Below are 57,241 nucleotides of genomic sequence, written 5' to 3'. Positions count from 1 at the left end.
CGTTGGGTTGGGTTGGATTAAAGACGTAGGCGGACGCCGGGAGGTTAATCAGGTGCAAATCGCCATCTCGCGCGTGGGACCAGACGTGCGAATGGCCGAAGACGTACGCTTTGACCTGTTTCTTGGCGTGCATTAACTCTAAGAATTTGGCGGTATCGAGAATTCCGCCCCACGCTTTGCCTTCGGGCGGAGCAACTTTCTGCAGCGTGTGGTGCGCCATGATGATCGCCGGCTTGTCTGCCCGCGCGTCGAGCTCATCGCTTAACCATTTCAGCTGTGCGTCCCCCAACTCGCCGGTCACGACGTTCGTCTTCATCAGTGAATCGAGTAAGAAGAAATTCACGTACGGCGTTTCCAGAATGCTGACATGCTTTGACTCGACCAGCGGTTGCTCGGGGCGCTGCGTTTTCAGCGCGTCATAAAACGCGGGGATGTTGTCATGGTTGCCCATCGTCATGTGCAGCTCTTGCTGGGCGTCAATCAGCGGCTGAATGCACTGGGCGAAGTTGGCGTAATCAGCCGGCAGCCCGCTGAGATAGGCGCAGTCGCCGTTAAAGAGAACGGCGGCCGGCTTGCTCGGCAGTTGATTGATCTCGCGGACGCCCTGCTGCAGATTGGACGTCATGTTGACTTCCCGCGCGGTGACTTCGGCATTTTTGGGAATGTGCGTATCGGATAGTAGCGCCAGCGTCATCGTCTGGGCGGCCGGAGCGGCGTAGCCAATTCGCAAGACCGACAGCCCGGCCAGCGCCGCGGCGGATTGCGACAAAAATTGACGACGATTAACGGAAGGAAGGTGAATCGGCATAGAGAAGTCCTGGCGAAGCGGTGTGAAGGGAGGAAAGAAGCAGGCCGCCAGGCTTGAGGGGAACCCCCGGCGGCTCCCCTTTATCATAGTCAATCCACAACGCTCGATCAGCAACAGAGACACGGGCCGCTACTGGACATTCCGCGTGTTGATTCTAGCTGAACGACTCTCCAACTCTCGTGGGAATTCGTCGGGAAGCAAGGGTTGTCTAAGTCGATTATTTCGCCCCTGTAGCGGGGAACGCTCGAGCCGCCCGCTAGCATTCAATTTAGGCAACTCTGGCGGACCTTTCGTCCCTTTGATGATCGCGCCAAATCTCCAGTCGCGCGATTTTGGCGAAAATGTGCGGCTCGTTCTGAAAGTGCTGGTTAATGCGAGCGATTCGTGCCGATGGGTGGTGGTGAAGGTATCGAAAATACGCCTCGCAGTCATCGTATCGATTGTTCGCCTGTGAAGGGGGCAATCAACGGAGCGCGTGGACCTGGCATTTGGCCCGCCTTCGTCTCCACAACGATAAGACAGCCTTTCGTCTGCGAAAGAGGAACCCATGAGAGCCCATAGTTTGTGGATCGTTTCCTTAATGGTGATGCTCGCAGCATCCACGGATGCGGTCGCGCAGAAAGCCACATATGCGACCGGTTCCGACCAACAGGATTCCGCAGGCCAACCCTCCGGCATCGCCTACCTGGCGAGCGGCCAGTGGCGCGAGCCGACGGTCAACGACGCTCCAGCGCCAGCCAGCGCCAGCAGATACGCCCAACAGGGCCAATATCCTCAGCCTGGCCAATACCAACAACCGATGATGCCGCAGCCCGGCATGGGACATCCCGGCATGATGGCTCAACCCGGCATGCAGCCGAGCATGATGCCGCAGCCAGGGATGGGCTATCCCGGCATGATGCCGCAGCCTGGCCGCTATCCGGCGATGCCGCCGGGAGTTGCCCCGGCAGGTTTCAACCAGTCGCTGGGCGGCCCACCGATGCAAGACCCCAACGTTCAACAAGCGTCGTACGATAACGGCAACTGTTCGACCTGCGGCGGATACGGCTGCGATAGCTGCCGCGGTTCTGGTTGCGGTTGCGGCGGCGAAGGGTGCGGAGCTTGCAGCGGCCTGCTTGGATGCGGTCAATACTGCGGCTTTAGCCGCGGCATCGGCAACGCCTGGGACTTGTCGGAATACGGAGGCCGTTGTGCTCCCCGTTACTTCGACGCCAGCGCCGAGTTCACCTATTTCAAGCTGGAAGGAAACACGCCGAACCGTGCTTTCGCTTCCCAAAACATCTTGGGCGCTACGGTGCTCAACAGCAACGATCTGAACTTTGACAATGAAGCCGGCGTCCGCTTTACGATGAACTGGATTTGCTTTGCCGGTACGACGCTGGAAGTCAGCTACATGGGTATCGGCAACTGGGCCGCTTCGAGCCGTGCGACCGGCGCAGGCGACCTTTACTCGCCGCTCTCAAATTTTGGTAGTGACCCACTGGGGGGCTATTCAGAATCGGACATGTCAAATCTGGCTGACTTGTCGATGTCCAATCGCTTTGACACGGTCGAGCTGAACCTCAAACGAGGTTGGACCGGAGCAGGGTGCTGGTTCCAAGGATCGTGGTGGGGCGGTTTCCGTTACTTCCGCTTGAGCGAAGACTCGAACTACGTCACGCAAGGCGCGTCAGGGTCGATGAACTACGCGACGAACACCGACAACGACATGTACGGCGCCCAGCTGGGTGGCGACTTGACGACTCGGCTAACGACGCGATTGAGCCTGAGCGGCTTCCTGGAATGCGGCATCTATGGCAACCGCGGCGTCCAGGACACGACGATCGTGCTAAACAACGCCGGCGGCACTTCGACCGTGTTTGAAACCGCCGCCGCCAACCGAGCGTCGATGGTCACCGAAGGCGGGGTGCACGGCAACTTCAAAATCACGCCCAACATGGCCTTAAAGCTTGGCTATCAAGTGGTTTATGTCAACGGCGTCGCATTGGCCCTAGACAACTACAATTTTACGACCGGCCTGGGAGCCGCGCCGGCCGCTTTGGCGAGTCGCGCCGTCTTGGTCGACGACAATGGATCGGCTCTGTATCACGGCCTCACGGGTGGATTCGAGTTAGTCTGGTAGTCGTTAACTGTTGATATTAAAGAAGTTACAAAAAGGTCGGCGAATCTCGCCGGCCTTTTCTTTTTGCGCTTCTCGCACCAGAAAATGGGGAACTCCGGCTGAGTTGCCCGCGTCTAAGCCGGGTTGCAAAGTCTCACCGATCCCCCCGAATACTAAATGTCTGGGTAATTTGGCAAGACTACGTGGAGGTCCGTTGTAATCGGTCTCCCGGGCAACTAATTTTGTTACTACGGCTTGGGCTCCCCTCTATCGACTTATCGTTGTCGGGATATCCGGCTGATCCCGAATAACTCACCCGCTCGTCACCACCGTCAGACCTGACCCCCACAGCGCTCCGCAGTTCGCCGTTATTTTCTATCCGGCAGGCGGAGCGTTCGGAGATTTGCACCATGAATCGGTCCTCTGGAAATCGCCCACGTAAAACCAGCAACCGCAAGAAGTTCCGAGGCTCTCAGGCGAAAATCGAATCACTGGAAGCCCGAATGGTCATGGACGCGGCTGCGGTCTATGAAGCGGCCCAAATCAGCTTCATGGGGGATGACCTCGTCGGGAAAGACGGCGATTTCGGCAAAGCCGGTTTTGACATGGCGTTGCTCTATAACCAGTACGTCTCTGGCGATAATCAGGTCGAAGATCCTGATGGGGGCGTCGGGACGTTTGTCCCTGGAGTCACGTTTGGAGACTACGTGATTGAGGGGAATCGTATCCATGTCGGAGTAGTCGGCGTTTCGGTCGATCCGCAAGCGACAGCGGCCCTGATGACGGACTTAGCCGATATTGGCATGGACATTTCGGCATCCAAAAGTGCATTGGCCGTTGGCTGGATTAACATCGATAAGCTGGACGAACTCGTCTCACTGACCAATGTAGGAATGGTTCAAGCTTCGCGCAAACCGATTGTCAAATCGGTCGGTTCGGTCGTCGATCAGGCGGACGCCGCCATGGAAACCGATACGGCTCGAACCCAATTTGGCGTTGACGGAACGGGTCAGAAAATCGGCGTAATCTCCGATACCTACAACGCGGACGGAAGCGCTGCCCTAGACATCGCGACTGGCGACTTGCCGGGCGCCGGCAACCTGCTGGGAAACACGACGCCGATCCAAGTTCTGTATGATGAACCTGGCGGCACGGACGAGGGTCGCGCCATGCTGCAGTTGGTGCATGACATTGCACCGGGCGCTGAGCTCGCGTTTCATGGAGTTGGCAACTCGACGCTTGAGTTTAGCAATGCGATCTACAACCTAATCGCGGCTGGCTCGACCGTGATCGTCGACGATATCGGCTTCAGCAACGAGCCTTTCTTTTTTGATGGAGTCGTTGCCAAAGCGGCCGACGCCGCAGTCACGGCGAATGTCGTCTATGCGACGGCGGCCGGCAATGACGCTCGAACTTCCTGGGAAGGAGCGTTCGCAGATAGCGGCGCCGTGTTGGCGGCCGGCTCCATTCAGGTCGACGCCAGCGACCCCTATGCTCCGGCCGCATTTTTCGGCGGCACATCGATGGACTTTGATTCTAGCGCAGCCGTCGATGACCGGCAGTCGTTTACGCTAGAAGATGGTGATAACATCGCCCTTGTCTTTCAATGGGATCAATATTTTTATTCGGACTCCGCAGGTGCTCTCGGTGCGGAATCGGACTTAGACTTGTACCTGATTGACGCGAATGGCAATATTGTCTCTGGTTCGACATACAGCAATATTGGCGGTGATCCAATTGAGTTCCTGGAATATCAAAACACCAGCGGCGCCACCGCTACCTATGAACTGTTGATCGTCGTCGAATCAGGCCCGATGCCGAATTATGTGAAATACATCAACACGGTTGGCTATGACTCGATGGGCGCGCTGGAATACGCGACCAACAGCGGCACCGCATGGGGCCATGCGAATCCTGATCTTGCATTGAGCGTCGGCGCCGCTTTTTATGGCGATACCCCAGGCTACGGCGCCAACCCGGCTGTGCTCGAAGATTTTTCGTCGCCTGGTGGAAGTCCGATTTTATTCGACAGCAACTTGGCGCGGATCGCGCCGGTGTATCGCGAAAACGTCGATGTGGTCGGTCCTGACGGCGCCGATACGACCTTCTTCGCTCCTTATGGCATTGTCGATGTCGAGGGCAATGGACTCCCCAATTTCTTCGGCACTTCGGCCGCCGCGCCGCATGTTGCAGCTCTCGCGGCGTTGCTTCGCCAGGCCAATCCAGAACTGATTTCGACGCAAGTCAATGACATCCTGCGCGACACGGCTCAAGACATGGATGACGAGTCGACCCCAGCCTTCGATATCGGTTTTGACTTTGCAACCGGCTACGGCTTTGTCGACGGCGTGGCCGCGATTGAACTGGCGCTTAACACGGTTGGCCTGAATCCCGGTGGTGGTGACAATGGCGGCGGCGGCGGCGGAGAAGATGGCGGCGGTGATGTGACGCCTCCTTCCTGCGGCGTTTACTTTGGTCCTGAGGCGGTTGAAGTTCAAGCGGCATTGGGCGCCAATCTGTTTGTCACGGGCCATGCGATGCTGGACAACGGCGTCGCTAATGGGCAATTAGGCTACGACTATGAAGTGCTTGACTTCTTGCGCGGAATCGGCACCTTCCAAGAGATTCCGAAGTCGCAATACTCGATCGCGGTGATCGGCAACAGCGACGCCGACTGGGGCTTCTCGACAGGAACTCAACTCGCAACCGGCTACGAGTCGACGACCTTCTATGATGTCGACAACATCACGCCGGCGCTGTGGTCTCAGATTCTCTCCAATGACGCTTTGATCTTCTTGTCCGACATCACTTCGGTCGCCACCGGCGGTTTGACCAATGGACAGATCGACACGATTGTTGACGCCAAGGACCTGATCGCCGCAGCGGTCAACACCCACGGGCTCGATGTTTGGGCCAACGCCGGCAGCGCCGCGACCGGTTACTACGACATCTTGCCGACCGGCGCCGTCGATGTCGCAGCCCTGACGGCGAACGCGACGCCGTTTGCTGCAACGACCGAAGGACAAGCGATCGGCATCACCTATGAGATGGCGAACGCCGCAGCGGCTTCGTTCGAGTTCACCGATTTTGACAGTGATCTCTATGAACTAGAAACTCGCGATTTATCCGAGATCGTTTCGCTTGGCGCGACGAATATCGCGATTCAGAATGACGAACTCGTCTCGGTGAGCCAAGCCGGTTCTTACATGCTGAACGGCGTGATCGGGTACAAATTCAATGACGCGAATCTCGACGGAATTCGCCAAGCCGACGAAGCTGGCCTGGCCGGTTTCACCTTCTTCATTGATGAAGATGGCGATGGTCGGATCGGATTGTGCGAACCGTCGGCCGTCACCGACGCTTCGGGCATGTACACGCTTTATCCTCGTTACAGCGGCACGTTCAACGTTCTGCAGGTCGTGGAGCCTGGCTACTTTAGCACCGACGACGTCCAACATGTCATCTCGGTCAACGGCAGTCGCATTACGCTCAACGCTTCACTCGATTCGGGCGCCGTGGTCGCGATTGATTACGGCGATCCAGGAAACCCGTACGCCGCCCACCCGGTGGTCGACGGCTTTCACTTGGGCGAATCGCCGATGGTTGATGACGGCGTCGTGTTTGGCTCTGGCTTGAAAGTAGGTACGAACGTCGTCTCGATTTCCTCCTCCTCGCTTTATTCGCCGGGCATTCTGCAAGCATGGATGGACTTCAACAAGGATGGCAAGTTCAACGGTCCCGGCGAACAGATTTTTCATAATCTGACGCTGCAAGAGGGTACGCACAATTATACGTTCGTGATTCCCGACTTCGTGATCGACGACTCGACTCAGGACCCCGCGTATCGCATTCCGCTCGACGTTCGATTCCGCGTTGATTACACGCTGAATTTGGGACCGACAGGCGACGCATTCGCCGGTGAGGTGGAAGACTACGAAGTCTTTATCTCGCAAGACGCGGATGGGGGCATCCGGTTGAACGACGATGCTTTTACCTACGTAGAGGATACGGCGGACCAAACGTTTGACGTGCTGGCGAACGATTCGAGTTTTTACAACCGAGCCCTCACGATCGTCGACATCACCGACGCGACTTCGATGGCCATCTTGGACGCGTTGACGATCGTCGACAACAAGATTGTCTTTGACGCCACGGGAATCGTTGATCTGGGGACCGACATTACCTTCAGCTACACGGTGATGGATTCGAAAGGGTTCACCGAAACCGCCGACGTTACGCTGACAGTTGCCGAAGACAATCTCGCAGTCGTGGCGACCGCGTCCTTCTACAATCCCGATTTTGGCGGCGACGTCAACAATGATGGATTTATTACCTCGCACGATCTGGCCATCGTGCTGCGTGAAATCGAGCGTTTCGGCTCCCGAGCGCTGCCGCAACTCGGCACACCGAGGGCTGGGTTCGCCAAATTCATCGACGTCAACGGTGACAACAGCTTCGACCCGCGCGACATCGTCTCCATTCTCGAGAAGATGGTGCAAAATCAAATCGCGTATCAGGAAGAAGGGGAAGCGGTCGACGCCGCTTTCGTCGACGACCAACCCGCGGCGCCATCCATGACAAGCCCAGCGGCTCCGCTCACTTTGCAGACGCCGATGGTTACGGGACTGACCGCAACCACCAAATCGTCGAGGCCGTTGTCGACGACCGATATCAGCGGCTACTTTGCCGGGGTCTTTGAAAAAACGAGCAAGCAAAGCAGTCCGCAGAACCAGCAATCTACAACGCTCGCGTACGAAACAGAAACCGATTCGGAAGTCGAAGAGCATCTCTTCTCGGACAACTCGTTTGAACTGCAACTGATCGATTCGGCCAGCAGTTCTTCATTGATGTCGGAAGAGGTGGAAGCGACCCTCGATGAAATCGCGATTGACGTTGAAGCCGCCTGGGAAGAAGATCTGATCAGCGGCTAACGCGCCTAGCGGCGAACCATCCACCTACGGCGGAGCAGCTCGTCTCTCCGCCGTTTTTATTTGCCGAAGAAGGAATTCAGGTGAACGAAGAATCACTGGCCAAATTGCGGAAACGCAATCTTGATTCGGCGGGCGATTGGAAACGCTACGCTTCGCATCGCCGCCATACGACGCGACTGATCCTGGACGCCGCTCCCGCCAAATCGTCCCGACTTTGCTTGCTCGGAGCGGGAAACTGCAACGACATTGAATTGACCGCGCTATCGCGCACGTTTCGCGAAATTCACCTGGTCGATCTCGACAAAGACGCCGTCGAGCAAGGACTGAAACGACAATTCAGCGGTCTGCAGGGGAAGATCATCATTCATGCGCCGGTCGATCTGGATGACCCAGATGCGATTTCTCTGCTTTCATCGATCGGCGTCTTTGATGTCGTCGCTTCGATTTGCGTACTATCGCAATTGATCGACGCGATTCCGCATCAGGAGATGTCAAAAGAGGAAGCGCTGCCGCAGATTCAACAGATTCGGAAGCGGCACTTTGGCCTGCTGTCGCATCTGGCCGGAACCGACGGCAGCATAGTACTCGCCCACGAAGCGGTCTCGAGCGATTCGGAGCCGAAAGTCGCGACCAGCGACGACCATTTGCTAGGCCCCCTCTTGGTGGAACTGGCCATACAACAACGCTTGTTTATGGGACTGAACCCTGCCGTGATCGCGGGCGAACTTCTCCACTTGGCTCCGACACACGATTTGACGACGACCCCACCCTGGAGCTGGGACTTTGGCCCCCGTTGCTACGTGGTTTGCGGTCACGCGCTGAAGCGCCAAGCCTAAATCCTGTTTTTCTGTAAACAGGAGTTGGCAAAATTCACCGGTTAGAACGAAATTACCGGAACTTCCCGTTCGGCCTGTACGTCCAAACGTCGAACCAAGATTCGATTTGCGCAATTTAAGCGACGTCGAAACTGCCCTCGAATTCGTTAATATCGACTTCGTCGGCATAAACCAACTTGGCACAACACGGCAGTCTACGCAAACTGCAGAAGATTAGCACATTTGGTGCGTTTCGCAGATTTGGCGTAACTATAATCCGGCTTGCCCCCTGAATGTTGCAATTTTGCAACGCGATCGGGGATCGCCGAAACCCAAAAAAGCAATCCAGGTCCTACGCGGTTCTCCCCCCGGAGAAGCTACCGCACCCTTCCAGTGAGGATAGAGGTCGTCTAAATGACCATTCGCTACACACGTCGACGTACATCCGCAGAACGCAAAGCTGCCCTGAAGAACCATCTGCGTAGCAAGCGTAAAGGGGGCCAACGTTCTCTCAATCATGAGCAACTGGAATCGCGCCAACTGATGGCGATGGACGTTTTCCAGTTGATTGGCATTCAGAATAATGCCGGCGATCTACTGGATGACCAGGAAGTGCTGAACAGTGCGCCGCAAAATCTGACGTTGCGGTTTGATGAGAACCATGCGGTGGATCCCGCAACGCTCGCTGCCGGGATTCGCATTTATCGCGCAGGACCGAACGGCACTCTGGATGGCGGGACAGGCGATGATGTCGATATTTTGGGGAATGGCGCCGATTTCGGGGGATTCATCGGCATCGGCGACAGTGCGAATGAAGTTGTGATCCGCTTCGGCGAAGCTCTGCCGGACGATCAGTATCGAATCGAAATTACCAGCGCATTGATAGGGACGCCGATCGAAGATGGGGTTCCGATTCCCGGCGGGACGCCGACTGGAGCGACGCCGTTCTCTTCGACCTTTGAATTGAATCTGGGCGCCCAGATTCTGTCGATCGTACCGCAGCCGGTCACGCGCAATGATTCCGGAGATCTGGAAATTGCCCGCGATCAGATCTACGTCTATTTAAATGATGACGATCTCGACATGGCGTCGGCGCTGGACCCCGGCTACTACCAACTCCTCTTCCAGCGAACTGACGACGCTAATATAAATCCGGACGATGACAGTCCGGATATTCAAAACGGGGAAGTCGCGTTCTTCCCGACAAGCGTCGATTACGACTCCGACCTCGATCTCATCATTCTGACCTTCGCCGATTCGCTCGACACCCTGGCGGATGACTTGCCCGGTTTCGATTCGACGAAAGCGACCGTCTTCCGACTGCAAATCGGCAGCAAAGAAATCACGTCGAAGGAGTGGACCGATACGCCAGACGTCGACACGATTGATGCGATCGGCCCCAATGACCCCGGTGACACGTTTGACACGGCGAAAGACCTGGTCGGACCGAACAACGAAAGCTTGCTGGACGGCAATCACGAATTTGAAGTCACCCGTCCCGCGCACGCGACGCATCTAAATTCCACCGGCGCAACAGTCTACGACGTCGTGGGCCAGATCTTCACGGTCAACGACGGTAGCGACGACAACGGCGGTCTCGGCAATTCCATCACGTTTCAGTTGATCAATGGGGGAACGACGTCGAACCTATCGTATGCCGCGATTGATATTTCCGATTTGATCCTCGACACGGCGAGCACCCGCGCCATGCTGGCGGATCGCATCGCCACGCGGATCACCGCAGCGTTCGCCGCTGACGGCCTGGTGGTCAACGTCGACGAGCCGACCTCAAGCGTCAGCGGAACGCGTTTTGCGCTTTCCAGCCCTGATGGTCGTCCGACCATGCTGGTTAGCGATACGACCGTCGGCTTGATCGTCGACCGCTCGCAAACGATTGTCATTCATGGACAAATCATCAACGAAGCGGGGGAAGAATACACGTTAGATCTGCCGGGCGCCAGTGATGAGCCTGGTCACCGTGAAGACTATGCGGAACAACAACAACATTTACTGGCAGGCGCCGATGACCATACCGGCGTCACGGAGTTCCGCTATACGTTTCCCCAGCAATACGGTGTGGATCCTTCGACGGGCGCTCCGCTGTTCAACCAGATTACCGAGGCGCAAAAACAGCGGACTCGCGAAATCATGTCGCTCTACAGCTATTACGCGGGAGTGACTTTCGTTGAAGTTCCCTATTACGAATCGACGAGTCCCTTCTTTCAACCGTACGACCTCCGCGTGGTGACCGGCGACTTGCGCGCGGTCGATCCCACCGTTCCCACCGGGCCTGGCGGCGTCGCCGGTATCGCGGGTGGAGATTTGGTGGTGATGGACATTTTCGATCACCAGAATGCAGGTGACGACGAATATGGCGATGATTGGCAACGCACGGCGATCCATGAAATCGGTCACTTCCTTGGACTTGGTCACTCTTACGAACTTCCGCCGGTAACGACACAGAGCGACGGCGCCAACAATTTTGGCTTGGGCGCCGAAAATATCTTCCCGGGCGATAATGACATCGTCCATATGCAGTATCTCTACAACCCTGACTCGAAAGACATCGATCTCTATAAATTGGAGATCACCGAAACGGGGCGATTGACGGCGGAGATTCTGGCCGAGCGTCTAAGCAATTTGGACCCGTCGAATCCGGTCAACCCGAGCAGTCTCGACGCGCTGATTACGATCTACCAAGAGAATGGGGACGGAACGCGAACGGTCATCGCACGTAACGACGACTACTACAGCGAAGATCCGTTTGTCGAACTGTTGCTGCAACAGGGCACCTACTATATCGGCGTCAGCGCCAGCGGAAACAACGCCTACGATCCGTCGATCGCGGACTCGGGATTCGGCGGCAAGACGCAGGGCGATTATGATCTGCAGATTCGCTTCCGACCTGACTCGACCAATGCGATTCGCGATACCGGGGCCGTCTTGGAATCGGGCACTTCGATCCAGGTTCGAAACGCCGCGGAAGACTTCGGAACCGACGCTCAACTAAGTCAATCCGGCCTGCATACGATTACGATCGTCGATGCGGCCGGCACGGACATAACCTACGAACTTGATTTTGTCGACGACCTTACCGCGCCGGCGACAGTCCAGTCGACCAACGTCCCGGTTAAAGTCCTCAAAACGGCATTGGCCAGCGACATTGTCGCCGCCCTGGTCGCGGCGATCAACGCAACCTCCGGTTTTAATATCATTGCGACTAACGTCGGAAATCGGATCGATCTGGCGAATGCGGCGTCCAACAATCCGGTTGATTTCTCCTCGCTGATTGACGCCAATGACACGATGCGCGTCACCGGCGGCGCCTCAGAAGGCGCCGCGCTCGATGGCGATTTGAATGGAGCCGCCGGCGGGAACTACAACTTCTGGTTCCGCGCCGAAACTCCGCTCGAATCGGCGACTGCTCCGCCGAATGAGCCAATCGTCATCTACGTCGACAAAACCTCGACTCGCGGCGGGCAAAACAACCCGGCCTTAGATGGTTCGCTGCAGCGACCATTCAACAACATTCAAGCCGCGCTCACGCTCGCCGATCAGCGCGGGATGGGAGACGTGATTCGGATCATCGGCCTAGCGGGCAATAGCGATGATCCAACGACGCTAGAGGACAATCTCGCCTACTACATCGGTTACGACACGACCCAACAGCAGGTCCTGGAAGATGGTCAACAGCTGATCATCCCGAAAGACGTAACGGTGATGATCGACGAAGGCGCCATCTTGAAATTTGGCGTCGGCGGGGCCGTCGTTGTCGGCAGTACGTCGGTCAACGAAGATCGAAGCTTCGCCGCGTTGCAAGTTCTCGGCATTCCAGAACGCTTTGATCCCTATGTCGATTCCGCCAACGCGATCGTCGAGGACTCGGACCGCTCCGGTCGCCGTGTGATCTTTACTTCGTACAACGAAGACAAAGTAGGCACGAAGAGCAATACGCAGTTCGAGCCCGCGGGCGGCGACTGGGGCGGCGTATTCTTCAATAACGAAGTCGATCGTGAAGAAGGCGCCGGTAATTGGCAAGACAACGGCATCTTCCTGAACTCGATCGTCGGCGGCGACTTCCGTTACGGCGGCGGCCTCGCTTCGATCAACGGCGAAGACTTTACGTTGGCTCCGGTCTACATGGAAGAGACGCGACCAGCTTTGTACTTCAATAACGTTGTCGGCAGCGCTGGCGCTGCATTTTCGGCCGATCCGAACAGTTTCGAGAAGACGAACTTCCAGGTTTACTCCCCGCAGTCCGACTTCAATCCCACCGACAGCTATCGCATCGGTCAATTCAACCAGGCGACGCCTGACTACACGCGATCTGGCCCGGCGATCTTTGGCAACGACTTCGTTACCAGAGCTCTCGTGACGACCGACGACGCTGGAAACGTTTTGACAACTCTTCGCGAGGGATACGACACCAACTCGCTCAACGGCATTCTGGTTCGCATCAATACTCCGGCGGGCAATCTGACCGAAAAGCTTACGGTTACGGCTAATTTTGACGATACCGACATCGTCCACATCCTGCTCGAAAATCTGCTCGTCGAAGGAACTCCCGGCGGTCTGCTGGTCGATCCCTTCGGCACGCTTACCGCGCGTCTCGACGCCGGTCTGGTGATCGATCCCAACATCGTCATCAAGTCGAATGGATCTCGCATTGAAGTTCAGATGGGCGCATCGCTGATCGCAGAGGGCTCCAACGGCAACGAAATCATCTTCACCTCGCTGCATGATGATCGCTATGGCTTTGGCGGCACGTTCGACACCAACAGCAACGGCGCCCAAACGACGGCGGACGCCGGCGACTGGAGCGGCATCTACTTTGGGCAAACCTCATCCGGCAGCCTGGACAACGTCATCCTGGCGTACGGCGGTGGAAATTCACGCGTGGACGGCGGTCTCGCCTTCTTCAATGCAATCGAAATCCATCAAGCCAGCGTACGCGTTGCGCATAGCCTGTTGGAAGAAAACGCAAGCGGATTGGGGAACAATGATTCCGGCGCCACGCGAGCTGGTCATAGCGCCAACGCCGGCGGCACCATCTTCGTCGCAGGCGCCCAACCGGTCATTGTCAGCAACAGTTTCCGGAACAACAACGACGCGTCGATCAATATCAACGTGAATTCGCTGAACTCGAATCTTGTCGTGGACTGGGGTCGTTCGACCGGCTTTGTCGAAGTCACTCCCGGCGTCGGCGACAATCAAGGCGCATTGATTCGCTTCAACTTGCAGACGAATAACGTCATCAACGGCATGGTGGTTCGCGGCGGGGTCCTAACCACGCAAAGCGTGTGGGACGATACCGATATCGTGCACGTTCTCTTCAGTGAAGTCGTCATTCCCGACTTGCACACGTACGGCGGCTTGCGGATCGAAAGCTCGACCAAGGAAAGCCTGGTCGTCAAGCTAATGGGCGCCGAGAACGCCGGCATCACCGCGTCAGGCGCGCCGCTTGACATTGAAGATCGCGTCGGCGGCATGTTGCAAGTGATCGGCCAACCTGGTTTCCCGGTCGTATTCACGTCGTTCTATGACGACACGGTCGGCGCCGGCTTTGATGAAAATGGCAAATCCGCCGTCGACACCGACAATACCGGCGACACGATCGCTCCCTCGGCCGGCGACTGGCGCAGCTTGCTGATTGACCAGTTTGCTAACGATCGCAACGTTGAAGTGATTGTCGAAGCGGAAAGCAACAACGCCGTGTCGGTCGGAACCAACGGTACGCCGCAGTCGGCCCAATCGCTCGGCATCTTGGCGCCTGACGAATATGCTGGCGACGATAACCGCCGCTTGGGCTTCGAGATTCAAGGCTATCTCAGTTCGCCCAGCGATGTCGACGTCTACTCCTTCCAAGCGACGCCGGGAACCGAAGTTTGGCTTGACCTGGATCGCACTACGATGGCCTTGGACGCGATCATTGAACTGATCGATGACAACGGCAACGTGATCGCGCGTTCGATCGATAACAACACGCTGTTCGGCAACAACGACGCTTCGAATCAAATGAATACGATGCCCAAGTCGGGCACGTACGACCAAGATCGGTGGACGATCAATCCGCGCGACGCCAGCATGCGGATCGTTTTGGCCGGCAATCCCACTTCGTCGATTCGCACCTACCATGTTCGCATTCGCAGCAACAGCGACGATATCGGTACGACGACCAACTCGAGCGGCAGCTATCTCGTCAATCAAACGCAATTGACCGGCGGCCTTACTTCCGGCGTTTACCAACTGCAAATTCGTCTGCGTGAAATCGATGAATTCGGCGGCTCGACCATCAAGCAAGCGGACGTCCGCTATGCGACCAACGGCATCGAAGTGCTGGGGCAACCCGCCCACTCGCCGCTGCTGGGCGAATCGGCCGAAGATGCCAACGACACCAACGATACGCAAAACGGCGCTCACAACGTCGGCAATGTGCTGACCACCGACCGCGACGCGATCAGTATCGCCGCCAATATCGCTACAGAAACCGACGTCGATTGGTTCCAGTTTGAACTGACTCGCGAATACCTTCAGGAGATTGAGGGCTTTTCGGCCGATGCGTTGTTCGCCAGCTTGATGATCGACCTCGACTACATGGGCGGCGCCCGCGGCAACGCTCAAATCGCCGTCTACGACCAGCAAGGTCGCTTGGTGATCGTCAGTTCCGATTCAAGTGTCGGCGACGATCAAACGCAAACGCAATTTGTCGCGAACACGACGTACGATGCCGACTACACGCCGCTGGCTGACCAGACGCGCGGATCGCTCAGCACCAATGATCCGCATGTTGGCACGATCCATATCCCGCAAGGGACCTACTACGTCGCCGTATCGTCGACGGCCCAGATCGCGGATCAGCTCTCGCAGTTCTACGAAGAAGATCCGACCAACTCGCTCGTTCGTCTCGAGCCGGTTGATTCGATCCAACGAATCGTCGAAGAACATATCGGCACCAACACGTTCAGCACAGCCGATGCTCCTGACATTGCGGCGTTCCTAAGAGACCCCGAACAGGCGAAGGATTATCACCTCAGCGATATGGTGATGTTTGTTTCGGTCGACGTCGGCAACGAACAGACTCGGGTCTGGGCGGTCAATCCATTCACGGGAGCCGTCGAAGCCTACATTGGGCAATTTGGCCAGGATGTGGGTGATATCGCAATGCGTCCCGACGGCAGTCTCTACGCTTACAGCCTAGACACCGCTTTTGGAAATGCTCCCATTGCGGCCGACAACGGTAATTTCCTCCAGATCGATACCGGGACCGGCGCCTCCACGATCATTCGTGATGACGGAGTGCAGACCTATACGTTAGACAAGAACGGCAATCCGGTCGTGGACCATGTCATCCCCGGCGGCGCCAGAGTCGGATATGGCTACTACTACAACGCGTTGGCCTATGGCTATCTTGTAGACAATCCCGAAGCGGATGACATCCTTGGCTACGCCGTTGGAAATTATGCTGGTGGGATCAACGGTCCGGCGTTCGCCACCACGGACGGCACCAATATCTTGTTCCGCGTCGACGCGTCGGACGCCGATGGTAACACCACGCCGCTGGGCGTCGCGATCGATGCGGGCGGTTCGCCCAACGATGGCCCCAACAACGATACGAATGAACAACGGGCCGAACGCGATTCAGGCACGGACGTTCGTGCGGTAGGACAAATCCGGACCGACTTTGACGCGGTTACTCCCGGATCGTCGACCATTATCGTCAATCCCGTTTCGACGTTTGATGCGGACGGCGTTACGGTAATCAGCAACTACGACGACGGCGACACCTTTGTCGTCGACGGCGATGGCCTCTCGACGACGACCGGTGATCGCATTACCGTCGAGCTCAACCTGGGCTTTGATCTGTCGTTCAACGCGCTCAGTCGTCAGACGACCGAGACGACCTTCCAAGGAACAACGCTCACACGTCGAGACGGCGGCGTCTTTCCTGCCGATGGTTCTACCTTTGTCGTGGATGGGGTGACCTACGAACTCGATCTCGATCAATACATCGATTTCGCTGGGGTTAACTCCCTGGTGGCTGGGGATAACGAGGGTTCGGCGATCAAAATCACCGATATTAGCGGCAATAGCCTCTACTTGTACCTCGAAGATATTTCCGATGGCAGCACGACGGACGGGACCGACAACACTGATTTCAGCATGTCTCCCCCCGCCCCCAGCGATACCGTCGTCGCGGTTCAATATACCGCCAACGTGACGACGCGCGAGACCTTGTTGCAGTCCGTTTTGAAAGCGATTACTGACAACGAAGCGACGGTCGGCCCCGCTTACCGACTCAACAACACGATTGTCATATCGAATGACACCAGCATTACGATGTTGCCTGGTTTAAGCGACACTGGGGATATCTTCGGCGGCGTCGCCATCGCCGGCGAAAACGGCGTCGTCGGCACAAATATCGCCGTCAACATTGACGCCGGCGCAACCGAGTTGGAAGTAGCAAGCGCGATCGTTGCAGCGATCAACGGTCAAGCAGCCGGAACCGCGAGTCAATTTGGCACGCGTGTTACGGTCGATGCGGCCACCGCCGACTTCACCGGGATTGGCGCCCTTGTGACGCCGCAAGCCAACACGACCACAAACGCGACCAATGTGATGGTCACGATCGGCGCCGATTGGACGGCTGAGGAGGTCGCCGACGCGATTGCCGCGGCGGTCGACTTGCAGCCAACGTTTGCCGCCGATAGTTCGACGCCGGGACGCGTCCATTTCACCTACAACGGCGTCAACGCGACCGTCGAAGATACGCTAGAGCTCTTCAAGGTTGGCGGTCAGGCCAGCGGCGGAACCGTGACGGGGTTGGCCATCCAGAACGGGGAATTGTATGCCGTTGACTCCGAAGGCGGCGTCTTCGAAGTTAATCGTACCGACCCGACTCAAAGCGATTTCCTCGGCACGATTCTCAATGCGAACAACAACCCGGTAAACTTTGTCAGCCTAGAGGCTGGCCCGGCCTTCATGCAGGGCGTCACCAGCGACTACGCCAATGTCCTCTTCGGCATGTCCGATTCCGGCGTGATGTATGCGTTTACGATTGAAAACGTGGGAGGATTCCTGGAGGCCGTCTTGGCCCCTGTGTTTGTCGGTGGTCGCTCCAGTATCGCAACCGCGCTCAATGTTTTGGATACCCTGCCAAACGTCACCGGCTCAATTACCGGTATCGCGATGGGCACGTTAACAAGCAACCTGTGGAATATCACCGATACTCGCGGCGATGAGGCGGGTCACGGTATTGAAGTGCCGGTCACCGGTTGGCGCGATGCGGAAGAGGGCGGAGTCAGCTTCTACTTTGGTAACGAAGAAGACACGTTTGCCGAAAACGAAGCCTACGGCAATGCGACCTCAGACAACTATGATTTCCCCCAAGGCGCCCACGGCACGCTCATCACCGAAGACTTTAGTCTAGATGGTTATTCTGCGGCCGACCTTCCCGTGTTGTATTTCAACTACTACTCCGACACGGACAACGTTAACGGCGACCTGGCGCGTGACACCTTCCGCGTCTTTATCGCCGGCGACGACGGCAACTGGGTCCAACTCTCGACGAATAATAATTACACCATCGCCGGCGATAACAACGACGAGTTTGACGCCCAAGACAAAGAGACGTTAGAAGACAGGGCCAACGCAACGACAGAGACCACCAGCGGCGCCACGAACACGGTGCAACCAACGTATGACAACACCAACTCTTGGCGCCAGGCACGGATTGATCTCTCGCAATTCGCCGGTCAAGACAATCTGAAGTTGCGATTTGATTTCGCCACGGGCGGCCAAATCAATATCGGCGGCGTCGCTGTCGACGAACAAACGGGGGCAAACTTCGCCGCCGACACGACCGAAGTCCGTGCGTTGGATTCTAACAAGCACGACGATGGCGAAGTCTTCTCGATTACCGATCCCTACACAGGAGAGGTCTACTACTTTGAAATCAACAAAGGGCAGACTCTGACGGTCGGATCCTACGCCCAGTTCGACGATGGAGACATCTTTGCAATCACCGCCAATGGGATGACTCGCACGTTTGAGTTTGACAAGGGCGATGGGAACACGACCGCTGACAACGCAATCACCATTTCGATTAGCGATACGCCGGCTACGATTGCAGAAAAATTGCGTAGGGCAATCAAAGAAGACACCGTTATCGGGGCGATCGTCCGGACGTTCCGTGATGGCAACGAACTCACGATTCGTGACATCGAAGACATCGGCCGGTCGACCGGAGCAAACGGCCTGACGGTCGTCAATGACGGCGGCGGCAGTGTTGACGGATTGCAAATCGACGGCACGGAGGCAGGACGCGCCTCGACCAGTTCTTTGGCGGATTTGGACGACGCCGTTATTGACCCGTTTACGGGCTTGCCGATTTACAACTTTGTCGCCGGTACATACGATCTCCATACGATCGACATCCATGACGACCTTGTTGTAGCGGAGGTTCCTAACGCCGACGGACAGCAACGAATCGGCGACACCGAACTCGCGGAAATCATGCAAGTCCGGTTCCAAGAGGTCATGGCCGCCAATACGGTGGATGCGAATCGCGACCTCACCTACACTGTGGTCCCGCGGCATGAAGAGTTCCTCTACATCCTCGGCGGTTACGAAGTCACGCGATTTGTCGACGGCGATATCGATGTCGCTACGCACATCGGTTTTGACGAAAACCTGCAAAGCGACACCTTTGGCGTCATGCAGGATTTCCCCACTACGCCGAACGATGACAATGACCTGCCGAACGTCTTCGATATCCGAAAGATCTTTAATCAATCGAACGAACGCGGCGTCGACAACGCTCATCAAGGCATCTTCATCGACGACTTGATCATCGGTTTCGCCGAACGCGGCGAAATGGTGACGAGCGCCTCGGTCAACGGCACCGGATTTGAAACGAATCCCAACGCCTTCGTAAACGACGTCTTTTTCGGAGAGTACCAGCTCGAACTGCGAGAAGGAACCGAGTACGTCTTTGCAGGGGGTTCGTACAGCAGCGAACGTATTGCCACGTTCACCTGGAACACCAACGATCGCTTGCAGCAAGGGCATTCGATCATCGCACCGGCCGGCAAAGACATTCAGAACAACACGCTTCTGGAAATCAGCGACGGCGTTGACACGATCGTCTTCCGCTTCCGGGATCTTGATCAAGATGCGGTGGCGATTAATCCGCTCACGCAAATCAATAATGACAAACTCGCCGGCATCTACACGGTCAACTATCGTTCGACAATGACCGATGGCGACATCGCACGTGCTCTGAGCGCCGCAATCAATGATACGTTTGGCCAACGTGCACGTAACTTGACCGAATCAACTCGCACCTTTGGCGTGATCGCCCGCGTGAATTCGCCGCTAGCGGGCGAAGCGACCTCCGGTCAAATTGACCTTTCGCCGAAGAGTCCTTACTCGGATGAAGTTATTGTCGGTCTGCTGGGAACGACCAACCTTGGGGCGCTCCAGTACCGCGAAAGCAACAACGACCTCTTCATCAACGCGACCAATACGAAGCTCGACGGCGTCGCGTACAACGGCTACATGGAGTTCCATGCTCGCGGTCAAATCGGCGACAACCCGTTGGCGGTCGACGGTACGGACCCGACGAAGCACGCCGATGTCGATATGTATCGTGTCGATCTTGGGCTGGGAAGCACGATTCAAATCGACGTAGAATCCTTATCGCTCGGATCTCCTGTAGGTTCGTTGATTCGTCTCTTCTATCTCGACGGAACGGAAGTTGTCACTGCTGTCACCGGCGTCGACGCGAGCTTGAGCTATGAGGTCACCGATCCTCTGCTGGTTGGTCGCTACTTTATCGCAATTAGCCATGCGGACAACGATTCGTACAATCCGAACCTTCCCGCTGATGACCCGGCTAATATGCGTGTCTACTCGATGGAGAAGATCGCTTACGGCCTGTCGGTTAGCGTCGATAACGGATCGGCCAATCCATTCGAGTTTGTCACCTACGATTACGACGGCGATCAAAACAACTTCCGCGATCAAGGGCAGATCATCATCAGCTCGAATCGCATTTCGCACTCGTCGGAATGGGGTGTTCTGGTCGACGCCGCTCCGCGCGGTTTGCCTGCCGACGGCGGCGACAATCTGCCGCACCAAGGATCGGTTCGCGTTACCCGCGAAATCAACACCAAGCGTCTGACGACCGGTGTGACGATCGTCAACAACATCATTTATGACAGCGGAACCGGCGCCATTCTCTTCAGTGGAGATACGGCTCTCACGTCGCAAGCGCCAGGCGCCGTGCCGGTCGGTCGAATCATCAACAATACGTTGTATGGCGTTGGCGGCGGCGACGTCGGCATCCAAGTCGACAATCAAGCTGGTCCATCGATCGTCAACAATATCGTCGCCAATTTCGGCGTCGGCATTGATGTCGCCGTCGACGGCGTTTCTCCCGTGGAGACCCGAATTTCGCGGACGGCGTTCCAAGGGAACATCCTCGATAGCGCTTCCGGCGACACCGGACAATCGCCGGTTCTTCTCGGAGCCGCTGACTTGCTGTTTGTGGATGCGGCGAACGGAAACTTCTACCTCGCTTCGGGTTCGCAAGCGATTGATGCGGCGATTGACTCGGTCCCGGACCGAGCGGAATTTAACTCGTTGAATAGTCCCCTAGGAATCGCCACCTCGCCGGTCATCGCGCCTGCACGCGATCAATCGGGACAATTGCGATACGACGACCCGACGGTCGTTTCGAGCGGCGGGTCAGGTGTGAGCGGCTTCAAGGACATCGGCGCCCTGGACCGAGCCGACACGCGCGGCCCCAGCGGCACGCTCATTGATCCTCAAGACAATGACGCTGCGAACCTGGACTTGGACCAAACGCAAGATGTGGTTCAGTTGCTCACCGGGCCGCTGACCAACATCTCGATTCAATTGATCGACAGCAGCGGACTGTCCACTCAGCCGCAAGGATCGGGAATCGACGACACGACCGTTACCAGCGACTCGTTTATCGTGGAACGAATCACCGAAACCACGACCACGAAGCTCAAGCTCGGAGTCGATTATCGCTTTGACTATGACGCGACCAACAACGTCATCCGGATTACACCGGTTTCCGGCATCTTTGAAGAAGGGGTCACTTACAAGATCTCGCTCAAGAATCGATACACCATCGATCCCGACACCGGCGTGGCGCTCGGCGTTAACCATCCCGATCTGATTCGTGACAACGCCGGAAACTCGATCGAACCGAACAAGTTCACTGGTAACGAAACTAGCTTCTTCATTCGCGTCGGCGGTTTGCTCGATTTTGGCGACGCACCTGACAGCTATGGAACCTTGTTCACTAGCGATGGCGCTCGCCATGGAATCCGCGAAGGCTTCTTCCTGGGCGACGGGATTGACTCGGAACTAGACGGCAAGCCGAGCGACGGCGCTGATGGTGACAACTTCGATGACGGCATCGTCTTCGAAGAAACGAGTTCGTCTGGGACCGGCTTGATCCAAAGCGGAGGATCGAGCGTTATCTATGTCGAAGCGACGGTTCCGTTGAATGAAACCAACTACGGCTTTCTCCAAGCCTGGTTGGACTATGACGGCAACGGCGTCTTCGATGACGACGAGATGGTCTTGAACCGCGCGTTGAATGTGAACGCGACCAACGGCGCTAACTTTGGCTTGGGCCAGAAGTTCACCCTCGACGATATTCCGGACGATGCGATAGCCGGCCAAACGTACATGCGTTTTCGCTACAGCAGCACTGGTGGTCTCGCCGCTACCGGCTTTGCCGAGGATGGTGAGGTTCAAGACTACGAAGTCACCATCGAGGCCGCACCGTTCAACCCTTGGCACAACTCAGCTTTGCCAGAGGCGGTGACCATCGGCGACAACGTCGTTTCGTCACACGATCTAGCGGCGATCTTGCGTGAAATACAGGAACGCAACTACACGGATTCTGCTACCGGCAAATTCAAACCAGAATATGACCCCTTCGACCCGACGACGCCGTTCGTGGGCAGAAACGGAGTTGTCGGCGACGTTCCGAATCGTCTGGATGTCAACAACGATGGATTCGTCACGGCTTCGGACTATCTGGCTGTTCAGGAATACTTCGTGGACAACCAGATTCAGTTGAACCCTGAGTCGGTCAATGACGCGTTGCTCTCTTCGTCCTCAGAGACCATCAATCCGGCGGTCGAGAATACGCCGCTGATCGACTCGTCGACTAGTTCGGTGGAGATCGTCACGAATGACGCGCCTTCCTACACGATGACATCGAATCCGTTGACCGCTTCGTCGGCGGCCATCTCGTCGAATCCGACGAGTCAACCGACGATCGACCTGTTCGGCCTCACCATTCAGCAGTCGAAGTCGAATGTCGCGAAGTTCAGTCAGTCGACGGCGGCGACAACCTTCTATAACGACATCGACGAATCGTTTACGGATGAAGTTTTGCTGGACGATTCGCTCGACGCCGTACTGCTATCGGTCGCCAACGACGTGGATGACGCCTGGCGAATCGATTCGGAAGGGGAAGACGACCTGGACAATCTGATCGCGATGATTTCTCAGGACGAAGAATAAGTCGATCACAACTCCCATCACCCAAGGCCTCCCATCCCGGGGAGGCCTTTTTTTGTGGAGAGCCAGCAATGCGAATGGGACAGAGCAAGCCTATTGAGCAGTCGCCGTGGTTTCCAAGCACCAGGTGCTCGCCCAAGGCGCCGACATCCGGTCGATCAACATCCGGCCGCACTGCGCCGGTCGCGGTTTCTTGTCTTTGATTTCCGTCGTCAAAGAGTTCCATTCAGAAACCGCGACCGGCGTCGTGCGGCTAATTTTGGGAACGGAGAAGCGACGAGCGAAAGGCCGCTATTTGTTCCGCTTGCTGAAGAGCGAGCTAATCAAGCAAGCCCCAAGGAGCGAAGAAGGAATCAAGCTCACCGATCTCCTCTTCTTCTTCGTCGCTGAACATCGCCAGAAAGATGTCGTCCGCCGCGTTCGCCAAGATGCGATCATTCGTGGCCATGGCGCTGGGCGAATCGTTGCCAACGATGTCCTCGCTGACGACCGCTTCGCCTTCGCTGATGTGATCTTGGAGAGCGGGTTGTTCGCCTGCCGAAAGACTACCCAGTCCCCAGTCGTCGCCGATTGACGCCGATTCATAACCGTCTGCCTGAGACGGCGTGCTCATCGCAACAACATCCGGCGTCGCGGCATTCGACACGATGATCGAAGAAGCGACGTCATCCAACGCAGCCACATCAGGCGCCGATGAGTTCGTTTCCGGCTTGACCGATTTGTCGTTCTCTTCGGCGTCGCTGCTGGTCAGCAGGACGGCCTCTTCTTCGGACGGAAGAGAGTTCTCGGCGACGAAGATCGCTTCCAAAACTCGAATCACATCGAGTGCGTTGAAGCGGCCATCGTCGTTGGCGTCCATAAACGGGGCAGGGGAGTGGTGATCACCGCCAAACTGATGGGCGTCCGAATAAATCGGATCCAATAGTTCCGCGAGCACCATTTCAAAGTCAGTCGAATCGACTTGGCCATCGTCATTGATGTCGGAACCAAAGTATGGATTGTGCCAATTCAACGAATCGGGTTTGATCGCAAAACGAAAACCGGCCAGCGGCTGAAGCGCAAACATCGCTGTTGTCGAGCCAGATACGACATAGGTCTGAGCGTCTCCGCTAGGCGCCGTAATTCGCAACTGATAGTCGCCAGCGACATCGATCGGCAGCGCGAAAGCGCCAAACGGATCGGTTTCGACCGCGGCAGGCTGGCCGGCGACAAAATTGTCAAGCCGAACGCTCGTGCTGAGTTGGCCAGCGACAACAATGTAGGCGATCCGCGGCGAATCGAGTTCGACAAGCATCGTTTCCGCTTGTCCGCCCGCTAACTCGGCAGTCGTGTAGCGACCAACTAAGTTGTTTTGTGCATCGTACGCTTCCAGACGCCCGATGCTGCCGGAGCTGGTTCCGATCGCGTCGATCGAGACGCGGCTCACAGGCGACTCCAAGTCGACTCGCAGTTGTTGCTGCGCGTTCCACTCTGAGAAGTGCCCGACCGTACCGTCTATCCAGCGATAGTAACCAAAGACTCGAGAGCCGGTGGTCGCGGCGGCGTTGGCCTGCGAAAAAACGTTCGGAAACGCGCCGATGATGTTTTCGCCAAACGCCGAGAAAGAGGCGCCAGGTACGAAATCATCAATCTGATCGCCGTCGCCAAAGTTGTCTGGTTCGACGACGATCTGCGTCGCGATCGGCGTATTTTGAGAATCGACCAGTTGCACGGACCAACCAGAGAGTCCGACTTCGCCGGGATCAAAAACGCCGTTTCGATTCTGATCGTCAAACAGAAACCCTGTCGCTCCAATTTCAGTGGTCGCCGCGATCTCGGTGGTCGAACCAGCGAAGACATCAGAAACGATTGCCCCTGTCGCGTCGATTGCACGAATTTCAACTACATGCAGCGCCGAACTGGGCAATTCAATGCGAATATCGATGTCGGCGACATACTCGTCATACGTCTCGGCGATTCGCCATTCGCCACCATCGATGCGGTATTCAACAGCCGCGACCGTATTGATGGTCATGTCATTGTGCAAGAACTGATTGAACGACTGCTGCGTTCCGGCGGTATTCAAATTTGGCAAGACGCCGACCGACGCTTGTCCGACAAAGTGATATTCCAACGAGTCAGCGTCCAGCGCACCGCTTCCCTTCAGCGAAAGAGGCTGATCGAGAACGTCAAAGATGCCGTCGCCGTCCGAGTCTTTCCAGCCGATCGACTCAAACATCGACGTTGAGCTGGTGTGATTGGCGTAGGCGCGTTGCATCTCCATGTTCGACAGCATCAAGCTATCGACCACCGGCGGCGCATCTGCAGGACGGTCGACAAGCGCATTCGTATTTTGCGTATCGTAGTAGCCGCGCTGCTCGTAGTAGCCTTTCGAGCCTAAATACTCGTCCATCGCCCAAAACTGGTGCGCCGTCTCATGCGCGATGGAAATCGCAGGGCGACTATTGGGAATCGCGAGGAACGCGCCTCCGGCGACCGAAAATCCGCCGGCGATGCCTCCCGGGTTTTTCCAATATCCATCCGAGTCATTGGAAGCGTCAGCGACAAAAATCGTGAACGCCCAGTTGGTTCCTTCCGCGACGCGGCGTGAGTCATTAAACAGCCGGATGTCTTGGATAATGTCGTTCGACCGCTCGGCGCCGGCATAGTCCAGAAAGTCGCTAGCCCACTTGTCGAATTCGGCGGCCGCTCGACTGATCGGTTCATAGCGAGTCGGGACCGGGTTATCCGCGTACTGATAGTTGATATGAAAGTTGAGTTCGTGGACCGTGTTTTGCAGCGCCAGGGTATCGACCCACCACTGCAGCGCTTCGTCGACTTTCGCTTTGCTTGCGTTGATCTCCGCCTGCGTCCAGTCTTCCGAATTCGCATCCACGCCGCCGCTTTGCATCGACTCAAGAAAGACGACGGTGACCGAAACGTCACCCAACATGAATTCGCCGGTATCGGTCGGAGCGGCGCCCAGCGGAACGCCCGAGAAATTGAGGCGCGACTCCAACGCTTCGAGTCGAAGCGTGGACAACGCCGACTTCGCGTCGCGGCGCTGGCGACCTTTCCGAAATCGGCGATGAGAAGTCATGGATTGCGCTTCGGTATCTACGAAGAGAAAGAAATCGGCGGCAGAGCCGCCCGATTGCGATTACATCGTCAAATGCAGATCTTCAATTTCTAGATCGGCGAATACTTCATCGACCGCTTCAGAGTCGGTCGCCAAATCCTCCGACGCCATGTTTTCAGCGGCGTCAAGGATCAGCATCGTCTGCACGTCGCCGCCGGTTGTCGGTGCGTTCGTCGCAACCGACTCTTTCGGAGACGATGCGCCGCCCGCCGGGGCCGACTCCGATTGGCTGGTCGAGTTCGTCGTCGGCGAGGAAAGCAGAAGCGGGTAGGAGGTCGGAGTCGCAACGGGATCACTGACCTTCGACGATTCCTCGAAAGAAAGCGTGGGCGATTCCGACGCCACGGACTCTCCTTCCAAGAGGACAGCGCTGCTTGCGCCGACCGATTCCCCCTCGATCATGGCCATGGCCGAGTCATCCTCGAACGGAAAGCCAGAGTAATAAAGCCGTGGCGAAAGAGTCGTCTTGCTGATTCCGATATTTCTGATCAGCAACGAAATATCGACCAGATCCACGGAGCCATTGCGGTTGAAGTCCATGTCATACAAATTGTTGACCGTCGTTACCGGCGAACCAATCTTACGAATGACTTGCGTCAAATCGATCAATGAAATCGATCCGTCATCATCCAAGTCGTAGGGAACGGCCCAAATATCGGTCGCAGCGGACGATCCGCTTGTCACAGCGGCCGGCTCGGCTGATCCGCTATATCTGACGTTGGCGTCTCCGCCGGTCACCACAAAGCCGGTCGTCTCCGCTTCGGCATAGTCGCCTGACGCGTCGATATCGACGCCGCCGCCGGGATTGATGTCAGGGCCAAAATAGATCCGACCCAGCAGCGCCGGCGTATTGTTGTCGCCGATATTGTTCAGCGCGGTGTTGAACGTGGCCGATACGCTGTTCGAGGTGCTGGCGTAAGAAACTTGCGACGCGACGAATTTTATATTCGCATCGTCGCTCGCGTCGATGATCTCGCGGACGTTATGAAACGCATCGGTGAAATCAATCGTCACACTTACGGACTGGAGAGAAGCCCCCTCGGGGGCCGTCGCATAGATCTCCACGTAAAATTGATCCCACTCATCCAACCAAGCGACGTTTTCAGGCAACATGCCGACTTCGCCGGAACCATTAACTGCAGTCGCTGTTTTTACGATTCGCAGATCAATTTCAACCGAATCGCTTGGTTCAATCACATTCAGGGTGATGGTCGCACCCGAATAGTTAATTTCTTCCGGGTTCAGCGGAGTGGCGCCGGTCCGATACAACGTGCTTGAATTCGTCCCACTAAATGCTAACGCCGCTTTTATTCCTTCGGGCGTGTTAGGAAAATCTTCATTCAACACCGGATGCTGGACCTTGAACTCGTATGGTCCCGACGTATCCTCGGCCACCATCGGGACCGTGAGCCAGAGTCGCGGGTCACCGTTGCCTGCTTTATTCCCAGCGATGAACGCGCCCAACTCTTCGATCACACCATCTGTCGATTTATCGGCGTTGTAACTGAACTGCGAGAATACAATTGCCGGCGAACCAGGCCCAGTCTGCGGGCCCAACGCAGCGTTAAAATCAAACGCACTCCCGTCGAACAGCAGGTCGACATAAGCGATGGCTACCCCATTAGGATCCGGTTGGTATAACCCTGACTGATCTAGATCCATTGGATCCGGATCCCCGGCATACCTCTCCGGTGTAATCGAGGGATCCACCATGTCACGCAAGTCTTCGACCCAAATTTGCAAATTGAAAGCTTGACCAACTGCAACGGAAGTGATTTCGCTCCCAGTTAGATCAGTCGCAACCAGCGAGACCGCCATGAACTGGGTAAGCACTTCTCGAGCTTCCAACGTCTCAAATCGGGGACGTAGTTGACGCAGGCTATTTGACATTTGCAATTCTCGCGAGGAGCGAAGGTGCGTAGCGGCAAGGTGGAGCGGAATTTGGAGTGATGTCGAAATGCGACAGTCTCACAATAATCGCGCCCCCTAAGTGCAACAACAATTAATCTGCCGCTAATACGGCGATTACGACGCCTATATCGGCTGTATCGATTATTCCAAGCTATTCAGATCCCTTGGTCAGAATCTGATGCGCTTAATAGGGGCAAAGTTCCTTCTTTGCGTCCGACATCCGACGGAATCTATCGATTTCGCAAAAAAAGTCGGTTGTGGGGGAACTTTGCATCCGAGCATCGCGACCAAAAGCAGCGAATCGCCGAACTGCCGAAGAAATTCCGATCAGGAGAGCTTTAGCGATTGCACCGATTCGAGGAATTTGATTGCGAAGCCCAAATCGCATAATTATCCTGGGGCAACAGACGACCCTCTCCCCCCAGATTCTCCTGACTACCCACATCCAGAACCGTTGGCTGGCCATGAAAAAGCGAAATAAATCTGCCTCGAACCGCCGCCCATCCACTCGCCGCTCCTCGCGGACGGTTGGCGCCAATATGGAGGCCCTCGAGCCCCGCGCGATGCTGGCGGCTGATCTGAACGCCTGGCATAACCCCAGCATGGGGCTTGATGTGAACGACGATCAAAAGGTCGACAATGCCGATCTGGAGATCATGATTGCCCAGATTCAGCAGGGGAACCGCTCCTTCATGCAAACCTCCCAGACCGCCGGCGGTCTCGAAGGGGAGCAGGTTCTGTTTCTCGATGTAAATAACGATGGGGTCTTCAATCCGCTCGACATCACTAGGATGCTAGAGTCCTTGATTGAAGCGGAAGATGCGGACAGTTCCTATTCGGCCGCATTTAATTTCGAGATCTTGCAAGACGGTAAGTCGCTGGGAAAGACCAGCACCAGTTTTGACGGAAACAATGATCCGGACGCCGGACCGGCGATCTCGATTAATGTCGAACAAAGCGTCTTCACTTTGGTCGTCACCGTACGCAATACTTCGGCGCTCACCGGCGGCGATCTTGACACCCCGGATATCACCGGCGCCTTTCTGGATATTGGATTCGATCCTTTAGTCGTCCAACCGAATGAGCCCGGAACTTTGGGCGAGTACTTCGGTCCCGGCACTGTGCAGATCGGGGTCACCAGCACAGGCCTCATCAAAAACGCCGGCGGGACCTCCGCCATTAGTAACGGGAATGCCCTGCCAGGCGGTTGGACCGCTGACCAGGTTCTCTACACGATTGATTTTACGCCGACCTCGACGGGAACGTTCACGCTACAAGGGCTCTTCGCCGATGCAACGGTCGACGATAACGATCCCGATTCGAAAGACGTGAACCAGTCGGCGATCGTGTTCAAAGATCTGGTCAACCCAGATCCCGACAATGAGGATCCCTTGGATGTCGTGAACATCGCGTTCCCCATGATCACGATCACCGTCGAAGCAGTTCCCGGCGCCAACAATGACGTCGTCGGCGTTTCGGCCGACCTGATTGATGAGATCGCCGCTGATGACCCCCATGTTGTCGAGATTGATGGCGAGCAGTATCTCGTCATTGACGTCAAAGCGAACGACACGGACTTCAGCGGCAATCCGCTCGTGATGGGCGCCGGCGTCGATCTGACCCTGGGTGCTAACTACGGTCTGGATGCACTCACCTCGATCGCCGATCTCGAGAGTCGCGTGATGGTGAGAACGACGGCCGAATATCCAGTGGCTGGTCTTCCCAATCTTTCCGATGAATACATCGTCTACCGATTGCCGACGAACCGCGCAGGAACCGAGGTATTTGAATACACGCTGACGGATCCGAACGACAGCAATAATACGAACACGGCGACCGTCACGGTCAATATTTCGCCCACGGTGATCGCAGTGGATGACCTGGAGAATGCCGAACCCTTCGCCACGGTGCTGCCGGGAGAAGAAGTGACGCTGGAAGTGTTGGCGAACGACTACATCACTACCGAAAGCGGCCGCGTCGTCGCAGCGTCCGAAATTACGATCGTAGCTATCGACGGCGACGCGGTAACCGAGGGTCGCCTAGCAATCTCAGCGGACAACAAGTCGCTCCTCTACAAGGGTGCGGCGCTTCCAGGCTTTGATTCCTTCACCTACACCATCAGCTACACCGATGACCAAAACGTCGTGCATACCGATACGGCGACTGTCACCATCCGCGTTCCGTTCAATAGTTTGATCTCGGGCGGGTTCTATTTTGACGTCAATTATGACGGCGTCTGGAACGACAACGCCGGGAACAGCGCCAGCCCCGAGCAATTCATCGGCGGCATTCAGGTCGGGCTGTACCGTAACGGAGCGCTTGTCGGCACCACGTTCAGTTCGCAAGCGGACGGATCATTCAATTTCGCTGGAATTGACGCCGGAACCTACACGGTCAAGATCACGGCTCCCAAATTCGTTTATCCGTACGGCACCGGGTTTGGCGGGGCTCTGCCGCCCAACGTGTCAGTCATGAGCGATGGAACGATCATGATCTCCAACATCACGATCAGTCCCAGCACTCTCACTCCGCCGGCACTCGGCCTGGGATTTGTAGGACGAACGCCGGCTTATCGCGGTCCCAACGATTCGATCTCGAATGTGGGCGAAAACTCAATTCTGTTCGCTGTCTCGAAGCAGCCGGGCAACGAGGGCAAATTGGAATGGTACTCGCCTGACCAAGGCTGGGACGAGTTGCTTTCGGTCGAAGGATTTTTGTTCAATACGGCCACCAAAACGGGCCAGGCATTCTTGCGGATCGACCACGACAACGACTCTGGCACCGATCCGGTGGTTGCGCCAATTACCTTCTCGCTGAATGATCCGAATTTTCTTCTGATCGCCGACACTAGCGATGCGGTGATCTTCCGACTAATCGGTGACATCGAAACGATCGTCGACCGTTTGTCGAATGTCGACGTTGCGTTCGAGGATTTCTAGTCGTCATACGACGATCGCCAAGCGACAAGAAATAAGCAGAGCCGGCTCTTTTGAGCCGGCTCTGCTTGATTGCATCGACCTGTCTCAACCACCGATTAGTAGTGGAAGTCGAGACCAAACGTGGCGCCCAACGCCCAATAGTCGTCGCTGGCGAACTGGAAGACCGGATCGCCGCCGTTGGGGTTGATCGTTCCCGGTACGCCGCTTTGAGCCAAAGCGACATCGCTGACATAGATGTAAGTACAACCGACCTTCAAGTCCAAGTTGCCGTTCAAAGCGTAGATCAGGTCGACGTTGGCTTCCGGAATATAGCAGAAGACGTCTCGCTGATAGTTGCCATTATTCGAGCTGCGAGCGTAATAGCCTTGGCCCGTTGTCGTCGGCGGTCCGCCAAAGGGATCCGTTACCGTTTGACTGCCGTTGATCGCCATCCGTTGATGCATTCCGCCAACGCTGATCTTGGTCAGAGCACGCCAGGTGAACGGGCCATCTTGGAAGTCGAAGATCAAACCGAACTGACCACCGTTAAAGTCGTTCTTGGCTAAGAAGTTGTCCGAAGTTGTGACCGTTGAATTTAGCGGAAAGCTGCCGCCGCCGTTTCTTGCCGTAAACTGCGAGTTCATCGCCAATGCATCATCGATCCGAGCAAAGCTATAGCCGGTGACAAAGTCGACGCGATTCGCATGGTTCGTCACGATATGCTTCGTGAGGAAGATGTCGCCGGTATAAAAGTTATTCGTCTTCCGAATGTTCACCGACGTGTCGTCGGCCGCATTGGTGCCGGCGCCCGGCAATGCGACGACAAAGGATCCGTTCGTACCGGTGTTGGTGTTAAAGAACGGAAAGGCGAGCGTCGAGAACTGAGCCGATGTCGTATTGATCCCCAGAACTTCACGTTCCAGCGCTAGAAAGCGACCGCCAACCGACCAGTTTTGGTAGTTGTCGAGCCACAGCCCGGTGGTGAATCGGACGCCGGTCAACGGGTGACCTTGTTCGGTTCCGCCAAACAGCGTTTGCGTGGTCGGTGCGCCGATGACTCCTTCATCTGCGGGAGCGCTTGTCGTCAACAATGCCGGCAAGGTCGAATTTTTACGCCACATGACCAGCAGGTCGGCTGAACCGTAAACGCGAGGAGGCAGATCGCAACTGTTGCACGATGCGTCCTGACAAGTTTCGGCATACGGCGAACCCGTGAGAACGCTTTGGTCGTACGCCGCTTGCGGACCGTAGTCGCCGTAATCGGTCGCCGGAATCGGCTGCATGCTCGGGTCTTGATAATCAAGTGGAGCGCCTTGCTGGTATCCGACCGGAGACGCGGCATAGCCAGACGCAGGTCCCATTGGACCATACGGCATTGCATTGCCGTCACCCAGCATCGAATATCCGCTTGGACCACCATACGCCGGAGCCGCTTGTGGCGGATAGCCCGGTGCGTACGGCGTTTGAGCGCCGACTTGCGTCGAGAATAGCGCGACGGCGGATAAGGCCGTCGATAGAATCAATATATTGGGCTTCATGATCTTTGCTCGCACGCTACGACTGCCAAACGTGTTTCATGCCATGCGCCGGGGCGATGCGGAGTGAGCCGCAAGCATGAGGCGAATTCAAGTGTGTTTAGGTGCGACGAAGGGTTAGCTTCATCACCAGCTTCGCTTGTCCGCCACTGGCCGAACCACCTCCGCTTACCGAGCGTAGTGCGGTTGTTCTGGACGTATTAGAGATGTCGGCGAAACGACCTGTAGCGATTAAGTAAAAGCACGCGGCCATTGTCATAAACCGAATTATCGATCTGTTGGAGATCCTCCACTGAGCAAACAGGATATCTGCGCAAACTTTGCCGCCTTGCCTCGCCAAAACCAACCCCGTTCCGATCTTGCCTATTTTAACGGCGGCAATCCGAAGGTTTCCGGCGACCAGACGGTGGGAACCTTCGCGGCTGGAAGTCATACTAAGTAGCTGCGAAAAACCCTTTTTAAAGAGCCTATGTCGACGCAAATCGCCGAATCACGCACTTTCAAAGCCGATCCTGTCTCCCACGCGTATAGCTGGGTCACCGGACGCGGCCTGGGGCGTTTTGTTGCCGAACTCCCCAAGATCGAGCGTTTTGAGGAACAGTTCAAAACAAAATCGGATCGCGAACTCCGCAAATACAGCCTGGGTCTGCGTCATCGCGCGAAGAGCGGCGAATCGCTAGCTCGGCTGCTTCCTGAGGCTTTCGCCTTGGTCCGCGAAGCAGGCCGCCGCACCATTCGCATGCGCCACTATGACGTGCAGCTCATCGGCGGCATGATCATGTTCAACGGCGCGATTGCGGAGATGGAGACCGGCGAAGGCAAAACGCTGACGGCGACGCTGCCGATGTATCTGTATGCTTTGCCTGGCAACGGAGCTCACTTGGCCACGGTCAATGACTATCTGGCCAAACGTGACGCCGAGATCATGGCGCCGCTCTACGAGATGCTGGGAATGTCCATCGGCGTCGTGGAAGGCCAAATGCCGTCGGACGCTCGTCGGAAAGCGTATGCCTGCGATATCACTTACGGCACCTCGAAAGAATTCGGCTTCGACTTTCTCCGCGACCGCTTGCTGATTCGCCAGACTCGCGAGCAAGGGCTCGGCGTCCTCGGTACGCTGATGTCGAAGGAAGAGGAGCAAAACGAACTCCCCGTTCAACGCGGCGCCTACTACTGTCTAGTGGACGAAGCCGACAGCGTGTTGATTGATGACGCGCGCACGCCGCTGATCATCAGTTCGATCCCCGGCGAAGCCGAAGAACGTGCGGTCGCATGCTATCGCTGGGCCGCCGAAATGGCGAAAGAATTCACCGAGGACGACGAATACGAATACGATCACGACCGGAAGTCGGTCGAGCTGACCATTGAAGGTCGCTTACTCGTTCGTCGGCTCGCCAAACCGCCGGAACTCGATCCGGTCGGCCTGGTCGACCTGTATGACTACATCGAGCGCGCGATCAAGGTCGCCCGCGACTTCCACTTCAATCAGCATTACGTCATCAATGACGGCGAGATCGTGATCGTCGACGAGTCGACCGGCCGTCTCGCGGAAGGTCGAAAATGGAGCGGCGGCATCCACCAAGCGATCGAAGCGAAAGAAGAGATCGAAGTGACCGTCGCCACCGGCCAAGCAGCGCGAATTACCGTGCAGGATATGTTCATCCGCTATCCGCACCTGGGCGGCATGACCGGCACCGCATCGACTTCGGCCGCCGAATTCAAAAAGATTTACAAGATCAACGTCATTCGCTGTCCGACCAACCGTAAGGTGCAACGAAAAATATGGTCCGATCGCGTTTTTGGCACCGAAGAGGCCAAATGGGAAGCGATCATCGAGGAGATTCGCGAACTCCACGCGATCGGCCGCCCGATCTTGATCGGCACGCGAACCATCGAAAAGAGCGAGCACTTGGCCCAATTATTAGAGGCCGAAGGGATCGCCCACGAAGTTCTCAACGCGCGTCACGTCGCGATCGAAGCTGAAATTGTCGCTCGCGCCGGCGCCCCCGGCAAAGTGACCGTCGCCACCAATATGGCCGGACGCGGTACCGACATTAAACTGTCGCAAGAGATCAAAGAGTTGGGCGGGTTGCATGTGATTTGCACCGAACTACACGATTCGGCTCGGATCGATCGTCAGCTTGTCGGTCGTTGCGGACGCCAGGGAGATCCTGGTTCGGTCCGACAATACATGTCGCTTGACGACGATTGCCTTCGAATCGGCTATGGCCCGATCCGCGCCAAAAAGCTGGCGGCGATCGGCGAAAGAGCGACCGGCGAACTCAATAGTTACGCCTCTCTCTTCCGCAAAGCACAGCGAAAAATCGAACGCAAGCATTTTGGAGACCGCAAGGTGCTGCTCTATCACGAAAAGATGCGCAAGAAAATGCACCGCGAAATGGGGCAGGACCCTTACCTAGACTCCCCAGACTAACGCACCGTCCCGCAAACTCGTTCTATTCGGAACGAAAACCGCAGCCAGAACGTCTCAATTGTTTGGGCGATTGCACTCCTACTTTCGTATTCAACTTCAATCGCCGCTAGTCGTTACGATCACGACAATCCGCAAAATCAAATTGATGCGGCAGATTGCCGGCGATTACCCAAAGATCTGAATTGGATTTGAAATACGTCGATTTCGGTTTTCGCTCGCCGTTGGTAAGGTGGGTAGTAAGATTCTGATGTTGGAGCCCCCAAGCCGGGTTCCCAATCCCTTCCCAAGTTCTCGATGAATCAACAATCCGCTATGTCCTCCGAATCGTCCTCGGTTAATCCAGAGTCACTCGAAAGCACGAAGCGACAGATTCGAAGTCTGATCCAAGAGATCGCTGCGCTTTCGAAACAGAATGTCCCGCCGGAAGATTATTTCCGCGAGATGTTGCCAAAAGTTGTCTCTGCGTTGGCCGCGATCGGCGGCGCCGTCTGGATCTACGATGAGAAGCGCCGTCCGCGGTTGATCTATCAGGTCAACCTGACGCGCAGTCTGGTCGATCCGGAAGACGCCGACGGCATTCGCCATCTGCGTTTGATCGAAGAGATGTTCAAAGGCGCTCCCGGCCAACTGCTGGCTCCTCAATCGGGTTCGATTGAAGAAGGCGCTTCCGGCAACCCGACCAATTCGCTGCTGGTGGTCGCTCCGATCAAAAACGAAGAACAAGAGGTCGAGGGGGTTATCGAGATCTTCCAGCGTCCTGACTCGCAACCCGCGAGTCAGCGCGGCTATCTCCGCTTTCTCGAACAAATGTGCGGGCTGACGACCGAATGGTTTAAAACGCGTCAGCTGAAAGACTACTCGGACCGCCAGTCGTTGTGGGCGAAGATCGAGCAGTTCTCCCGCGCGGTTCACGAAAACTTGGATCTTCGTCAAACGGCTTACACCATCGCCAACGAAGGGCGCCGCCTTATCGGCTGTGACCGCGTGAGCGTCGCATTGCGGCGCGGACGGCGCTGGAAAGTCGAAGCGGTGAGCGGACAAGACGTCTTCGACGCGCGCTCCAACCAGATCACGCTGCTGGGCGGTTTGACCAAAACGGTCATGGATACCGGCGAGGCCTTTTGGTTCAACGGGCAAACCGACGATCTTTCGCCGCAGTTGGAAACGGCCGTACACGACTACGTGGACGAGTCGCACACCAAAACAATCGCGATCATTCCGCTTCGTCGTCCCGAACATGCGACCGACGCCAACGAAAAACTGGAAGGCGAAGAGGAACGGGAATTCCAGGGTGAAATCCTGGGCGCTCTGATCGTCGAGCAAATCGAAGACAGCTCGAACCAGGCCGAATTTCGCAAAGGGGTTGAGCTGATCTCGGAGCATAGCTGCCGAGCGCTGGCCAATGCGATCGACTACAACAATATCCCGTTGACTCCGTTGTGGCGTTTGCTCGCCAAATCGCGACTGCTGGTCGAAGCTCGCAATCTTCCGAAAACGGTCGGCGTTGTCGTCGCTGTGATTGCGGCGACCTTGGCGCTCTGCTTGATCCAGGTCCCCTTTCGACTCTCTGGTCAGGCGACGCTGACCCCGATCGAAAAGCGCGACATCTTTGTCCGCGAAGAAGGGGAAGTGGTCGATGTTCCGGTGAGCCATGGTCAATTCATCGAAACGGGGCAATTGGTCGCCAAGTTGCGCAACCGGGATCTCGATATGCAGTACGAACGCTTGCTGGGCGAGCAGTCGAAAGCGGAGCAGTCGCTGCGCGGTTTAATTCACCGCCGCAATTTCGCCAAAGATGACGACGAAAAGCGTCAGCTGGCGATTGACCTGTCGCTTGCCGAAATGGAAATCACCAAACTGACCGACCAGTTGGCGTTGCTCGCGCAGAAGCAGCAGTTTCTGGAAGTTCGCAGTCCGATCGCGGGCGAAATCGTCAGTTGGGACGTTCGCGACTCGCTGATGCAACGCCCTGTCTCGCCGGGACAAATCTTGATGACGGTCGTCGACCCCAATCAAGAATGGGTTCTGGAAGTCAAGATGCCGGAGAAGCGTCTACAGCACATCGTCGGCGCTCAACAGGAACTGGGCGATGAGTTGGACGTGACCTACATCATGGCCAGTAACCCAGGAACGCAGCTCGAAGGGAAGTTAGTCGAGATTCAGCGACTTGCCCAAGCCGATCCGGACGAAGGACAAATCGTCCGCATCAAAGTTGCAATCGACAAAGAAAAACTATTGGCCGCGATGCCGCAGCTACGAACCGGAGCGACTGCTACCGCGAAAATCAATTGTGGGACGGCGCCGCTTGGGTACACCTGGTTGCACGAGGTTTGGGAGTTCATCCAGTCTCGCGTGCTGTTTTAAGCCACGCAGCGTGACCAGCTTTCGCATTGCGCGCCTTATCTCAAGACAGCTAATCCTCAGGAACAAGATTCAATGACGCTCGCTATTCTCTTACTCGCCGCCGCCGTCGGACAAGCGCCCGCTGCCGCCGCCAGCCCTGACGGCGTGGTCGTCAACCATTGCTTGGTCTCGTTGTTGGATCAGGTGAACGTCCCGGCGCAAGAAACCGGCATGCTAGTCACCATCCCGGCCTATCGCGGTCGGATTGTTGTCGATGGGGATTTGCTCGCTCAGATTGATGACCGCACCGCCGCCAAACAAGCGGAGATCGCCAAGTTCCGTCATGATAAAGCGATGACCGAAGCGGCCAACGATATCGACGTTCGCTACGCGACCAAAGCGGCGGAAGTCGCTCTCAAAGAACACGAAGTCTTTGAGCAAAGCAACAAAGACAGCCGCGGCACCATCAGCAAGATCCAACTCGACAAAGCCTGGCTCGCCTACCAGCGGGCCGTGTTGCAAATCGAGCAGGCCGCAATGAACCAAAAAATCAGCGGGCTGGCCTCGTCGGAAAGTCTCGCCGAAATGGAAGGAGCGCAGATGGTCATGGATCGCTGTCGCACCGAATCGCCGATCAACGGCGTCGTCGTTCAGGTCTATCGCCAGGAAGGGGAGTGGGTTCGTCCCGGCGATCCGCTGATGCGAATCATCGGCCTGCAATGGCTGAAAGTAGAAGGAACTCTCGACGCCGATCTGCACCAGCCAGAGCAACTGATTCACCGCCCGGTGACGGTCTCGGTTCGCACCGCTTCGGGACTGCAGCAGTTCTCCGGCTTCGTCAACTTCATCAGTCCCGAGATTGACGCGACCGGCGCCTTTGACATTTCGGCGGTTGTTGAAAACAAAGTGAGCGGCAAAGGCTATTGGGCGCTCTCGCCTGGCGACATCGCCGGATTCACCGTGCACGTGGATCGTCCGCAGATTTCGGATCGCGAACTGGATCGCTTCCGCAACCGGAACGAAAAGTCGCCCGCCGCATTGACCGGAAACTAGACGAGCATAACGTTGGCAACGCTAACTGACAGTTTGATCGCCAGCAGTTCTCGTTCGTTGGGGCTGCGCGCTCGCCCCGACCTGACCGCTCGACGGCATTATTATCAGGGGCGCGCCTACTGGGTTGTGAAAGAACCGCTAGGGCTGAACTACTTCCGCTTTCAAGAAGAAGAGTACGCCATCCTGATGATGCTGGATGGGCATACTTCGCTCGAAACGATCAAAGAGAAATTTGAAAAAGAGTTCGCGCCGCAAAAAATCGGCTTTCGCGACTTGCAGCAGTTTATCGGTACGTTGCATCGCAGCGGATTGATTATCGCCGAATCGCGAGAGCAGGGGCGTCAACTTAAAAAACGCCGTGATGATCGCAAATGGAATGAACTGGTGCAATCGGCGTCGAACATTCTGTCGATTCGCTTTAAGGGAATCGATCCCGAATGGATCCTGAACTTTCTGATGCCGTACACGCGTTGGCTGTTCACTATGCCGGCGATGATTTTCGTGCTGTTGTACGCACTCTCGGCGCTGCTGTTGGTGCTGGTTCAGTACGACACGTTTCGCAGTCGGTTGCCAGAATTTCAAGAGTTCTTTGGCCCGGAACTTTCCAACTGGATGCTGCTGGGCTGCGTTCTGGCGGTCACGAAGGTCTGCCATGAGTTTGGCCACGGCCTGTCGTGCAAGCGATTCGGCGGCGAATGCCACGAAATGGGCGTCATGTTTCTGGTGCTGACTCCTTGCTTGTATTGCAACGTTTCCGACTCGTGGATGCTCCCCAACAAATGGCATCGCGCCGCGATTGGCGCGGCGGGGATGTATATCGAGATCTTTCTCGCATCAACAGCGACGTTCATTTGGTGGTTTAGCGAGCCCGGCCTGCTCAATCATCTCTGTCTGCAAGTGATGTTCGTCAGCTCGATCAGCACGATCATTTTCAACGGCAATCCGCTGCTGCGTTACGACGGATATTACATCTTGTCGGACATCATGGAAGTGCCGAACATGCGGCAAAAGGCAAGTTCGATCTTGCAGCGTTCCATGTCAAAATGGTGCTTAGGTCTAGAGCAACCAGAAGATCCGTTCCTGCCGCAGCGCAATCTGCTGGGGTTCGGCTTATTTACGATCGCATCCAACGTTTATCGTTGGTTTGTGATGTTTTCGATTCTGTATTTTCTCAATCAAGTCTTCGAGCCGATGGGCTTGAAGGTGATCGGTCAATCGATCGCGATCATGGGCTTGTGGGGCCTGGTCGTCATGCCCCTTTGGAAGTTCGGCAAGTTCATGTACGTGCCGGGGAGAATGTCGCAAGTGAAACGCAAGAACGTTTTCGCGACGGTCGCCGTGGCCGTCGGCGTAGTCGCCGCAATCGCACTGATTCCATTGCCGCAATGGGTCAATTGCCCGGTCGAAGTACGCCCTGAAAATTCAGAGGTCGCTTATGTCGTCGTGCCAGGCGTGCTGGAGCAAATGCTCGTCCAGCCTGGTCAACGCGTCGAAAAAGGCGCCCAACTCGCTCGGGTCGTCAACTACGATTTGCTGATGCAGATCGCGGAGCTGGAAGAAGAGGAAAAGCGCCTCACCAAGTTGCGTGACAGCTTACAACACTTGCGTCTGGGCGACACGGCCGGCGGCTCATTTGAGCAGCGTTATATGGAAGTTCGCCAGCAGTTGGAATCGGCCAGCGAGCAATTGAAGAAGAAGCGGACCGAACAACAATTGATCAATGTGCCGGCTCCCACGAGCGGTTTCATTTTCCCGTCCCCTGATCGCCGTGATCCGCAAGCCGGGTCAGGTCAGTTGCCATCCTGGTCCGGGTCTCCCTTTGAGCTGAAAAACCAAGGAGCCTATGTCACGACCAGCGACGCGCTATGCCAAATTGGCCAGTCGGACCAAATGGAAGCGGTCATTTACGTCGACCAGGACTACGTGGAACTGGTCCACCTGGGACAAGAGGTCTATATTAAGCTAGATGCGTTTCCGGGCAGAACTTTCGAAACCAAGCTGGCCGAGATCGGCGATAAGCAGGTCGAGTTTGTTCCGACGAGCCTCACAGTGGCGCAAGGCGGAGAGCTGGCGGCCGAAACCGATCCGCTGTCAGGACGTGCTCGACCGCAAAACGCGACCTTCCCAGCACAAGCGCCGCTTGATGACGCCGAAGCGATGACCGCCGTCGGACTTCGCGGTCGCGCCAAGATCTTCGTCGCCTGGGAGCCGCTCGGCGTTCGAATGTGGCGATACGTGAACCGCACATTCCATTTCAAACTGTAGCTGTCGACTCCGCTTGTATCGTTTCCAGCGATTATGGCGACGCCGAAACCCAAATGCTGTCGCAGAAATGACGTATTGGTCGTTTACTCTGCGGTTGCCTGACTAAGCTAATCGTTATCTGTTTCACTTCGCTCAAATTGCTTTGCCCACAAGGAGTCGAATCTCAATGGCCGACGCCCCTGAAAAAGAAGAACTGAATACTCCCGAAGCCGCCGCCAAGTCCGCCGCTCCCCAGCGACAACAGGTCGAACTGGACGAAAGCGCGCTCATCGCTTCGTACGCCAACTTCTGTCGCGTTACCGGTACGCCCGAAGAGCTGATCATCGACTTCGCTTTGAACACGCAACCGGTCGGTGTTCAGCAAGGCGCGATTAAGGTCAGCCAACGTATTATTCTGAACTATTACACGGCGAAGCGCATGCTGGCGGCGCTCCAGGTTTCTGTCCAGCGCCATGAAGCGGCGTTCGGTAATCTGGAAATCGACTTCCAAAAACGAATGCTGCCGTCGGTTCGCCAGCAGGGCTAATCGCACCGCAAGCGGAAAGCGTCTTTCGCCCACAAATCTGGCGAAGCCCGTTTTCCCCCTTGGATCCCACCTAGAGCGACAGCCTTAAACGGCTGTCGCTCTTTTTGCGCGCCCAAAAAACAGGGGGATTCCCGCAATTCACCCCAACGGAACTTCTTGCCGCCGCCGCTCGTCGAAGAGGGTGGAGTGATCTGTTCAAGTAGTTTTGACAGTCTCCGTATTCCAAGTAATCTGGAACCTATCTCGCCTCCCCATTGGGTCGAACTGCCTTAGTACCGAAGAGTTTCCCCTGTGCTTCCGCCCGAAATCGCCATCCTTGTCTTGGTCTGCTTCGTCGCCGTTTCTGCGCTGGCGATGATCTACGCGCGTCATGCTCGAGTCAAAGTTCAGCCGGTTTCCGCCCCAGGTAGAGTCCGTCGCAGTCATCCGCAACGGCTGATCGAAACGCTTGAAGTCCGCGAAGTTTTTGATGCCGCTGGCGTCGAACTGGAAGGGGAGGACCTCTTCCTGAACGGCAGCATCTATCAAAACGTCGACATGGTCGCTCTGGCCAAAGCGATCACGGCCTCTGGCGCCAAATTTTATGGCGCCGCGTGGTGCCCTCACTGCACCGCGCAAAAGGGATTCTTCGGAGAAGGCGGAAGCTATTTGCCGTTCTACGAAGTCACCAACGCGGACCACACGCTCAATGATCTCGGTTCCAGTTTGGGCATTCAAGCGCTGCCCACTTGGATCTTCGCCAACAATACGCGAATCGAGGGCACGCTGACGATTGAACAATTGGTTCAATATACCGGCGTCACGGTACCGACATCGACCACGCCGTACATCGCCGAAATTGCTCCTATCACGCTCTATGCCGGCGAACCGTTGTTTCTGACTCTCGACGGCTATTCGCCAACCGGCGAGGCGCTGACCTATACCGTCACCAGCAGTTCCGGCACCGTGTTAACGGAAGTCCGCCAACAGACTCGCAGTTTGCGGATCACGGTCAAAAACTTTGGCGTGATGGAATTCCAACTACTGGAAGACTACGCGAATCTGGCGACCGATCAAATCATCGCGCTGGCCCAGGCCGGCATCTATGACGGCTTGAAGTTTCATCGCGTCAAAGACAACTTCGTGATTCAAGGGGGCGATCCGCTGGGAACCGGCGCCGGCGATCCGACGATTCCCCAGTTCGACGACCAGTACGATTTCGATTTGCGCTATAATCGCAGCGGCGTGTTGGGAATGGCCAAATCATATGACGATACGAACTCTTCGCAGTTCTTCATCACCGAAGGGACGCAACGAGAATCGCTCGATTTTAAATACACGATCTTTGGCTATTTGACCGAGGGAGACGCCGTACGCGAAGCGATCAGCGAGGTCCCGACCAACAGCGGTGATCATCCCACGACGGATGTCATTATTGAGAAAGTCGAGGTCTTCCAAGACTATGAAAATGCGTTGGTGAAATTAAACACCTTCATCGCAGGCGTCACCGGTAGCGACACGTTGACCATTACGGCGACCGACGCGAGCGGACGAACATTCAGTCGACAAGTGAACGTCGCTTATTTCCCCACTTCGGCGAACAAGGTCGCCTATTTAGGGGACATTCCTGACATGATCGTTCACCCCGGAAGCGTGCTTACCTACCGTCTGATCGGATACGACGCCAACGGCGACACGGTTCGATTCCTCGACAAAGATGGCTTGTCGGCGGTGCCGGTGCCGATCCAATCCACCAACGCCAACGGGCTGATCTACTCGGTCGACAACACGACCGGCGTGCTGACGATTCAAGTTCCTTCCAGCTTTCGCGGACAAGGCCAGGTGATCGTCGCCGCCTACGATTTCCTCAGCACCAGTTCCTTGAACTATGACTTTCAAGTCATCACCGTCTCGGCCTTTGTCGCGCCGATCTTGGTAAACGACACCTTCGATACGATCGCGGGATCGGTCAATAGTATTAATCCCTTGGCGAACGATGATCCGTCGGCGCCTGCATTTGATCTGAATACCCTCGAGATTCTCTCCATTCCCGCCGGCATTCAGCTGAACATTCAAGACGGCGTAATCACCTACAACACACCGGTCGGCTACTCTGGTTCGTTCACGGTGGGCTATCAAGTCAGCAATATCTACGGCGCCGCCGGAGGTTATGCCTCCATCACGATCAATGTTTCACCCAACACGGTCGCCGTCGCTGGAGCCGACGCGTACCAGATCGATGTCGACGGCGTCGCGATCTTCGACGTGCTTAACAACGATCGGCTGAACAAATTTCTCTCCAGCAATATGGGAATGTCGATCACCTCGGTCGGCACGTCCTCTGTCGGTGCAGCGATCGCCATCCAAGACGGAAAAATCCGCTACATCCCGGCCGCCGGCTTCTCTGGTCTCGACACGTTCATCTACACGGTCACCAACGGTACTTCGGTCGCAACCGGCACGGTATCGGTATCGGTCGTCGATATCCAAGATTTTGGCGTGACCGTCTCGCGTGAGCCAACCGAAGCGGGCGACCCGCCGCCGATTAGCGATCCTTACCTCAACGAATGGGACGCTTTCTGGGTGGAAGTTTGGGTCAACAGCGATCGAATTTCGACCCAAGGAGTCAGCGCCGCGGCGCTCAACATGCACTTTGTTCCCGGGCTGTTTGATCCAACCACGATCGAGCCGGGCGCAGGGTTTCAATTCACCAGCACACCCGCAATCAACGGCGAGACCGGCGAGATCACCGGCCTGAATGCCGTTGCGACAACCACGGGACTCGGCTCTGGCCAGCGCGTCTTGCTGGCCCGGATTCGGTTTCAACCGTCTGCCGGCGGCGGCTTATCCGTCGAGAGCGACGGCATTCCGTTTGACGCGTTCTTTTCGGTAAGCGACGCTCAGCTTCAAGCGGCCGACACCGCAATGCTCGACGCCCAAATTACGGCGTTGCCGACCACCAAGATCTTGCCGGTCACCTATGACCTGAACGATGACGGCCAAGTCGATCTGACCGACGTTGTCATTTTCCGCGACGATTACCTGGGAAACACGTCGGCTGACGCGACCCCAGGCGACTTTGATCTCAACGGCGTCGTGAATACTTACGACTTCTCGTTGCTTATCCGTGAGCTAGGTGAAACGCGAGCCAACGTCAGCGCCGCCGTCGAAGGACATGTCATCGAATATGACTTCCAATATCTGGCCATCGCACTTTCGCAAACCCCGTTGTCTGTCGGAGTCGCTCCGCCGGCCAACGAGGTGACCTCGCTGACGCCGGAAGATGTGCAACCGGTGCTAGACGCCGCTGCCGACAAGATCGCCGACGCCTACAGTCAGCTAGGGATCTTCAATTACGTCGTGACGACGAATTTCCAAATCGTGGATTTGCCCGGATCCCAACTTAGCTACCGCAACAACGGAATCCTTTATCTGGATATCGATGCCGCCGGATATGGCTGGTTTGTCGATAGCACGCCGACGCAGAATGAAGAATTCAGCTCAAGCGGCGAAAACTCTTGGAATGCGTCTGCAGGGGACGCTTCCGGCAAGGTCGATCTGCTGACCGTGATCTTGCACGAGCTGATCTCGCATCAGGACGAGACCGAAGACGACCTCTTCGCCGATCATTTAAACGTCGGCAAGCGATTCTTGTTCGCTCCCGAGGATCTGCCGATCTTCCAACTGCTTAATCCTGCGTTGGTCGATCAAGCGTTGGCTGACGAAGACGCCTAACACGCCGACTAGATCGCTCGCTTCTAGAACGATTCGCTAGAAGACCATGATCACGTCAAAGCCTAGCGTAAATTGCTCTTTCGAGTTCCCGTCTTCAAAGGCGCCGTTGATTCCTGGCGCTTCCAAGTCCGACCAATCCCACCGTAGTTCTGGTCGCGCGATCAACCAATCATTGGGATGATAGTTGGCGCCGATGGTTAGGTCGTAATAAGATCCGCCGGTCGTAATGTTGTCATTCGGCAACGCGAAGACGCGTGCATTATCGCGATCGTCAAACCATTCAAAACGTAATCCCAAGTCCAAGCAGGGATTGACTTCATAGTAGAGATAGTTGGCGATGCCGTACCACGACGCGCTGTCGAGCGTACTCGCTTGGGTCACGCGAACATTGTCTTCGGTTCCATAGTTCACATCCATGACGTAAGTCCAGCGGCATGTGAGGCGCTGTTGCAGCACGACGTCCAAAACAGTTCGGTTGTTGTCCGCCGCCGGATCCTCTGGTCCCGACATGACGCCCAAACGCAGCTTTGTCGCTTGATCGGGCGAGGTCCAGTTGAAGCCGCCCATAAAGCCGGTGCTGCCGTTGTCTTGTTCCCACGTGTTCCAGCCGCGCGTGACGCCTGCTGTCCAGGTCATGCAGCAAGAACTATCCCAGCTAGCGAGCACGCCGGTCGTCGTAAACGGCTCGCCATACTGCATGATATAGGAGTGCGAGTAGAAAAAGTTCTCCGGCGCTTTGACCGACTCGTAGCCCAGTATTGAATAGAAGTGCCCCATCTTCACGCGAACGCCGCCAGCGATCGGCGCCTGGACTTCGACATAGGCCTGCGGCATCGCCAATCCATAGAGACCAGCGGTGCCCGCATTGCGCGGTCCGTTGTTGCTATTCCATTTCTGGCTTCCGTCCGAGTAGGTCTCGAGCCCGTTCGCCTGAATGAAGTAGTAGTCCGTTCCGTAAAGCAGATCGAGCTTCCCGCCGATGTCCCAGCAACCGCTCGTCGGATCGATCGCGCGGCCCATCGAGACGTAAAGCTGATTCATCATGTATTCGTTGGCTTGGTCATTGAAGATCAACGGCCCATTCTGGCCAACCGGACCATTCGAGCTGCTCGCATTCGGATTGCCGGTAAAGCCTTGATCGAGCCAACCGTCGATAAAGAAGCGATCAAAGCACAATTGCGGACAACACGTCTCGCAGCCGCCGCAACCAGCTCCGCAAGCGGGCTGATAGGCGTCTACTTCGTAGCCTTCGGGCGAAGCCATTTCCGCTTCGACATACGAAGCTTCGGCCGGCGCAACGACCAGCGCTGACGACGAATCTGCGGGACCGCGCGAAGGTTGGTAAACGCGATCCGAAGAAAATAGCGACTGCTGTCCGTACGCGACGTGCGGCGCACACGCAAACAGGAGAGCAACGCAAAATAGGTAACGCGACATGTTGAATCGCCTGAAGTCCAGGGGGGAAGACTGTCATCTGGCAAAGTTTAAATTCGCGCGTAAACTTTGCCGCCACAGTCAACCTATCGGCCCTTCGGCCGAAGTCGCTTCAGTCGATTCTAACGGTTGTAACGATATTTACGGGGGCCCCGTGACAGCAATGATGGCGCCCCGGGTCTTCTAGAACTTGAAAATCACGTCAAACGACGCCGTCCACATCTGCTTGTCCATGAAGTTGTTGTAAGGGCCCTGGGCGCCTAACAGATTGATGTTTGACGAGTCGTAACGCAGTTCCGGTCGAACATTGACGAAGTCGTAAGGCCGCCAGTTGGCGCCGAGCGACACTTCGTAGTAGTTGCCGCCTGTGGAGAACGCTTCGATCGGCACCGCGATGACGCGAGCGTTGTCTTCGTCGCGGAACCACTCGAGCCGCAGGCCCAAGTCGACCGTATCGGTGTACTTTAGAAACAGGTATTGGTTGACGCCGTACCAGTAGGCGGTGTCCGATTCAAAGTTCGCATCTAGCTTGCCGTTCTCTTCCAATCCAAAATCGCTCTGGAAGACGTACGTCCAGCGACTCCCTAGCTTGCGGGTATAGACCAAGGATTGGAGGAAACGATTGTTCAGGCCATCGATATCTTCTTTTCCGTTGATAAACGAATAAGAGAGTGAGGACGTGTCGGTTGCGTACTGAAAGCCCATCAACGCCGACAGCTGACCGTTAGGATTGTCAAAGTTGTCCCAACCATTGGTTACGCCGCCATGCAGGGTTAAATGATCGCCAGCGGTATAGCTCGCCAGAGCGCCGGTATGGGTAAACGGCTCGCCATATTGCATCGTGTAAGCGTGAGAATAAAAGAAGTTCTGCGGCGCCATCACCGACTCGTACCCGATGATCGTGTAAAAGTGACCGAACTTCACTTTGAGCCCGTTGCCGATCGGGGCATAGACTTCCCCATACATCTGCGGCATCGCCAGGCCGTACAACGCTGCTTCGCCCGCGGCTCGCGGACCGTCGCCGTTCCAGTGCCGCGTGAGATCTTGACGCGTCTCGAGACCTCGAGCCATCGTGAAGAAATAGTCGGAACCATACAGCAGGTCGACGCGTCCTCCGAGCGACCAGCAGCTCTCTTCCTCGACATTCTTACCCATCGCCAGATAAAGCTGGTTCATCTGGTATTCGTCAGCACGATCATTGAAGGTCATCGGCGTATTGAAGTTGTTCGCCGGATGATCAAAGTTGGCGGTGTAGCCTTGCGAAATCCAGCCATCCACAAACCAGCCGCCGCCGGCAAGGCCGTCGCCTGCGCAGCAGTTGCGACAAGACCCGACATCGTAGTTGCAGCACGCGTCCCCATACGCAGCGGCCTGCGCCGACGAGTCCGTCAAAGAAATCGTCTGGATTTCTACGTCTTCAAAAGCAACCGGCGCCACCTCAAACGAGGGATCCAACACGACCGGTTCCACTTCGATGTCTTGCGCATAACATGCAGATCCCAACGCTAATACGCCGGCCAGCATGAAAAATCGCCATATTGGGTAGTGCGGCATCCTGCACTCCTTGGACCAAGAACTCGCTCCTCTCCGTGGGGCACACGGAGCGTCTTCATCGCGATTGGCAACGCAACAGCGAGACGACGCCACACAAATCGGTGTGGTAAGCAGTAGTTCAATCGGTACAACCTCCTTCTAAAGTTTGATCGAAATGATTGGTATCAAAGGGATTATTGCAACGGAGGCCGCACAGAATCGCTAACCGGAATATCTTCACATCCGACGCATCGCCAGCTTCTTATGCATTCTTGCTACCCCGTAGATCTCATTTGCATATCCCTTACATGTGGCAAAACAGGAAGGCTAAGAGGGCAATCTAGGAAAACAAGATGGAGGAGATGCCAGCATTCTCGTTGAAATCACCAAACCGCCTGATTTAAATGGAACTCCGAGGATCCATACCCCCTCTCTAACCCAGGATTTTTTCCCGACGGTTAGATTCGTTCCAACTCTCTAAATTTCCTCGGTTCCCCACTCTCCCCTTAACCCCCCATACTCCTAGATTCCCCCTGAAGTTGGGTGGTCGGTGCATAGCATGAAAAATACAGATTGGACTCGTGAAAATAATCGCAAGCTTCGCAAACATCGACGAGATCGTCGTCGCATGGGGCAGCGAAAACTAGCCAGCGAACAGCTTGAGCTGCGCGAGTTGCTGGCGCTAACGACCATCGATTTGGTGACAGATCTCACCATTGCGGAAGGTACGCACCGAGACATCACGCTCGACCATATCTCGGGACCCACGTCGGTTCTGGTTGGTCTCAAAATCAAAGGCACCAGCGGCAACTTTGATCCCGGCGTTCCGCTGATCCACGTGAAGGACAATCCTTCACAGACCATCCCCTTGGTCAGCGCGATGGCCAATGTGAACGGCACCACCGACAGTCTGGTCTTCTTCCAGATGGGAACCTCTACGCTGACGATCGAAGTCGGCGGCAGCGGCGGTGGTGATTTCCAGGCCGAAATCTTCCTGTTCGGCGACTCCGATGGTGACGGAGCGATCACCGAAGCGGAGTACATGAAGGCGAGCGCCGCCCAAATGCAAGGCGCCGGCACCGGCAACGCCAACACTGCGATGTACTACAAGTCGGTCTGGGGAATCGACTTCAATCAATCGCAATACGACTATGAATATGACCTGGATCAAAACGGCAAGGTCGAAGCGCACGAACTCAACTGGGTGTCGACCAACCGAGCGGCGACCGGCGTCCATCTTGATTTGATCGGCGACGTCGACCCGCCGACGATCACCTCGCAACTCGCCGCCGGCTTGGATACGACGCCGGTAGGTTTTCCTGGCCCAGGCTTCGCTAATGACAGCATCACCAACGCCGACCCCGCCACCGGCGATGTGGTGATCACCGGCACGATCGCTGACTTCAGCAATATCACGTCGGCCACAATCTCCGGCACGGCAGGCACGATCAATCTGCTCTCGGCCGACGCGATCGCTCAAAAAGATATCTCGAATCCGCGTTCCTTGACCTACGGTCTCAGCCGCGCCGATCTGACGACCCTGTTCGGCTCCGACGTCTTCGCGACAGACAACACCTTCGTGTTGATGATTAACGCCGTCGACGATTTGGGGAACACTCACGCGACTCCGCTCCAGTTCACCTATACCGTTGACATAACCGACCCGGCTGCGCCGAGCTTGGTCGACCTGACGACTGACAGCGGTCTCTTGTCGGATGACAACATTACGAATGCGACGACGCCGTCGTTCGACGTGACTGTCGAAGCCGGCACGGTCGTTGAGCTGCTTTATCGGGAAGAATCGGCAGGCACATTTACTTCGCTCGGCAAGATCTACGACGCCGATCAAGATGGTAAGGTCACGTTCGTTCTGCCGACCCAGTTGAGCGAAGATGGCAAGTACATTTTCAAGGCCGTCTCCTACGACATTGCAGGCAACGAGAGTGACGAAAGCGGCGAGTTGATGGTCGAGATCGACCGCACGATCGCCAGCCCCGTGGTCACCGAGCTCGACAACAAGACGACGGCGCCTTTGTTGACGGACGAAGAGAACGCCGTCTTGACGGTCACCAATGTCGAAGCCGGCGCCAGCGTCACCGTGAACAGCATCACGATTGTGGACGGCAGCGCCGAGGATCTGGATGCGACCGCCGGCCAGGTGCAGTTCGGCATGATCCCCTTGGACACCATTGGGAAAAACACGCTGCAGGTCACTTCGACCGATATCGCCGGTAACACCACGTCGACGCCGTTGACCCTCACGGTGATTCGCAATACGAAGCCGGAACTCGACCCCGATAGCTTCTCCGGCCTGACGCTGGGCGAATCGACCCCGGATCAAGTTTACAACGGTTCGGCCGTGACGGGCTTTAACATTGGATTCTTACCAGGCACGACCGACGCCGGTGAGAACTATTCGTATCAAGTGACGACAACATTGCTCGGCGCCGGCATGTCTTCCTTGGGTATGGACTTTGATACGACCGGTCTGATCATCTCGATTAACAATACCTCGGGCGCGATCGTGATCACCGATCCCAACAAGGTGCTCGACTATGAAAACGGCGTACGCTTTGTGCAGCTCAGCGTCATCGTCACCGACGACAAGTTTGACGGACTCAATGGACCGGGCCTCTCTGACACGCACGTATTTACGATTGCAGTCGAGGATCTGAACGAAACTCCGGCATTCGACGAAGACCCTTACACGTTCTCGATTCTCGAATCGCAAACGAGCGGTACGGTCGGTTCCGTCAGCGCCACCGACCCCGACGAGACGGGTCCCAATTCAGAACTAAGCTACTCGTTCACGTCGACCGTCGACAGCCGTTTTGCGATCGACAACGACGGCAAGATCACGATCGTCGGCTCACCCACTTTTGACTTTGAGACCGAGAAATCGATCGTCCTCGAAGTCACCGTCACCGACGCCGGCGATCCCGCCAAGAATGATGTCGTGATGGTCACGATCAATGTGACCGACGTCAATGAAGCGCCGACGATGGACGCCCCGACCACCTACAGCTTTACGATTGAGGAACTTGCCCCAGGCAGCACCACCATCGCCGGCACTACGGAACTCGGAACCATATTGGCTTCCGATCCTGACGCGGCTGACGATGACCCGACGGCGACCAACCCGGACTTTGCGAGCCTTGTCTATACGCTGACTGGAACCGGCTCAGAGAATTTCGAGATCGGCTCCGACGGCACGATCAAGGTTGCGTCTGGCGCCGTCTTGGACTTTGAAGGGGTGAAGGAGTTCAATCTCGAAGTTCACGTAACCGACATGAACGGCGCCGGCTTGCAAAGCGCCGGCTCTTCGAACGTGAAGATCACGCTGTCCAACGTCAACGAAGCCCCGATCATCGACGTGGCTCCGACCACGGGAACAGTCGACGAAAACGATGAAGCAGGCGCCGTGACGCTGGATGTCGAATTCGACATTCACGATCCGGACAACGTCGGCAAGATGTCAGGCGACGCCGACTATCAGACGCTCATGTATGAGTTGACCGACGACGCCGGCGGCCTGTTTGAGATCGACAGCGACGGCAACATCTCGTTGGCGGCCGGCAAAGCGCTGAACTTTGAGGTAATGCCGAACCAGTTTCTCCTCAAAGCCATCGTGTCAGATGGCGCGTTGATGAGCGAGGAAATCGAGATCCTGGTCAAAGTCAACGATATTGACGAACCGCCAGTAGTATCTCCGACCACTTATACGATTTCTACCGTCCAATTGAGCCTATCTGACCAAGGCACCGGCAAGGCAATTCTGTTTGACGATCCGGAAGACGGCACGGTTACTTTCATGAAAACCGGCGGCGACGATGAATTCACCGTCGATACCGACGGGAATATTCTCTTCGTCGGGACAGAGATTCCCACCGCGGACGCTGATTACTCAATCACGGTGGATCTGACCGACGGCACAAATCCGGTCACGCAAGTAATCACCATCCAAGTCCGCTTGAACCAGGCGCCGGTACTCGTCCCAGGCGATGATCTCGCTATCCCCGAAAATTCGCCGATGGGCACTTCGGCGGGCTCGGTTACTTTTACGGATCCCGACACCGCACTGATGGATACCGTCGAATCGGCGGTGATCACCGGAATTAGTTCTGGATTGACGTCCGATTTCGAACTCGTCTTTGTCGGAGAGGCGGGCGGCGAATACGAATACGATGTTCGAGTCGTCAACCCGGCCGCGCTCAATACCGAAGCCAACCCGACGATCACATTGTCGATTACCGTGACCGACAACAACGGCGTCTCGGACACGATCGACGTTGATATTTCCGTCGAAAACGTCAATGACTTGCCGGAGTTCACCGCTCCCAACATGAATCCGAGCGTCGATGAGTACGTCGCCGCGATTCCGGATACCGACGGCACGCCGGCGGACGGGGATGAGGTCTTTGACTTGACCAGCGTCTTCTCGGATGAAGACATGGATTCTCTCGAGTTCAGCATCGTCGAAAACGACCTGTTTGAAATCGTCGGCAACAAGGTCGTGATCAAGAATGCGGCGCTGCTTGACGCCGATGCCGGCAGCGGCTCGTTCGTCATCACCGTATCTGCCGATGACGATGTGAACGACGAATTCGCGGCGATCGAAGGGATGATCACGATCGACATCGCCCAGCGGAATGAACTGCCGCTACCGCTTGACGACCAGGACATGCCGATCGTGGCCGATGGCAGCGGCGTGGTTCACCTGGGCAACATTACGCTCAGCATCAATGACCTCGCTGACGTCAGCAATGGCGGCGCGGTTCCCGGCCTTGCGAACATCTACTCGATCTTGAACTTTGGACCGGACGGCCCGACGTCCGATCCAGAAGGGGACGTCCTCAAATTCATCCAAGCGATGAATAACAACGATCAGTTCACGATCGCTGAGAACGGCGACATCACGTTCACCGACACCGCCTTCTTAGATGATCTGGAAGATGAAGAGACATTTACCCTCTCGTTCAGCTACTTTGACGACAATGCGAATTCGTTGAGCTCGACAGATCTGGGCGCGACTTCCATTGAATTTACGATTACGATCGTTGAGAACGCGGCCCCCGTCTTCTCGAACTTTTCTGCGAACGTTGTTGAAATCGCCGAAAACTCGGATCCCGGATCCTTCACGAGTCCGGTTTTGATGTTTGACGTGACGGACCCCGAGGGCGACACGATCGATTCGGTCACTGCGTCGGCAGTTGGAATCGCGGACGGGATTTTCAGTGTCGAACACGTTTCGGGATCGCAATACCGGTTGGTCGTCGCCAGTTCGGCCAATCTCGATTACGAAGCGATCTTAGCCGCGTTTTCGTCCGACACCTTCACGGTGACGCTTACCGCCGTCGATGGCAACAACGGCAGCGGTTCGACGACGATCGACGTGACGGTGACCAATGTCAACGAAGCTCCGGTCGCCACCGGCAGCAACGCGACGATCATCATCGACGAATCGAAGTTCGACGGAACCGACACGCATTACGTCGGAGACGAAGACTTTGCGGGTAACGGGGCCTCGTCAGCGGACGACGGCTTTGTGCTGGAATTCGCGATGTCAGAACTAATCGACAACAACGGCAACGCGATCTTCACCGATGTCGACAGCAGCGACTTGACGCTTTCCATCCAGATGGGCGACACCACGCTGGGCGAATCGGCTTACTCGATCGAGATCGATGACAATAACACCCCCGAAATCGACGATGACAAACTCATCGCCAAGTTCTATCACTACCAGCCGGGGCTAAGCCGCGGAGACACCATCGTGACGGTGACCGCCTCCGACGGATCCTTGGAATCGGTCGGTTCCGCAACCATTACCTTCGAATACGCGGTGAAGAGCATCGTCGATGTTCAGATCCGAGCGGTCAAAGAACTGTCGGACTTTGATGGCGCCGGCGCTGACGTCAAATTTGGCGATCTGCCAGAGTCGACGGCCAACACGTTGGTCGATGCCGAGGATCTCGACAACTCGTTCTATTACGAAATTTGGGTCTCGGTTAATTACGGCGCCGATCAAGCGGCTCCAGGTCGGGTCTTCTTTGACGGCCCCGCTTTCATGGTGATGAACCTGCTCTACAATTCCGACGCCCTCGGTTTGCAGACGGATCCCAACAACACGAACAACTTGCTGGCTCCGACAATCTTGACTCCCACTGGCTATCTCTCCAATGCTGGAGAAACCAGCGAGCCGGGCCAAATCGTTGGTATGTTCGGGATCTATACCGACATTGATATCGATAGCGAAACGGGAGAAGCCTCCTCTGGAAACGGCAAGTTCGCTTACGACAATGTCGATGCCGGCGATTACATTCGCTTCGCGACGATTCCGTTCCAACTGGCTGACGATGTCACGGTCAGCGGCAACCTCGAAGACTTGCTTGAGGTGAATTTCGGCGATGTCTCCGGCATCACCGGCAATTACGGGGCAACCGCGATGCTGCTAGACGCGGCTGGCTCAGATCAGGAATCGACTCCTGTCTTGCCGGGCGCCGATTTGCTGACCGGCGGCGTTGTCGATAATTCTCAGTACAACATCGAAACGCCAGCGATCGAAATCATCACTGATTTCATGACGTTTACCGTTGAAGACCAGGCCTTTACGATTGATGCGGCTGAAAGCATCTTTGGCACTGGAATGACGGAGATAGAGGATCAGATTGGCGGCGCCACCGCGAATCTTTCTGGAAATCTCTACGTACAAATCCTGGATGCGGCAGGACCTACGACCAGAATCCGGATCGTCGGCGCCAATCTGACGTTCTCAGAAAATCCGAATATTTCGCCCGGCGATCCGCCCCAAGGAAATGAAACTGGTACAGCGCCAGCCAATTACGGCTTCTCGGCCGGTACGAGTGATTTCGCGATTCGCGATTTGTCGCTCGGGATCGATGGTCCGGTCGAATTTGAGGTGACCGGAGATTTCTTCGATGATAATATGGGTACCTTCGATTCCGCGTCGCTCGGGTTGATCACGACAAGTGGTCTATTGCAGCGCGGGTATATTGATAGCGGATCTGGTGAGCCCGCCTCCACCGAAAAAGACCTCACTGGAAATGCGGTGGATACCAAAGCAGGCGCCGTCGAGACGAGCTTTATCAAAGCGGAAGATGTCAACAATGACAACGATCTCAGCAATGATCAGATCTCACTTTCATTCGATTTGGCCCGCTATTTGGTAGACACGGCTTCGCCGACGCTCAGGTTCTTTGGAAGCGGTAAGATTATCGCCAACTTTAACGGCGGCGTTGAGTCGCCGGCGTTGACCGGTACGGTTTCGGCCAACGGCGGACAGACGCTGGACGAGGGAAGCGGCGTCTTTGTGTCGGTCGTCGATCAGCCGACCGAGCTTGACGACTCGGGACAAATCGCCGCATTGCCGGTGAATGAAACGTGGGTCAGCGAATGGGATAACTTCTGGGTAGAAATCTGGGCCAACACGGCCGACGCCAACGGTATTCAGTCCGGCATGGCCGACCTGAAGTACAACTCGCAGTTCTTCACCGCGACGAAGATCGAATACGCCGCACAGTTCGATCAAGCCCATTCCGGCGTGATCAACGACATCAACGGCACGATCACCAATCTTGGCAGCGGCACGCTCTCAGGCGACCTGGGCAAAGACGGCTTCGTCTTACTCGGTCGCGTGAAGTTTGAGTCACTGGCTGGTGACGGTCTCTCGATCGAAGAAGGCCTGCAGTTTGGCCCGCAAGATCTTGGCCTTGAGATCCTCAGTGGACAACTTCAACTGTCCGATGGCGGCTTGATCCAAGCGGCGACCGGCGCCAATCCGAATGTCGACGTTTGGGCGGTTCCTTACGACCTGGACGATGACGGTACGATCTCCCTGATCGATCTATCGCAGTTGGTCCGCCGGATCGGGTCGACCTCGATCGCCGCGAATGACGCGCTGACCGCCGCGACCGACTTTGACAACGACGGTCGCACGTCGATCGTCGACCTGTCGCAGTTGATTCGTAACATCGGCATCTCCAAAACGAACGCGTCCAACATCAAATACCCGACTTCGTTCACCCAACTGTGGGTCGGAGCGGGCTTGGTCACCAACGGCCCCGATACGATCGAGTCGATCTTCACCGCGGCGAACAACGCGTGGGCCGAAGCGCTCGGCTTGGACAAACCGTTGGACGTTCGCTTGGAAGTCACCGACCTGGGTGGAGCTCAATTGGGCGAAGCCAAGCTGGTTGGCTTGAATACCGAGGGTCTGCCGGTTCGCGGCGTGCTGACCATTGACGACGACGGCGCCGGCTTCGGCTGGTCGACCGATCTCGAAAATGGCCCCGGCAGCGATCAGTACGACCTGTACACGGTGATGCTGCACGAACTGGGTCACTTGTACGGCTTCATGCCGCAATACTCGGCGTTCGGTGAGCATGTCACCGACTTCGAGGGCTCGACGATCTTTGTCGGCGACATGTACTCGGTCGAACTCGATTCGCGCGGCGAGCATCTCGACGTCGACACCTACGCCAGCGATGTGATGAGCCCTTACTTGGCTCCTGGCATCCGCAAAGAGATCTCGGCCCTGGATACGCAGATGATCTTGACCGCCTATTCCTCGGCCGACTCGTCGACGACCGTCGCCAACCATGGCGCCGCGTTGACCGAACAGCCGGCGAGCAGCCAACCGACGGTGGAACAACCGGTGAATATCGTCAGCCCGGTTTCGGAAACATCGACGGTTGATGTCGACGTGATCCAATCGGCGACCAGCTTTGTGCTGGGAGACAATGTCGCCAATCTGGCCGACGTCAGCGGTCGCACCGGCCTTCCTGTCGTCATGCCAGAATCGACGCGTCGGACGCTGGAACAAAGCGGCATCGCCTTCAAGACGCTGTCGAATTACTCGGCCGCCGAGTTTGACAATGTCTCGGAAGTGATGACCGAAGTCGAAACTTACTTCGATGACTCAACGCTGATCGAATCGACCATCTCGGACATCGATTCCGACGCAGACGACTCGAGCGACGGGGATTCGATCGACGATCTGTTCGCCGAATGGGACGAGATCGAAATGGCCTAATCGCCGCAAGTAGCTATCTATCACCGAAGAAGGCCGCCTGTTTGGGCGGCCTTTTTTTTCGCAGCGGCCGACTCGTAGCGAGCTATCGCATTTTGAGGGTTGCGATATAGGATGGAAGTGAAGCATCGAACACGGCAACGCCGCGGATAAAGCGAGAAAAAACCGCAACACTAGCCCGCTGC

19 protein-coding genes are annotated in these 57,241 nt (G+C 56.2%); 12 read left to right on the top strand and 7 right to left on the bottom strand.

All coding sequences use genetic code 11. The annotated features are described in order from the left end of the window. Positions 1-808: metallophosphoesterase family protein (locus tag DSM3645_RS29435; protein WP_002652691.1), on the bottom strand; the 808-nt coding region annotated here is incomplete at its 3' end. Between the two features lie 547 nt (positions 809-1,355). On the opposite strand from DSM3645_RS29435, the gene DSM3645_RS13185 reads away from it, so the two are divergent. The 4 genes from DSM3645_RS13185 (at position 1,356) to DSM3645_RS13170 (ending at position 23,226) form a co-directional block, all read left to right on the top strand. Next, entirely contained in the window at positions 1,356-2,930 is a 1,575-nt protein-coding gene (locus DSM3645_RS13185) for a hypothetical protein (protein WP_131282535.1), read from the top strand. A 389-nt stretch (positions 2,931-3,319) separates the two neighbouring features. Further along, positions 3,320-7,840 carry a GEVED domain-containing protein gene (locus DSM3645_RS28260; protein ID WP_002652688.1) on the top strand — a complete coding sequence of 1,507 codons (4,521 nt, stop codon included), beginning with the start codon at positions 3,320-3,322 and terminating at the stop codon, positions 7,838-7,840. 80 nt (positions 7,841-7,920) lie between these two features. Further along, positions 7,921-8,676 (top strand): class I SAM-dependent methyltransferase, encoded by a 756-nt coding sequence (locus tag DSM3645_RS13175; RefSeq protein ID WP_002652687.1) that lies wholly within the window; start codon positions 7,921-7,923, stop codon positions 8,674-8,676. Positions 8,677-9,069: 393 nt separating this feature from the next. Beyond that, complete coding sequence (locus DSM3645_RS13170) at positions 9,070-23,226, top strand: GEVED domain-containing protein (RefSeq protein ID WP_002652686.1); 14,157 nt, start codon at positions 9,070-9,072, stop codon at positions 23,224-23,226. A 90-nt stretch (positions 23,227-23,316) separates the two neighbouring features. On the opposite strand, the gene DSM3645_RS31640 is transcribed toward DSM3645_RS13170, so the two are convergent. The 3 genes from DSM3645_RS31640 to DSM3645_RS13160 all read right to left on the bottom strand — a co-directional run bounded on the left by DSM3645_RS31640 (position 23,317) and on the right by DSM3645_RS13160 (position 28,231). Beyond that, the gene (locus tag DSM3645_RS31640; protein WP_002652685.1) at positions 23,317-23,439 is read right to left on the bottom strand and encodes a hypothetical protein; all 123 of its coding nucleotides are present in this window, start codon (positions 23,437-23,439) and stop codon (positions 23,317-23,319) included. Between the two features lie 103 nt (positions 23,440-23,542). After that, positions 23,543-26,302 carry a dockerin type I domain-containing protein gene (locus DSM3645_RS13165; RefSeq protein WP_002652684.1) on the bottom strand — a complete coding sequence of 920 codons (2,760 nt, stop codon included), beginning with the start codon at positions 26,300-26,302 and terminating at the stop codon, positions 23,543-23,545. A 60-nt stretch (positions 26,303-26,362) separates the two neighbouring features. Next, positions 26,363-28,231 carry a dockerin type I domain-containing protein gene (locus tag DSM3645_RS13160; protein WP_002652683.1) on the bottom strand — a complete coding sequence of 623 codons (1,869 nt, stop codon included), beginning with the start codon at positions 28,229-28,231 and terminating at the stop codon, positions 26,363-26,365. Positions 28,232-28,791: 560 nt separating this feature from the next. On the opposite strand from DSM3645_RS13160, the gene DSM3645_RS13155 reads away from it, so the two are divergent. Then, the gene (locus DSM3645_RS13155) at positions 28,792-31,191 is read left to right on the top strand and encodes a dockerin type I domain-containing protein (RefSeq protein ID WP_002652681.1); all 2,400 of its coding nucleotides are present in this window, start codon (positions 28,792-28,794) and stop codon (positions 31,189-31,191) included. A 95-nt stretch (positions 31,192-31,286) separates the two neighbouring features. Here the strand turns inward: DSM3645_RS13155 and DSM3645_RS13150 are convergent, their stop codons facing one another. Next, positions 31,287-32,708 (bottom strand): BBP7 family outer membrane beta-barrel protein, encoded by a 1,422-nt coding sequence (locus DSM3645_RS13150; protein WP_002652680.1) that lies wholly within the window; start codon positions 32,706-32,708, stop codon positions 31,287-31,289. A gap of 466 nt (positions 32,709-33,174) precedes the next feature. On the opposite strand from DSM3645_RS13150, the gene DSM3645_RS13140 reads away from it, so the two are divergent. The 6 genes from DSM3645_RS13140 to DSM3645_RS28255 all read left to right on the top strand — a co-directional run bounded on the left by DSM3645_RS13140 (position 33,175) and on the right by DSM3645_RS28255 (position 45,040). Then, a complete protein-coding gene (locus DSM3645_RS13140; protein WP_002652678.1) occupies positions 33,175-35,139 on the top strand; it encodes a preprotein translocase subunit SecA in 1,965 nt (654 codons plus the stop codon). A 312-nt stretch (positions 35,140-35,451) separates the two neighbouring features. Next, positions 35,452-37,503, top strand: a complete 2,052-nt coding sequence (locus tag DSM3645_RS13135) for an HlyD family efflux transporter periplasmic adaptor subunit (RefSeq protein ID WP_002652676.1) — start codon at positions 35,452-35,454, stop codon at positions 37,501-37,503. Positions 37,504-37,575: 72 nt separating this feature from the next. Next, positions 37,576-38,535 carry an HlyD family secretion protein gene (locus DSM3645_RS13130; protein ID WP_002652675.1) on the top strand — a complete coding sequence of 320 codons (960 nt, stop codon included), beginning with the start codon at positions 37,576-37,578 and terminating at the stop codon, positions 38,533-38,535. 12 nt (positions 38,536-38,547) lie between these two features. Next, complete coding sequence (locus DSM3645_RS13125; protein ID WP_002652674.1) at positions 38,548-40,800, top strand: HlyD family efflux transporter periplasmic adaptor subunit; 2,253 nt, start codon at positions 38,548-38,550, stop codon at positions 40,798-40,800. A gap of 166 nt (positions 40,801-40,966) precedes the next feature. Continuing rightward, positions 40,967-41,326: a DUF3467 domain-containing protein gene (locus DSM3645_RS13120; protein ID WP_002652673.1), complete on the top strand. Its 360-nt coding sequence runs from the start codon at positions 40,967-40,969 to the stop codon at positions 41,324-41,326. 291 nt (positions 41,327-41,617) lie between these two features. Continuing rightward, positions 41,618-45,040 (top strand): cyclophilin type peptidylprolyl isomerase, encoded by a 3,423-nt coding sequence (locus tag DSM3645_RS28255; RefSeq protein ID WP_002652672.1) that lies wholly within the window; start codon positions 41,618-41,620, stop codon positions 45,038-45,040. A 36-nt stretch (positions 45,041-45,076) separates the two neighbouring features. Here the strand turns inward: DSM3645_RS28255 and DSM3645_RS13110 are convergent, their stop codons facing one another. Together DSM3645_RS13110 and DSM3645_RS13100 are read right to left on the bottom strand one after the other, a co-directional pair. After that, positions 45,077-46,477: a porin gene (locus tag DSM3645_RS13110; RefSeq protein WP_002652671.1), complete on the bottom strand. Its 1,401-nt coding sequence runs from the start codon at positions 46,475-46,477 to the stop codon at positions 45,077-45,079. A 180-nt stretch (positions 46,478-46,657) separates the two neighbouring features. Then, the gene (locus tag DSM3645_RS13100) at positions 46,658-48,028 is read right to left on the bottom strand and encodes a porin (RefSeq protein WP_081444813.1); all 1,371 of its coding nucleotides are present in this window, start codon (positions 48,026-48,028) and stop codon (positions 46,658-46,660) included. Between the two features lie 538 nt (positions 48,029-48,566). Between DSM3645_RS13100 and DSM3645_RS13095 the strand changes: the two genes are divergently transcribed. Next, entirely contained in the window at positions 48,567-57,059 is an 8,493-nt protein-coding gene (locus tag DSM3645_RS13095) for a cadherin domain-containing protein (protein WP_002652669.1), read from the top strand. Positions 57,060-57,241: the final 182 nt, after the last annotated feature.

It is taken from the genome of Blastopirellula marina DSM 3645 (assembly GCF_000153105.1).
In the GTDB taxonomy this organism is placed as follows: Bacteria; Planctomycetota; Planctomycetia; order Pirellulales; family Pirellulaceae; genus Blastopirellula; species Blastopirellula marina.
Note: the sequence above shows the minus strand (reverse complement) of the source record. Positions and strands in the feature narration are given on the sequence as shown.

Excerpts from the sequence above, each read along its gene's own strand:
- DSM3645_RS13185 (WP_131282535.1), top strand. The coding sequence starts at position 1,356 with ATGAGAGCCCATAGTTTGTGGATCGTTTCCTTAATGGTGATGCTCGCA.
- DSM3645_RS28260 (WP_002652688.1), top strand. The coding sequence starts at position 3,320 with ATGAATCGGTCCTCTGGAAATCGCCCACGTAAAACCAGCAACCGCAAG.
- DSM3645_RS13170 (WP_002652686.1), top strand. The coding sequence starts at position 9,070 with ATGACCATTCGCTACACACGTCGACGTACATCCGCAGAACGCAAAGCT.
- DSM3645_RS13165 (WP_002652684.1), bottom strand. The coding sequence starts at position 26,302 with ATGACTTCTCATCGCCGATTTCGGAAAGGTCGCCAGCGCCGCGACGCG.
- DSM3645_RS13160 (WP_002652683.1), bottom strand. The coding sequence starts at position 28,231 with ATGTCAAATAGCCTGCGTCAACTACGTCCCCGATTTGAGACGTTGGAA.
- DSM3645_RS13155 (WP_002652681.1), top strand. The coding sequence starts at position 28,792 with ATGGAGGCCCTCGAGCCCCGCGCGATGCTGGCGGCTGATCTGAACGCC.
- DSM3645_RS13150 (WP_002652680.1), bottom strand. The coding sequence starts at position 32,708 with ATGAAGCCCAATATATTGATTCTATCGACGGCCTTATCCGCCGTCGCG.
- DSM3645_RS13140 (WP_002652678.1), top strand. The coding sequence starts at position 33,175 with ATGTCGACGCAAATCGCCGAATCACGCACTTTCAAAGCCGATCCTGTC.
- DSM3645_RS13135 (WP_002652676.1), top strand. The coding sequence starts at position 35,452 with ATGTCCTCCGAATCGTCCTCGGTTAATCCAGAGTCACTCGAAAGCACG.
- DSM3645_RS13130 (WP_002652675.1), top strand. The coding sequence starts at position 37,576 with ATGACGCTCGCTATTCTCTTACTCGCCGCCGCCGTCGGACAAGCGCCC.
- DSM3645_RS13120 (WP_002652673.1), top strand. The coding sequence starts at position 40,967 with ATGGCCGACGCCCCTGAAAAAGAAGAACTGAATACTCCCGAAGCCGCC.
- DSM3645_RS13110 (WP_002652671.1), bottom strand. The coding sequence starts at position 46,477 with ATGTCGCGTTACCTATTTTGCGTTGCTCTCCTGTTTGCGTGTGCGCCG.
- DSM3645_RS13100 (WP_081444813.1), bottom strand. The coding sequence starts at position 48,028 with ATGCCGCACTACCCAATATGGCGATTTTTCATGCTGGCCGGCGTATTA.
- DSM3645_RS13095 (WP_002652669.1), top strand. The coding sequence starts at position 48,567 with ATGAAAAATACAGATTGGACTCGTGAAAATAATCGCAAGCTTCGCAAA.